This is a genomic window from Streptomyces sp. NPDC006235 (assembly GCF_040613735.1).
Taxonomy (GTDB): domain Bacteria; phylum Actinomycetota; class Actinomycetes; order Streptomycetales; family Streptomycetaceae; genus Streptomyces.
In genome coordinates this window covers 115,344-173,014 of the sequence record NZ_JBEXSR010000004.1, presented here as the reverse complement: position 1 = coordinate 173,014, position 57,671 = coordinate 115,344, and the positions used below count along the sequence as shown (strand labels likewise).

Annotated in this window: 46 protein-coding genes and 1 pseudogene (1 of these 47 only partly in view); 31 read left to right on the top strand and 16 right to left on the bottom strand. The window is 72.5% G+C overall.

Annotated features, from left to right (window positions below; genetic code table 11):
* The 3 genes from ABZ192_RS06820 to ABZ192_RS06810 all read left to right on the top strand — a co-directional run.
* Positions 1-777, top strand: partial view of a xanthine dehydrogenase family protein subunit M gene (locus ABZ192_RS06820; protein ID WP_356923453.1) — the 3' portion only. It extends 204 nt beyond the left edge of the window; 777 of the gene's 981 nt are visible here — the last part of the coding sequence; the start codon falls outside the window, past its left edge; the stop codon is at positions 775-777.
* On the top strand, positions 774-2,972 hold the full coding sequence (locus tag ABZ192_RS06815; protein ID WP_356923452.1) for a xanthine dehydrogenase family protein molybdopterin-binding subunit: 2,199 nt from the start codon (positions 774-776) through the stop codon (positions 2,970-2,972). Before ABZ192_RS06820 ends, ABZ192_RS06815 begins: the two co-directional genes overlap by 4 nt.
* Before the next feature lie 136 nt (positions 2,973-3,108).
* A complete protein-coding gene (locus ABZ192_RS06810) occupies positions 3,109-4,239 on the top strand; it encodes an XdhC/CoxI family protein (protein ID WP_356923451.1) in 1,131 nt (376 codons plus the stop codon).
* A gap of 40 nt (positions 4,240-4,279) precedes the next feature.
* Here ABZ192_RS06810 and ABZ192_RS06805 read toward each other — a convergent pair whose 3' ends face one another.
* Positions 4,280-4,573 carry an MMPL family transporter gene (locus tag ABZ192_RS06805; RefSeq protein WP_356923600.1) on the bottom strand — a complete coding sequence of 98 codons (294 nt, stop codon included), beginning with the start codon at positions 4,571-4,573 and terminating at the stop codon, positions 4,280-4,282.
* An 11-nt stretch (positions 4,574-4,584) separates the two neighbouring features.
* The gene (locus ABZ192_RS06800) at positions 4,585-4,950 is read right to left on the bottom strand and encodes a winged helix-turn-helix domain-containing protein (RefSeq protein ID WP_356923450.1); all 366 of its coding nucleotides are present in this window, start codon (positions 4,948-4,950) and stop codon (positions 4,585-4,587) included.
* A 235-nt stretch (positions 4,951-5,185) separates the two neighbouring features.
* Here ABZ192_RS06800 and ABZ192_RS06795 point away from each other — a divergent pair, with 235 nt between their 5' ends.
* Positions 5,186-6,493 carry a phosphatase PAP2 family protein gene (locus tag ABZ192_RS06795; RefSeq protein WP_356923449.1) on the top strand — a complete coding sequence of 436 codons (1,308 nt, stop codon included), beginning with the start codon at positions 5,186-5,188 and terminating at the stop codon, positions 6,491-6,493.
* On the opposite strand, the gene ABZ192_RS06790 is transcribed toward ABZ192_RS06795, so the two are convergent.
* The 3 genes from ABZ192_RS06790 to ABZ192_RS06780 form a co-directional block, all read right to left on the bottom strand.
* Complete coding sequence (locus ABZ192_RS06790) at positions 6,483-6,857, bottom strand: hypothetical protein (protein ID WP_356923448.1); 375 nt, start codon at positions 6,855-6,857, stop codon at positions 6,483-6,485. The two genes, ABZ192_RS06795 and ABZ192_RS06790, sit on opposite strands and share 11 nt — an antisense overlap.
* Entirely contained in the window at positions 6,854-8,566 is a 1,713-nt protein-coding gene (gene ctaD, locus ABZ192_RS06785) for a cytochrome c oxidase subunit I (RefSeq protein WP_356923447.1), read from the bottom strand. The genes ABZ192_RS06790 and ctaD overlap by 4 nt, the downstream gene beginning before the upstream one ends.
* 155 nt (positions 8,567-8,721) lie before the next feature.
* Positions 8,722-9,216 (bottom strand): NUDIX domain-containing protein, encoded by a 495-nt coding sequence (locus ABZ192_RS06780; protein WP_356923446.1) that lies wholly within the window; start codon positions 9,214-9,216, stop codon positions 8,722-8,724.
* A gap of 144 nt (positions 9,217-9,360) precedes the next feature.
* On the opposite strand from ABZ192_RS06780, the pseudogene ABZ192_RS06775 reads away from it, so the two are divergent.
* A pseudogene (locus ABZ192_RS06775) lies at positions 9,361-9,636 on the top strand (GNAT family N-acetyltransferase); the annotation flags it as partial.
* Positions 9,637-9,662: 26 nt separating this feature from the next.
* Here ABZ192_RS06775 and ABZ192_RS06770 read toward each other — a convergent pair.
* A complete protein-coding gene (locus tag ABZ192_RS06770) occupies positions 9,663-11,390 on the bottom strand; it encodes a hypothetical protein (RefSeq protein ID WP_356923445.1) in 1,728 nt (575 codons plus the stop codon).
* A gap of 376 nt (positions 11,391-11,766) precedes the next feature.
* Here ABZ192_RS06770 and ABZ192_RS06765 point away from each other — a divergent pair, with 376 nt between their 5' ends.
* Positions 11,767-12,828, top strand: a complete 1,062-nt coding sequence (locus tag ABZ192_RS06765; protein WP_356923444.1) for an N-acetylmuramoyl-L-alanine amidase — start codon at positions 11,767-11,769, stop codon at positions 12,826-12,828.
* 9 nt (positions 12,829-12,837) lie between these two features.
* On the opposite strand, the gene ABZ192_RS06760 is transcribed toward ABZ192_RS06765, so the two are convergent.
* The gene (locus ABZ192_RS06760; protein ID WP_356923443.1) at positions 12,838-14,328 is read right to left on the bottom strand and encodes an alpha/beta fold hydrolase; all 1,491 of its coding nucleotides are present in this window, start codon (positions 14,326-14,328) and stop codon (positions 12,838-12,840) included.
* Positions 14,329-14,473: 145 nt separating this feature from the next.
* Between ABZ192_RS06760 and ABZ192_RS06755 the strand changes: the two genes are divergently transcribed.
* The 11 genes from ABZ192_RS06755 (at position 14,474) to ABZ192_RS06705 (ending at position 26,890) form a co-directional block, all read left to right on the top strand.
* Complete coding sequence (locus tag ABZ192_RS06755) at positions 14,474-15,730, top strand: ATP-grasp domain-containing protein (RefSeq protein WP_356923442.1); 1,257 nt, start codon at positions 14,474-14,476, stop codon at positions 15,728-15,730.
* Positions 15,727-16,563, top strand: coding sequence for a DUF364 domain-containing protein (locus ABZ192_RS06750; protein ID WP_356923441.1), 837 nt, complete (start codon positions 15,727-15,729; stop codon positions 16,561-16,563). The genes ABZ192_RS06755 and ABZ192_RS06750 overlap by 4 nt, the downstream gene beginning before the upstream one ends.
* Positions 16,560-17,648, top strand: coding sequence for a pyridoxal-phosphate dependent enzyme (locus tag ABZ192_RS06745; protein WP_356923440.1), 1,089 nt, complete (start codon positions 16,560-16,562; stop codon positions 17,646-17,648). Before ABZ192_RS06750 ends, ABZ192_RS06745 begins: the two co-directional genes overlap by 4 nt.
* Positions 17,645-18,721: a dipeptide epimerase gene (locus ABZ192_RS06740; protein ID WP_356923439.1), complete on the top strand. Its 1,077-nt coding sequence runs from the start codon at positions 17,645-17,647 to the stop codon at positions 18,719-18,721. The genes ABZ192_RS06745 and ABZ192_RS06740 overlap by 4 nt, the downstream gene beginning before the upstream one ends.
* Positions 18,705-19,940, top strand: coding sequence for an MFS transporter (locus ABZ192_RS06735; protein WP_356923438.1), 1,236 nt, complete (start codon positions 18,705-18,707; stop codon positions 19,938-19,940). The genes ABZ192_RS06740 and ABZ192_RS06735 overlap by 17 nt, the downstream gene beginning before the upstream one ends.
* Positions 19,941-19,957: 17 nt before the next feature.
* A complete protein-coding gene (locus ABZ192_RS06730) occupies positions 19,958-20,740 on the top strand; it encodes a class I SAM-dependent methyltransferase (protein ID WP_356923599.1) in 783 nt (260 codons plus the stop codon).
* Positions 20,741-20,755: 15 nt separating this feature from the next.
* Positions 20,756-22,330, top strand: a complete 1,575-nt coding sequence (locus ABZ192_RS06725) for an ABC transporter substrate-binding protein (protein ID WP_356923437.1) — start codon at positions 20,756-20,758, stop codon at positions 22,328-22,330.
* On the top strand, positions 22,327-23,280 hold the full coding sequence (locus ABZ192_RS06720) for an ABC transporter permease (RefSeq protein ID WP_356923436.1): 954 nt from the start codon (positions 22,327-22,329) through the stop codon (positions 23,278-23,280). The genes ABZ192_RS06725 and ABZ192_RS06720 overlap by 4 nt, the downstream gene beginning before the upstream one ends.
* Positions 23,277-24,077: an ABC transporter permease subunit gene (locus ABZ192_RS06715; RefSeq protein WP_356923435.1), complete on the top strand. Its 801-nt coding sequence runs from the start codon at positions 23,277-23,279 to the stop codon at positions 24,075-24,077. The genes ABZ192_RS06720 and ABZ192_RS06715 overlap by 4 nt, the downstream gene beginning before the upstream one ends.
* Entirely contained in the window at positions 24,074-25,630 is a 1,557-nt protein-coding gene (locus tag ABZ192_RS06710) for an ATP-binding cassette domain-containing protein (protein ID WP_356923434.1), read from the top strand. The genes ABZ192_RS06715 and ABZ192_RS06710 overlap by 4 nt, the downstream gene beginning before the upstream one ends.
* A gap of 171 nt (positions 25,631-25,801) precedes the next feature.
* On the top strand, positions 25,802-26,890 hold the full coding sequence (locus ABZ192_RS06705) for an acyltransferase family protein (protein ID WP_356923598.1): 1,089 nt from the start codon (positions 25,802-25,804) through the stop codon (positions 26,888-26,890).
* Between the two features lie 3 nt (positions 26,891-26,893).
* On the opposite strand, the gene ABZ192_RS06700 is transcribed toward ABZ192_RS06705, so the two are convergent.
* The 5 genes from ABZ192_RS06700 to ABZ192_RS06680 all read right to left on the bottom strand — a co-directional run bounded on the left by ABZ192_RS06700 (position 26,894) and on the right by ABZ192_RS06680 (position 30,942).
* Positions 26,894-27,067: a hypothetical protein gene (locus ABZ192_RS06700; protein WP_356923433.1), complete on the bottom strand. Its 174-nt coding sequence runs from the start codon at positions 27,065-27,067 to the stop codon at positions 26,894-26,896.
* A gap of 203 nt (positions 27,068-27,270) precedes the next feature.
* Complete coding sequence (locus ABZ192_RS06695) at positions 27,271-27,495, bottom strand: hypothetical protein (RefSeq protein WP_356923432.1); 225 nt, start codon at positions 27,493-27,495, stop codon at positions 27,271-27,273.
* Between the two features lie 387 nt (positions 27,496-27,882).
* Complete coding sequence (locus ABZ192_RS06690; protein WP_356923431.1) at positions 27,883-28,905, bottom strand: hemolysin family protein; 1,023 nt, start codon at positions 28,903-28,905, stop codon at positions 27,883-27,885.
* Positions 28,902-30,245 carry a hemolysin family protein gene (locus ABZ192_RS06685; RefSeq protein WP_356923430.1) on the bottom strand — a complete coding sequence of 448 codons (1,344 nt, stop codon included), beginning with the start codon at positions 30,243-30,245 and terminating at the stop codon, positions 28,902-28,904. Before ABZ192_RS06685 ends, ABZ192_RS06690 begins: the two co-directional genes overlap by 4 nt.
* A gap of 181 nt (positions 30,246-30,426) precedes the next feature.
* Complete coding sequence (locus tag ABZ192_RS06680) at positions 30,427-30,942, bottom strand: MarR family transcriptional regulator (protein ID WP_356923429.1); 516 nt, start codon at positions 30,940-30,942, stop codon at positions 30,427-30,429.
* A 126-nt stretch (positions 30,943-31,068) separates the two neighbouring features.
* Here ABZ192_RS06680 and ABZ192_RS06675 point away from each other — a divergent pair, with 126 nt between their 5' ends.
* A complete protein-coding gene (locus tag ABZ192_RS06675; RefSeq protein WP_356923428.1) occupies positions 31,069-31,584 on the top strand; it encodes a YceI family protein in 516 nt (171 codons plus the stop codon).
* A gap of 18 nt (positions 31,585-31,602) precedes the next feature.
* Here ABZ192_RS06675 and ABZ192_RS06670 read toward each other — a convergent pair whose 3' ends face one another.
* Both ABZ192_RS06670 and ABZ192_RS06665 read right to left on the bottom strand, forming a co-directional pair.
* Positions 31,603-33,309: a hypothetical protein gene (locus ABZ192_RS06670; RefSeq protein WP_356923597.1), complete on the bottom strand. Its 1,707-nt coding sequence runs from the start codon at positions 33,307-33,309 to the stop codon at positions 31,603-31,605.
* 140 nt (positions 33,310-33,449) lie between these two features.
* On the bottom strand, positions 33,450-37,565 hold the full coding sequence (locus ABZ192_RS06665) for a bifunctional nitrate reductase/sulfite reductase flavoprotein subunit alpha (RefSeq protein ID WP_356923427.1): 4,116 nt from the start codon (positions 37,563-37,565) through the stop codon (positions 33,450-33,452).
* A 193-nt stretch (positions 37,566-37,758) separates the two neighbouring features.
* On the opposite strand from ABZ192_RS06665, the gene ABZ192_RS06660 reads away from it, so the two are divergent.
* From ABZ192_RS06660 to ABZ192_RS06645, 4 genes are all read left to right on the top strand, one after another.
* Positions 37,759-38,154, top strand: a complete 396-nt coding sequence (locus tag ABZ192_RS06660) for a cell division protein SepF (RefSeq protein WP_356923426.1) — start codon at positions 37,759-37,761, stop codon at positions 38,152-38,154.
* A gap of 118 nt (positions 38,155-38,272) precedes the next feature.
* A complete protein-coding gene (locus tag ABZ192_RS06655; RefSeq protein WP_356923425.1) occupies positions 38,273-39,430 on the top strand; it encodes an ATP-binding protein in 1,158 nt (385 codons plus the stop codon).
* Positions 39,427-39,750 (top strand): nucleotide pyrophosphohydrolase, encoded by a 324-nt coding sequence (locus tag ABZ192_RS06650; RefSeq protein WP_086850055.1) that lies wholly within the window; start codon positions 39,427-39,429, stop codon positions 39,748-39,750. The genes ABZ192_RS06655 and ABZ192_RS06650 overlap by 4 nt, the downstream gene beginning before the upstream one ends.
* Positions 39,751-39,927: 177 nt before the next feature.
* On the top strand, positions 39,928-40,398 hold the full coding sequence (locus tag ABZ192_RS06645; protein ID WP_086604552.1) for a DUF6099 family protein: 471 nt from the start codon (positions 39,928-39,930) through the stop codon (positions 40,396-40,398).
* 664 nt (positions 40,399-41,062) lie between these two features.
* On the opposite strand, the gene ABZ192_RS06640 is transcribed toward ABZ192_RS06645, so the two are convergent.
* Complete coding sequence (locus ABZ192_RS06640) at positions 41,063-41,236, bottom strand: hypothetical protein (protein WP_356923424.1); 174 nt, start codon at positions 41,234-41,236, stop codon at positions 41,063-41,065.
* Positions 41,237-41,474: 238 nt separating this feature from the next.
* On the opposite strand from ABZ192_RS06640, the gene ABZ192_RS06635 reads away from it, so the two are divergent.
* Positions 41,475-42,398, top strand: a complete 924-nt coding sequence (locus ABZ192_RS06635) for an LLM class F420-dependent oxidoreductase (RefSeq protein WP_356923423.1) — start codon at positions 41,475-41,477, stop codon at positions 42,396-42,398.
* 64 nt (positions 42,399-42,462) lie between these two features.
* Here ABZ192_RS06635 and ABZ192_RS06630 read toward each other — a convergent pair whose 3' ends face one another.
* Positions 42,463-43,290, bottom strand: coding sequence for an SAM-dependent methyltransferase (locus tag ABZ192_RS06630; RefSeq protein WP_356923422.1), 828 nt, complete (start codon positions 43,288-43,290; stop codon positions 42,463-42,465).
* Positions 43,291-43,437: 147 nt separating this feature from the next.
* On the opposite strand from ABZ192_RS06630, the gene ABZ192_RS06625 reads away from it, so the two are divergent.
* The 8 genes from ABZ192_RS06625 to ABZ192_RS06590 all read left to right on the top strand — a co-directional run bounded on the left by ABZ192_RS06625 (position 43,438) and on the right by ABZ192_RS06590 (position 57,465).
* Positions 43,438-44,901, top strand: a complete 1,464-nt coding sequence (locus ABZ192_RS06625) for a 3' terminal RNA ribose 2'-O-methyltransferase Hen1 (RefSeq protein ID WP_356923421.1) — start codon at positions 43,438-43,440, stop codon at positions 44,899-44,901.
* Entirely contained in the window at positions 44,898-47,438 is a 2,541-nt protein-coding gene (locus ABZ192_RS06620; RefSeq protein ID WP_356923420.1) for a polynucleotide kinase-phosphatase, read from the top strand. Before ABZ192_RS06625 ends, ABZ192_RS06620 begins: the two co-directional genes overlap by 4 nt.
* A gap of 153 nt (positions 47,439-47,591) precedes the next feature.
* A complete protein-coding gene (locus ABZ192_RS06615) occupies positions 47,592-49,109 on the top strand; it encodes a hypothetical protein (RefSeq protein WP_356923419.1) in 1,518 nt (505 codons plus the stop codon).
* A 16-nt stretch (positions 49,110-49,125) separates the two neighbouring features.
* Positions 49,126-50,217, top strand: coding sequence for an AAA family ATPase (locus ABZ192_RS06610; RefSeq protein ID WP_356923418.1), 1,092 nt, complete (start codon positions 49,126-49,128; stop codon positions 50,215-50,217).
* Positions 50,217-54,743 carry an FxSxx-COOH system tetratricopeptide repeat protein gene (fxsT, locus tag ABZ192_RS06605; RefSeq protein ID WP_356923417.1) on the top strand — a complete coding sequence of 1,509 codons (4,527 nt, stop codon included), beginning with the start codon at positions 50,217-50,219 and terminating at the stop codon, positions 54,741-54,743. The genes ABZ192_RS06610 and fxsT overlap by 1 nt, the downstream gene beginning before the upstream one ends.
* 121 nt (positions 54,744-54,864) lie before the next feature.
* Entirely contained in the window at positions 54,865-56,007 is a 1,143-nt protein-coding gene (locus tag ABZ192_RS06600) for a hypothetical protein (protein WP_356923416.1), read from the top strand.
* Positions 56,004-57,131, top strand: a complete 1,128-nt coding sequence (locus ABZ192_RS06595) for a caspase family protein (protein ID WP_356923415.1) — start codon at positions 56,004-56,006, stop codon at positions 57,129-57,131. The genes ABZ192_RS06600 and ABZ192_RS06595 overlap by 4 nt, the downstream gene beginning before the upstream one ends.
* A 97-nt stretch (positions 57,132-57,228) precedes the next feature.
* Positions 57,229-57,465 (top strand): hypothetical protein, encoded by a 237-nt coding sequence (locus ABZ192_RS06590; RefSeq protein WP_356923414.1) that lies wholly within the window; start codon positions 57,229-57,231, stop codon positions 57,463-57,465.
* Positions 57,466-57,671: the final 206 nt, after the last annotated feature.

Sequence of the window (57,671 nt, the reverse complement as noted above, 5' to 3'; positions counted from 1 at the left end):
GCCCTGGTGACCATGGCCCAGGCCGCCGCCCACAAGAAGGTGCGCACGCTGTACCCCGTGGTCTCCGAGGCGCTGGAGCTGAGCGCGTCGGCGCAGCTCCGCAACATGGCGACCATCGGCGGCAACATCATGCAGCGCACCCGGTGCACGTACTTCCGGGACGTGACCGCCGACTGCAACAAGCGCGACCCCGGCTCCGGTTGCGCCGCCCTGCACGGCGTCAACCGCACCCACGCCATCCTCGGCACCTCCGACGCCTGCGTGGCCACCCACCCCTCCGACGCGGCCGTGGCCTTCGCCGCCCTGGAGGCCCGGGTGCACCTGCTGGGCCCGGACGGGGCACGCCACGTCCCCTTCACCGACTTCCTGTTGCGGCCCGGCAGCACACCCCAACGTGAACAGGCCCTACGCAAAGGCGAGTTGATCACCGGAGTGGAGATACCGGCTCTTCCGCGCCCGCTCGCGTCCGGCTACCTGAAGGTCCGCGACCGGCAGTCGTACGAGTTCGCCCTGACGTCGGCGGCCGTCGCGCTGCACGTACGCGGCGGGGTGATCCGGGAGGCCAAGGTCGCCGCCGGGGGCGTGGGCACCGTGCCGTGGAAGCTGCCCGCCGTCGAGCAGCACCTCGTCGGTGAACGTCCCTCGGAGGCCCTGTGGTCGGCCGCTGCCGCGAAAGCGGTGGACGGGGCACGCCCGCTCAAGCACAACCGGTTCAAGGTCGAGCTGCTCAAGCGCACCGTCGAACGCCAGCTGCGCGTCGTAGGAGGTACCAAGTGAGCCCCCAGCCGCAGGCAGCCGTGGGCGCGCCGCTGTCCCGGGTGGACGGCCGGCTGAAGGTCACGGGCAAGGCCCTGTACGCCGCCGAGCACGACGTCGACGGAACGGTGCACGCCGTGATCGTCGACGCCGGAGTCGGCCGCGGCCGCATCACCGGCATCGACACCCGCGCGGCCGAAGCCCAGCAGGGCGTGCTGAAGGTCATCCACCACGGCAACGCGCCGAAGCTGCCGTACCGCGACAACCCCGGGTCCAACAACCCTCCGGAGGGGCGGCGACTGCGCGTCTTCCAGGACGACCGCGTCCGCTTCCACGGCCAGCCGGTCGCCGTCGTCGTGGCCACCACCCTGGAGGCCGCCCAGCACGGTGCGAGCCTGGTCGAGGTCGACTACGACGCCGAACGGCCCTCGACCGACCTCACCGAGGCGCAGCCGGACGAGCCGACCCGGTACGCGCGCGGCGACGCCGAAGCGGCCCTGCGCACGGCGGCCGTACGGCTGGACCTGACCTACCGCACGGCCCGCAACCACCACAACCCGATGGAGCCGCACGCCACCATCGCCCGCTGGAACGGCGACCAGCTCACCGTCTGGGACAAGACCCAGTGGGTGGTGGGCACCCAGGCCGAACTCGCCGCGGTGTTCGGCCTGGAGACGGACGCGGTGCGCGTCATCTCACCGTTCGTCGGCGGCGGGTTCGGGACGGCACTGCGCTGCTGGCCGCACGTGGTCGTCGCCGCGCTGGCCGCCCGCGAGACGAAGCGTCCGGTCAAGTTGGTCCTCAGCCGCAAGCAGATGTACCTCGGCACCGGTTACCGGCCCTCCTACGACTACCGACTCCGGCTGGGCAGCGACCGGCGCGGCCGGCTGACCGCCGCGGTCCACGACCTGGACGCAGAGACCTCGTCGTACGAGAAGTTCACCGAGGCGATCCTGGCGGCCGGGCAGATGCTCTACAGCATGCCCCACGTGAGCCAGGCGTACCGGACGGTGCCGCTGGACCTGCCCACGCCGCTGTACATGCGCGGCCCCGGCTTCCAGACGGCCTCCTTCGTCATCGAGTCGGCCATGGACGAACTCGCCCACGAACTCGGCGTCGACCCGATCGAGCTGCGCCGGCGCAACGAGCCGGCGGAGGACGAGTCGTCCGGGCTGCCGTTCTCCACCCGCCGGCTGCGCGAGTGCTACACGGTCGGTGCCCGCGAGTTCGGCTGGCACCGCCGCAACCCGAAGCCCCGCACCACGCGTGAGGGGGACTGGCTGATCGGCCTGGGCATGGCCGCCGGCGTCTACGACACCGCGCGCATGCCGGCCCAGGCCCGGGCCCGCCTGGACGCCGACGGCACCGCGCTGGTCGAGGCCGCCGCCACCGACATGGGCCCGGGGACGTACACCTCCCAGACCCAGGTCGCCGCCGACGCCCTCGGGCTGACCGTGCGCACGGTCACCTTCCGGCTGGGGGACTCCCTCTACCCGCCGACCCCACCGCACGGCGGCTCGATGACCATGGCCAGTGTCGGCTCCGCCACCCTCGACGCCTGCAACAAGGTCCGCCGTCAGGCGATCCGACTGGCCGTCGGGGACCGCGAGTCGCCGCTGTACGGGGTGGCGGCCGACGACGTCGTGGTGCGCAACGGCCGGCTGCACGTGAAGAACGACCCCACGCGCGGGGAGACCTACCGGCGGCTGCTGACCCGCAACGACCGCACCCACCTGGAGGCGGAGGGCTCCTTCGCGCCGCCGTCGGGCCCGCAGCGGCACTCCTTCTACGGCTACAACGCGACCTTCGCCGAAGTGGCCGTCGACGCGACCTTGGGCCTGGTGCGGGTACGGCGGGTGCTCGGCGTGTACGACGCGGGCCGCATCATCAGCCCCAAGCTCGCCGACAGCCAGGCCCTCGGCGGCATGGTCGGCGGCATCGGCACGGCCCTGCTGGAGCACACCGTCACCGATCACCGCGACGGCCGGATCGTCAACGCCAACCTCGCCGACTACCTCGTGCCCGTCAACGCCGACGTCCCCGACCTCAAGGCGATCTACCTGGACGGCGAGGACCGCGAGGCCGACCCGCTCGGCGTCAAGGGCCTCGGAGAGCTCGTGATGATCGGGGTGGCGCCCGCCATCGCCAACGCGGTCTTCAACGCCACCGGCCGCCGCGTCCGCGAACTACCCATCACGGCCGAGGTGTTGCTCTGACCGGGGCACCTCGGGCCGACCGGGACCCGGGCCTGCTCCGGGTTCCGGTTCCGGGCCGCCGCCGCGTGACGTGTCCCCGGCGTCGTGGCGGCGGCCCACTCACCTTCCGATCCTGGTCCCGCTGTGGAGGACCGCCATGCTGAACATCGCGGACACGCTGCACCGCTGGTGCCGCGAGACCCGCCCCTTCGCCCTCGCCACCGTCGTCGGCGTGCACGGCAGCGCCCCGCTGCCGACCGGTACGTCGGTCGCGGTGGACGAGGACGGCAACGCCGTCGGCAGCATCTCCGGCGGCTGCGTCGAGGGAGCGGTCTACGAGCTGTGCCGACAGGTGCTCCGCGACCGGGGCGCCCCGCAGCGGGCCTGGTTCGGCTACTCCGACGACGACGCCTTCGCCGTCGGCCTGACCTGCGGCGGCGAACTCGACGTCTTCGTCCAGCGCATCGACCCCGCGGGCCGGCCACATCTGCTCACAGCCCTCTCCGAAATCACTCAGGGACGACCGGTCGCCGTGGCACAGGTCGTGGACGGCCCGGAACACCTCCTCGGCTCCACACTGAGCGTGCTCGGCGGTGACCACGCCGCCCATGGACGGGTGGACGACGGCCCGGCGAACCGGGCCGTGGCCGAACACGCCCGGGCCCTGCTGCGGACCGGCCGCACCGCCCGCGCCGACATCGGCGGGGAGGCGGACGGCTGCCCCGGACGGCTGTCCGTCCTCGTCCACGTCCATGCCTCCCGGCCCCGCCTGCTGATCTTCGGCGCCGTCGACTTCGCCGCCGCCCTGAGCCGGGCCGGCCGCTTCCTCGGCTACCACGTCACCGTCTGCGACGCCCGCCCCGTCTTCGCCACGACCGCACGCTTCCCGCACGCGGACGAGGTCGTGGTCGACTGGCCCCACCGCTACCTGGAACACACCGAGGTGGACGAGCGCACCGCCGTCTGCGTCCTCACGCACGACGCCAAGTTCGACATCCCCCTGCTGCGCCTGGCACTCGGCCTGCCCGTCGCCTACGTGGGGGCCATGGGCTCCCGGCGCACCCACGCCGAGCGCCTGCGGCTGCTGCGCGAGGAGGGCGTCACGGACGACCACGTGACCCGCCTGCGCTCCCCGATCGGTCTCGACCTCGGAGCCCGCACGCCCGAGGAGACGGCCGTCTCCATCACCGCGGAGATCATCGCCCGGGCCAACCAGGGCACGGGCCGGCCGCTGACCCGGATCACCGGGCCGATCCACCGGCCGCCGGGCGTGCCGGGCGGCACGTAGGCCGACTGTGCTGACCGGCTCCTCGGACGGACGCGGGGGCTCACGCCACGCGGGTCGGATCCTGTGGGGTGGGCGACGGAGTGCTTCCGGGTGCGTTCCGTGCGGCGGGCCGTGCGCGGGAGAGGCCGCCCGGCCACCACCAGCGGCCCAGATCGAGGGCGAGGGCGGGTACCAGGACCGTACGGACGAGGAAGGTGTCCAGGAGGACGCCTATGCCGACCAGGACGCCCATCTGGGCCATCGTCACCAGCGGCAGGCCCGCGGTGAAGACCCCGGCCGCGCCCACGGCCCCGACCAGCGCGCTCACGGTGTCGGCGCTGTCGGCGAGCGTCACCTGTTCCCCATTCACTTCGCTTCCTCTTTCTCGGCCTCGGTCTTCCCGGCCTCGCTGAGCGTCGCGGACGCCCGGGCGATGACGGCGGGTGTCAACTCGTAGAAGAAGGGCGTGACGTCGAAGTACTTCATCGCCTTGCCGTCCTCCGCGAGTTCGAGCGTGCCGACGACGAGTCCGGCCGCTTCCAGCCGCTGGAGGTGCATGTGCAGCAGCGGGCGGCTGATCCCGATCTCGCGTGCCAGCGCGCTGACGTAGTTCCGGCTCTCCAGCAGCGCCGCGACGATCCGCATGCGGTGCGGGTTGCCGAGCGCGGACAGCACCTTCAGCAACTCGTCGCCCGTCGGTGCGCTGTCACCTGTCAAAGATTCCTGACACATCTCAGGGGCGTATGGGGGACGGATCGGGGAGGTGTCGGGGATGTCTCAGGGTTACCCGGGATCTTCATGACTGCCGGACCGCGGGCGCATCGCTCCGATAGCATGTTCGGTCATGTGACGATCCACCTCCTTACAACTGACAAATCGAATAAAACAATTGATATCTATAACCACGCGGATTTTCTCGCGCATAAGACGCGGAATCACGTTCACCGCCCGGCCTCGACCCCGGACGATGCTGTGGGCCACAGCAGGTGTGGTGGCCCTCGGTTTTCTCATCGCGCTGGAGATCGCCGCGCGCCGCCTCGGCGTGCCCGGGCCGATCACCTGCCAGGTGCAGGAGGTGATCGTCGCTCCCAAGTCGGGCTTCCTGCTGTACGCCGCCATGGCGCTGACCATGGTGGTCCTCCCCCGGCGGCAACGGTTCATCGCCTTCGGCGTCGCACTCGGCATCGACGCCGTCTTCCTGGTGGTGCGCTGGGCGGTCGGCGCCGAGCTGGGGGACGCCCATCCCTTCGGCAACGGCGCCTTGTGGGTGATTCTGGGCTGCGGGGTCATCGCGGTGACACGCCGCACCGGCCCGGAACGCGTCCTGCTGCTGAAGGGTGTCGGACTGGGCCTGCTGCTGGTGGCCGGCCGCAAGGCCGGTGACACCTGGCTGATCATCACCTCGAAGACCCGCCCGATGGTGCTCGACCCGTACGTGGCGACCGCCGACCACGCACTGGGCAACCCGTCGTGGCTGGTGGGCCGGATCGTCGAGGCCACCGGCCAGGCCGGTGCCATCGCCCTCGAAACCGTCTACGGCCAACTGGCGGTGGCCGCCGTCGTCGTCGCGCTCTACCAGCTGCGCAACGTGGCCGCCGAGCGCCGCTTCCCGCGCCACCACCTGGTGCGGACCTTCCTGGTCATCGGACTCCTCGGGCCGGGCATCTACATGATCTTCCCGGTCGTCGGCCCGGTCTTCGCCTACGGCCCGGGCGCCTCCGGCACCGGCGGCCTGGAGTGGGCGGTGGCCAACCTGTGGCCGGACCTGCCGCCACCGACCGACGTCGTCCCGCACGAAGTGCTCTACGACGGGATCACCCCTCGCAACTGCATGCCCAGCCTGCACACGGCGTGGGCCGTCGCGATCTTCATCCATTCCCGCAGGGGCCCACGCGTGCTGCGCCACGCGGGCACGTTCTGGCTGATCGCCACGCTGACCGCGACGCTGGGATTCGGCTACCACTACGGCGTGGATCTCGTGGCCGGCGTGGTGTTCACGGTCACGATCGAGGCGGCCCTGCGCTCGCTCGAACGCGGCTGGGACCGCTCCGGAATCCAGCTCGTCACCTACGGAGCGACCGTCTTCACCGCGATGCTGCTGTCCTATCGCTATCTGCCGATGGAGATGGCCGCGCGGCCGTGGCTGTTCGGGCCGCTGCTCCTGCTGGCGATGGCCTCGGTGATCTACGGCTACGTACGGACCACCAGCCAGTGGGAGACGAAGGCCGTGCCGGCGCGGCAACCGGCACCGGAACACGAACTGGTCAGCGGGTGAGGAGGACCGCCAGGGCACTCACTGTGCCCGCGCAGGCGAAAAGGGCGCAGGCACAGGCGGCGTGGCGGCGCAGCAGGGTGTGCCGGAGGTCGGCGTAGCGGTTCTCGTACTCCTGCCGCAGCTCCTCGGCCCGCCGGACCGTGGCGTGCAGCAGCTGACGGGTGACGTCCAGGCGGCGGCGGACGTAGTGGCCGGTGAGTTCCTCGGCCTGGGCGGTGGTCAGCCACGGTATCCCCGCGCAGAGTTCCTCCGCCTCGCGCCGTGCCTGATCGAGATGGACGTGCGCGAGGAGATAGCCCTCGGCCTCGTCGGCCAGCGCGTGCCGCGGGGTGCCGTACGGCACCTCACGGCCACCGCGTCTCACGTCCGCCGGCCCTGGTGCCCGCCGGGCTCGACGACATCGCGTCGGCCGGTGTTCTCCGCCTCGTCCAGCTGGGCCACGTCGGGATGGTGCAGGTCGAAGGCGGGGGACTCGGAGCGGATCCGCGGCAGGGTGACGAAGTTGTGCCGCGGGGGCGGACACGAGGTCGCCCACTCCAGGGAACGCCCGTAGCCCCAGGGGTCGTTGACCTCGACCCGCTTGCCCAGCTGGGAGGTCTTCCACACGTTGTACAGGAACGGCAGCGTCGACAGCCCCAGCAGGAACGCGCCGATCGACGAGACGGTGTTCAGCCAGGTGAAGCCGTCCGCGGCGAGGTAGTCGGCGTACCGGCGGGGCATGCCCTCGGCGCCCAGCCAGTGCTGCACCAGGAACGTCGTGTGGAAGCCGACGAACAGTGTCCAGAAGTGGATCTTCTCGATGCGGTTGTCCAGCATCGTGCCGGTCATCTTCGGCCACCAGAAGCTGAAGCCGCCGAACATCGCGAACACGATCGTGCCGAAGAGCACGTAGTGGAAGTGGGCGACCACGAAGTAGGAGTCGGTCACGTGCCAGTCCAGGGGCGGCGAACCGAGGATGACCCCGGTCAGGCCGCCGAAGAGGAACGTGACCAGGAACCCGGCCGCCCACAGCATCGGCGCCTCGAAGGACAGCGAGCCCTTCCACATGGTGCCGATCCAGTTGAAGAACTTCACCCCCGTCGGCACGGCGATCAGATACGTCATGAAGGAGAAGAACGGCAGCAACACCGCGCCGGTGGCGAACATATGGTGCGCCCACACCGTCACGGACAGCCCGGCGATGGCGATCGTGGCGCCGATCAGGCCCGTGTAACCGAAGATCGGCTTACGGGCGAACACCGGGATGATCTCGCTGATCACGCCGAAGAACGGCAGGGCCAGGATGTACACCTCGGGGTGGCCGAAGAACCAGAACAGATGCTGCCAGAGGATCGCGCCGCCGTTCTCCGCGTTGAACACCTGCGCCCCAAAACGCCGGTCGGCCTCCAGCACCAGCAGCGCGGCGGCCAGCACCGGGAACGCCAGCAGCACCAGCACCGAGGTGAGCAGCACGTTCCAGGTGAAGATCGGCATGCGGAACATGGTCATGCCGGGGGCGCGCATGCAGATGATCGTGGTGATGAAGTTGACGGCGCCGAGGATGGTGCCGAACCCGGACAGGGCCAGACCCATCAGCCACAGGTCCCCGCCGACCTGGGGAGTGCGCTCCCCGCCGCTCAGCGGGGTGTAGGCGGTCCAGCCGAAGTCCGCGGCGCCCTGCGGGGTGAGCAGACTGCCGAGCACGATCAGGCCGCCGAAGAGGAACAGCCAGTACGAGAACATGTTCAGCCGCGGGAACGCCACGTCGGGGGAGCCGATCTGCAACGGCATCACCGCGTTGGCGAACCCGGCGAACGTCGGCGTCGCGAACAGCAGCAGCATGATCGTGCCGTGCATGGTGAACGCCTGGTTGTACTGCTCGTGGGACAGCCACTGGATCCCCGGCCGGGCCAGCTCGGTCCGGATGGCCATCGCCAGCGCCCCGGCGATCAGGAAGAAGACGAACGAGGTGATCAGGTACAGGTGCCCGATCTTCTTGTGGTCCGTCGTCGTCAGCCAGGAGACGATCACCTGGCCCGGACCGCGGCGCTCCGCCGCCGGTACCGGAGCGACCGGTTCGGTAAGTGTCGCCATGAGCTCCTCGATCGGCAGTGCGTGTCCCGACCCGGCGGAAACTAGTCCCGCTGCTCCGCAACAGCCGTCCGACGTGGTGCTTCATTGGGCCGAACGGCCGAGCAGGCCATGCGAACGAGTGGTGTCCCGTTTCTCGGGCACAGGCGCGAGAAGTGTCACAGGGGGCGGTGGAGTCCGTGTGCGAGCCGGGCGAGGCAGGCGTCCAGGGCGTGCACGCGCCCCGGCAGGGCCTCGCGCAGGTCCCACCAGCGGATCGTCTCGATCTCCTCGTTCGGCTCGAACGCCGCGACCTCGGCGCAACACCCGGAGAACAGCGCGCCGTATTCGACACGCTGGTCCGGCGCGAGTGCGAAGCGCGGGTATCCGACGAACCGGAGCGGCTCCGCGGGCATCTGCCCCGCTTCCTCCAGCAGTTCACGCACGGCCCCCTGGCGGGGCGACTCGCCCGGCTCGATCAGTCCGCCGGGCAGCTCCCAGCCCTGCCGGAAGCGGTCGAACACCATCAGGACGCGATCACCGCGGCAGAGGGCCACCAGGGCGAGCGGCAGGGGCGCGTCACCGGGCGGTCGTTCCTCCGCCCGGCGCACGAAGGCGGTCAGGGCGTTGCCGCGGTGATCGACGGCGAGCGGTTGCTCCGTGGCATCAGACATCTCCGCATGATGCCCGGCCCCGGCCCGAACGGCCCTGAGATCGAACGGCCTTGGTACCGAACGGCCCTTGTATCGAACGGCCTTTGTGCCGAACCGGCCCGCGTACTCTCGCCTGATGGACGGGATCATCACAAGAACGTCCTGCCCGGCGTCTCGTCGGCAGAGGTCGGCTACTGGACCGCGGCGCACGCGCGTGGCCGGGGCGTGGCTCCCCGGGCCCTGGAGGCGCTGACGCGATGGGCCTTCGACGCCTTCGCCGGCGACGGTCCGACCCGTCTGGAGCTCCTGCACCACGCGGACAACACGGCCTCGTGCCGCGTCGCGCGGAAGTGCGGTTATGTACTGTCCTCGCTCGTGGCCGCCGCGCCACCGGCGTTCCCCCTGGAAGCGCACCTGCACGCCCGGGTCCGTGACCTCTGAGTACGTCCTGAGAGACACCCTGTGCGTCACGCGCTGTCCAGGTCGGTGGTGAGTTCCTCGTGCCACTGGAGGGAGACACGCCGGTCGAGGATCGTCGCCGCGGCGACCGGGAGGGGGAGGTGGAGGAACTCGCGTAGTGCGTGGGCCGCATCGGCGCGCGCGTCCCACGCGGTGAGGTCCTTGGGGGTGACGGGGGCGCTGCCGCCGTCCGCCAGGAGCCGCCGGGTCGCATGGGCCTCTGCGGCCAGGGTGCGCATACGCGAGTCGAGGGGACCGTCCGGGTCGCAGGCGACGGGCAGGCCGCTGTGGATCCGGTCGAGGGCCTCGGCCACCTCCGGGTAGGTGTCGAGGTGCGTCTCCGATGCCAGGCGCGACAGCTGGACCGCGATGGCGGCGCGCAGCCGCTGCGCCGGTGTGCGCTCCACGAGGCCGGCCAGATCCAAGTGCCGTACCTGGGAAGGAAACCCGCAGTCCTCCGCCCTGGGCAGGTCGTCCAGCAGGGGGAGCAGCAGGGCACTGGTCAGCTCCGCCGGGCCCTCCTCGTCCGGGTCGTAGGCGATGCCGAAGTCCTGTCGCAGTACGGCCAGGAAGCGGGTGTACACGGCGGTCGAGCCGGGCCAGAGGTCCACGCCGAGCCGCCGCGCATCCGGTCCGCCGGTGCTGTTGCCCTCACGCGGTGACATGACGCGCCGGGTGTCCTCCTGAGGACACGGCACGCCGTCCTCGGCGAAGGTGAGCACGACCTCCGGGCCGTGCCGGGTCAGGACCGCCACGCGCGTGCCGGCGGACAGGGTGCGCAGCACCTCCGGCCGGGCGAACTGCGCGGGGCCGCCCTCCAGCGTGGCGTACGCCCAGCCGCCGGCCTCGCCCGCCCGGACCAGGGGCCGGTGCGCGGCCCACGGGGACTGCGCCGCCCGCTGGGCCTGCCGGCGGTCGCGCGGCCGTACGGTGGCGGGGACCGCGCCGAGCCGGCGCAGCATCTCGGCCGGTGTCAGACCGGCGGCGAACGCGACGTCCGGCTGGTCCGGCAGCGGGGCGGGCCGCGGCCGGTGGGCGCGGACGAAGAAGAGCCGCTGCGTCCCTTCCTGCCGGGGCGGCGGCGGGGGACCACCGGCGGCGTCCGGGAAGGCCGGGCGCTGGAGGGCCGGCGGGTCCGACTCCGGCTCGGCGAGCGCGGCGGCCCACGCCAGTGCGGAGACCGCCTCGGCGGGTACGGTCCGCTCCTCCTCCCACCCCAGCTTTCCGGCCACGGCCACGGGGACGCGGTCGAGGAACGGGCGACCGCCCTCCAGGGCGTCCGCGAGGTCGGCCAGAACATGACGCAGCGAGGGCCAGTGCGCGAACGAGCCCATCTCGTCGTCGAAGCGGCGGCCCACCTGTCCGTAGTGGGGCCCCGGGTGGCAGACGAGGAACAGGCCGTCCGAGGCCCGCCGACCGATGCCCAGCGTCAGGGGCAGCCCGGCCTCGGCCACCCCGAGGCTCCGCAGGAAGGTCGTGTTCCGCACGATGTCCGCGACACCGCACAGCGGGCCGTAGGACGACAACTGAACTGTGCCGTCGTCGGTTTCCACACCGTCGTGGCACCGCAGCGAGGCCACCAGATCCGGGTGGAACGGCACGCCGAGCGCGCGCTCCGCGTCCTCGATGCCGGCCTGCGACGCGGGTGGGCGCAGCGCGGCGTGGGAGAGGGGAGCGTGCCGGGCCAGCCAGTCGTCGACCCGGGCCCAGGACTCCTCGACGGCGGGGATGCTCATGGCAGCGGACCCTATGCCGGACCACTGACAGCGCCCCCGCCCTCCTGGTGCCGCAGCGTCGTAATCCCGCCGATTTTGCGGACGTGGCGTACGGCGAGGTGAGCGACGACGCGAGCGGCGCGAGAATGGTGAGGGCCTGGCGACGTCCGCGCGGCAGCTCCGGCGAAACGATCCGCCGAACCGCACGGCGGGGACGGAAACGCACCGCAGACCCACCCGCACCGCAGACAGACCCCGCTCCCGGCCGGGCACGCCCCGCACAGCGATCGCACCGCCCTCAGCACCGCCCTCAGCACCGCCTTCAGCACCGCATTCAGCACTGTCTTCAGCACCGTCTTCAGACCGGCCCCAACGCGCCGGAACGGAGGACTGACTCATGGCCACCCCGCTCACCGCCGCCCGGCTCGTCGCCGCGCTGCAGGCCGAGGGCTGCGCCGTTCACGAGGTCGGCGGATGGCGCACCAACAACCGCAACCACAAGGGCCCGTGGGGTCCCGTGCACGGGGTGATGATTCATCACACCGTCACCGGCCCCGGCACGGCCGTCGTCGAGCTGATCTACCACGGCCACAGCGCCCTGCCCGGTCCGCTCGCCACCGGATGCATCACCAAGGACGGCGTCGTCCACCTGACCGGCAACGGCCGGGCCAACCACGCCGGCGGCGGCGACGGTGACGTGCTCGATGCCGTCATCGGCGAGTCGTACGGCACGTACCCGCCGGCGACGCACGAGCACGACGGCTCGGCCGGCGCGGTCGACGGCAACGCCCGTTTCTACGGCTGGGAATGCGAGAACAAGGGCGACGGCAAGGACCCGTGGCCGAGTGCGCAGTACATCGCCATCGTCAAGGCCACCGCCGCGATCTGCCGCGCGCACGGCTGGGGCCCCAAGAGCGCGATCGGACACCTGGAGTGGAGCGACTGGAAGGTCGACCCGCGCGGGTTCGACATGGCCGACTTCCGCCGTGACGTCGCCGACGCCCTGGCCCTCCCGGCGGGCCTGTGGGAAGGAGAGGACCCCATGCCCCAGTACGTCAACCTCGGAGTCTCCAAGGGCTACCGGCTCGCGCCCGGTGCCTGGGACTCGGTCGAGTTCGCCACGGAGTGGGCCGACGAGACCGGCGACCACGCCACCGGCGGGAGTGTCTTCGCCCGTGGCCCGGCCCGTTTCAGCGGCAGCGTCAGCCTGCACATCGACGGCCTGCCGGCGGGCGCGGTCGTCCAGGCGCGCATGTCGGAGTACCAGGGCGACCAGCACCGCGCCGACCACCCGATCCACGAGATCGTCGGGACCGGCGGCGGCACCTTCGCGGTCGTGCCCCTGACGAAGCGGCTCCCGTCCGGCCGGAGCATGCGGATACGGCTGCTGAACCAGGCCGCCGTCCCGGTCACCGTCACGAGCGCGGTGCTGACCGTGCTCGTGTGGAAGGAGAGCTGAGACCGGTCTCTAGTCGGCCGTCGGCAGCCCGGGGCCCGCGCAGCGGACGTTCGCCGACGGCACGTCTCCGCGCACCAGGTAGGCCGCCACGGTGTCGTCCACGCACGGGTTGCCGCGGCTGGCGAACACGCCGTGGGAGTAGTCGTCGTCCAAGGTGACCAGACGTGAGCCGGGCAGCAGCGGCTGGAGGCGGTGGGCGCCTTCGATCGGCGTGACGGGGTCGTGCGCGGAGGCGACGAGGAGGGCCGGCGGCGCGTCCGGGCTGCCGAGCGGCGTGCGGTGGCCGGGCCGGTGGTGCCAGTAGGCGCAAGTGCTCGCCTCCATGCCCGTCAGCACCGGCTGCGGATCGAGGCGGCGGGTGCGGCGGATGTCCGCGACGATGCCCCGCGGGCTGGGTGCGGGTCCGTCGGCGCACTTGACGACGCGGTTGGCCGCCTCGTAGTTGCGGGAGTCGGGGCTGTCGAAGGCGCCGGCCGGGCGCAGGCCGTCCGGGTCGCCGTCGGTCAGGAAGCCGCGCAGCCCGTCCGCGAGGCCCGCCCAGCGTTCCGTGCGGCCCAAGGCGCGGTAGACGGCGCGGTCGAACTCCGCCGGGCCGAAGCCCGCCACCGGCCGCGCGGCGAGCTCCCGGCGTACGCGCAGATACGAGTCCCGTACCGCGGCCGGTGTCCCGCCCAGGCCGTAGCGCCCGGCGTGGGCGGCCGTCCGGGCGAAGAAGGTGCCGCGCTGCCGCAGCAGGGCGCGGCTCTGGAGCACGTCGAAGTCGTACCAGTCGCCGGGGCCGACCACGCTGTCGAGCACCATCCGGCCGACGCGGTGCGGGAAGCGGGCCGTGTAGGCGGCGCCGAGGTAGCTGCCGTAGGAGACGCCGAGGAAGCTCGTCCGCGGTTCGCCGAGGGCCGCGCGTATCGCGTCCATGTCGTACGCCGTCTGTTCGGTGGACAGGTACGGCAGCAGGCGGCCCGCGTGCCTGGCGCAGTCGTCGGCCAGGGCGCGCAGGGATGCCAGGTACGTGCGCTCCGCCCCGGCTCCCGCCGGCACCGGGTCGCGGCCCGGACGGTCGAAGAGGCCGCCCATCGGGCCGCATGTGACGGGGGTGCTCCGCCCGACGCCGCGCGGGTCGAAGCCGACGACGTCGTACGCACGCCGGACGCTCTCGGGGAGTCTGGTCCGCTTGGTGACCGCGTAGGAGAGCCCCGAACCGCCGGGTCCGCCCGGGTTGACCAGCAGGATGCCGCGCCGCTCGGCGGGCGTGCCCGAGGCACGGACCCGGGAGACCGCCACCTCGATGCGCGGCCCCGAGGGGTGGTGCCGGTCGAGCGGCACGCTCAGCCGCCCGCACTCGACGCGCTCCGGTGCGGCCGGCCGGGGGACGGAGTCGGGGCAGGACGTGAAGCGGAGCGGGGAGGGCGGCTCGGTCGCCTGGACCGGGACGGCGGGGAGCAGGGCGGTGGCGGCCGCGAGGGCGCACAGGAGTGCGGTGCGGCGTGCGGGACGGGTCAAGGGGGTCTCCAGAAGATCTTCGCCCAACCAGGTGACAATGAAAATGATTATCGATAACGTCTCTCGCGGCAACACCCGGCACCCTCCCCGGAGGGCTCGCCGGGCTGCCCGCGCGCCTTGAACTCACTGCGACGAAAGGGGAGTTGTGGCTCATCTGTTGGTGGTCGAGAGCTGGGTCGGGTCCATGAGCAGACTGCTGCCGCGGGCGATCAGGGAGAACGGGCACGCGTTCACGTTCCTCACCCGCGACCTGCACCACTACCTGCGCTCGGCGCCCGAGGGGACGGCCCATCCGCTGCTCGGCGCGCGCAACGTCATCACCACCGACACCAACGACATCGAGGCGCTGCTGCCCGAGGTCGAGCGGCTGCACGGGGTCCTCGGCTTCGACGGGGTCGTCACCTCCTGCGACTACTACCTGCCGACGGTGGCCCGGATCGCGGGGCGCCTCGGCCTGCCCGGCCCCGGTCCCGAGGCCGTGGAGAACGCCTGCCGCAAGGACGCCACCCGCCGCGTCCTCGACGACGCCGGGGTGCCCGGACCGCGCTTCGCCGTGCGCGAGGAGTGGGCCGACATCGCGCGGGCCGCGCGGGAGATCGGCTACCCGCTCGTCGTCAAGCCCGTCGACCTGTGCGCGGGCATGTACGTGCGCCGGGTGGACGACGAGGCCCAACTCGCCGCCGCCTGCCGGGCCCTGGCCGACTTCCCGGTCAACGCACGCGGACAGCGGCGGACGCCCGTGGTGCTGCTGGAGGAACTGCTGGACGGCCCCGAGGTCAGCGTCGAGACGGTGTCGCACGCCGGCGCGGTCCACGTGGTGGGCGTGACCGACAAGAGCGTCGGCGGCGCACCCGCCTTCGTCGAGACCGGCCACATGTTCCCCGCCGCCCTGCCGCCCGGCGACACCGAGGCCGCCGAACACACCGCCCTGGCCGCACTCAAGGCCCTCGGCCTGACCGACGGGGTCGTGGCGCACACGGAGATCAAGCTCACCTCCGCCGGTCCGCGCGTGGTCGAGGTCAACCCCCGGCCCGCCGGGAACCGCATCACCGAACTCGTACGCCACGTCACCGGAATCGACCTCGCCGCCGCCTTCGTGGACGTCGCCCTGGGCCGCGCCCCCGACCTGCGGCGCGTCGACACCGGACTGCGCAGCGCCGCGATCGGCTTCCTGGTGCCGGAGGCCTCCGGCACCCTGGAAGCGCTGGACGGCAGCGGCGTACGGGACCTGCCCGGGGTGCTGGAGGTCCAACTCGCCGAGCCCGGCCGGGCCGTGAAGGCGGCGGGCAGCAACAACGAGTACCTCGGACACGTCATGGCCGGCGACGCCGACGGACTCGGGGCCCGCGAGCGCGTCGAGAGCCTGCTGGACGGGTTGCGCGCCGGGCTGGTGATCCGATGATCACCGCGACCAGTGGCGTCTCGTACGACGAGCTCGTGGCCCGGGTGCGCGCGGGCGACCTCGGCCCCGACCCGGCCACCCAGCGCATCGCCGTCGCCTTCACCACCCGGCAGGCCGTACGGCACGACGGGCGCGGCACCGGCTACCGCAACGAGGTGCTCAGCCTGCGCCTGGCCGAGGCCGTCGGCTCCTGCGCGGTCGAGCCCGGGGCGCTGCCGGACAGCGCCGTCGAGGACTGCGTGGGCGCCGACGTGGCGCGGCTGCTGGAGCACCCGTTGCCGCCGGTGCGGGTGGCGGCCCTCGACGCCTACCTGATGCACGTCCTGCCGCACACCCCCGCCCAGGGGGCCAGGACCCTCCCGCTGCCCGCCGGGTCGTCGCTGGAGAAGTCCCGGGCCCGCGCCGAGGCCGTCGTAGGCCTGCTCGACCTGCCGCCCGGCGCCACGGTGCTCGTGGTGGGCGTCGTCAACTCCCTGCTGGAGGCCCTGCGTTCGCGAGGCCTGCGCTACGTCCCCTGCGATCTCAAGGGCGGCGAGACCGAGTGGGGCGAGCCGGTCGTCACCGACGCGCTCGCCGCGGCCGGCCCCTGTGACGCGCTGCTCGTCTCCGGCATGACCCTGGGCAACGGCACCTTCGAACCCCTGCGGCGGCACGCGATGGCGCACGGCAAGCAGCTGGTGATGTTCGCCCAGACGGGGAGCGCCGTGCTGCCCCGCTTCCTCGGGCACGGCGTCAGCGCGGTGTGCGCGGAACCGTACCCGTTCTTCTGGCTCGACGGCGGCCCCGGTGTCCTGCACCGCTACGACGGCTCCTGTCCGGGAGGCGGGCGATGACCGCCACCGCGCTCCGGCCCGCCGCGCGACGGGAACTGCTCTCCCTGGTCGGCCGTACTCCACTGGCCCGCATCACCGCGGACCTGCCGGGTCCGCACCCCGGTTTCTGGGCCAAGCTCGAAGGCCTCGCGGCGGGCGGGATGAAGGCACGCGCCGCCGTGTCCATGCTGCTGGGTGCCCGCGACCGCGGCGAACTGCTGCCCGGTGCCCCGGTGGTGGAGTCCACCTCCGGCACGCTCGGCATCGGCCTCGCCTTCGCCGGACAGGCCCTCGGCCACCCCGTCGTGCTGGTCGGCGACAGTGAACTGGAGCCGTCCATGCGGCAGTTGCTGCGCGCCCACGGCGTGCGGCTGGAGGTCGTGGACCGGCCGGAGCCGCAGGGAGGCTGGCAGGCCGCGCGCCTGGCCCGGCTGCGGGAACTGCTCGCCGAACTGCCCGGCGCCTACTGGCCCGACCAGTACAACAACCCCGACAACACCGCCGGCTACGCCTCTCTGGCCGCCGAACTCGCCGTCCAGCTCGACCACTTGGACATTCTGGTGTGCAGCGTCGGCACCGGCGGACACAGCGCCGGCATCATCGGCCCCCTGCGGCGGCACTGGCCCGCCCTGCGCCTCATCGGCGTCGACGCCACCGGCTCCACCATCTTCGGCCAGCCCGCCCGGCCCCGGCTGATGCGCGGCCTCGGCAGCAGCATCCACCCGCGCAACGTCGCCTACGACGCCTTCGACGAGGTCCACTGGATCGGCCCCACCGAAGCCGTGGACAGCTGTCGCAGGCTGGCGCGCGGCGCCTTCGTCAGCGGCGGGTGGAGCACCGGCGCCGCCGCCCGGGTCGCCGCCTGGGCCGCCCGCGTCCACCCCGGGGCGGTCGTCGCCACCGTCTTCCCCGACGGCCCGCACCGCTACCTCGGCACGGTCTACGACGACGACTTCACCACCGCCCATGGCCTCGACCCGGCCGCCGCGGCCACCCGGCCCGTCGAGATCCCGCACCCGCACGCGGCGGAGGCGTCCGGCTGGGCCCGCTGCACCCGCGTCAGCGACCCGCTCACCGCCCCCGCCCTCCAGGAAGAGAGCCCGTGAAGTCCAGCCTGCGCACCGTACGCCTCGAGCTCACCGAGCCGCTGCGCATCTCCCGTTCCACCATGGCCGCGCGCGACGCCGTGTGGCTGACCGTCGAGCACGACGGACTGCGCGGTCACGGCGAGGTCGTCACCAGCGTGTACTACGGACTCGGCACCGAGACTCTGCTGCGGCTCCTCACCGCCGTGGACCTGGGCCGCTTTCCCGATCCGGAGAGTGCCCTGGAGGCCCTCCGGATGAGGGAGTCACCTCTGGAGTCGTCCGCGGAGGCACCTCTTGGTGACGTGCCGCCCGCCGTCACCGCCGCCGTCGAGTCGGCGCTGCTCGACCTGGCCGGCAAGCGCGCGGGCGTACCCGTGCACCGCCTCCTCGGAGCCGCCGCACCGCCCGCCGCCGCCACCGCCCGCACCATCGGCATCACGTCCCCCGGCCATGCGGCCGCCCAGGCCCGGCGGCTCACCGCGAGCGGCTTCGAGGTCCTCAAGGTCAAGGCGGGCGCCCCCGACCCCGAGGACGACATCGAGCGCGTCCGCGTCATCCGCGACGCCGCACCCCGGGCCCGGGTGCTCCTCGACCCCAACGGCGCCTGGTCCGTGGCGCAGGCGGACGCCCTGCTGCCGCGCTTCGCCGACCTCGGTGTGGAGGCCGTCGAGCAGCCCGTCGCCCCCGGCGACCCGGACGCCCTGGCCGCCCTCGCACAGCGCGCACCGCTGCCCGTCATCGCCGACGAGGACGCCGTCGGCCTGGACGACGTCCGCCGCCTCGCCGGACGGGTCCACGGCGTCAACGTCAAGCTCGCCAAGTGCGGCGGCGTGCACGCGGCCCTGCGCATCGCCGAGGCCGTCGAGGGCAGCGGCACCGCCCTCATGCTGGGCTGCCTCACCGCCAGCAGCCTCGGCCTCGCCCCCGCCGTCCACCTGGCCGACCGGGCCCGCTGGGCCGACCTCGACGGGCATCTGCTGCTCGCCCACGACCCGTGGACCGGCATCGGCGGCGCCGACGGCGTCGTACGCGCGACCGACCGCCCCGGCCTGGGCGTCGAGGAGGTGGCGGTCCGTGAAGACGTGGCATGAGATGAAGCGCTTCCCCCTCGCCGTGCGGCTCCTGCTGGTCAACCAGCTCGGCGTCAACACCGGCTTCTACCTGCTCATCCCCTACCTCGCCACCTACCTCACCGAGAACCTGGGCCTGTCGGCGGCGGTCGTCGGCATCGTCCTGGGCGTGCGCAACCTCAGCCAGCAGGGCCTGTTCATCATCGGCGGCTCCGCTTCGGACCGGCTCGGCGCCCGTGGCGTCATCATCGCCGGGTGCGCCCTGCGCACCCTCGGATTCGCGCTGTTCGCGCTCGGCGACGGGCTGGCGGTGCTGCTCGCCGCCTCCGTGCTCAGCGGAGTCGCCGGCGCCCTGTTCAACCCGGCCGTGCGCGCCTATCTCGCCCAGGAGGCGGGGGAGAACAAGGCAGAGGCGTTCGCCCTGTTCAACGTCTTCGCCACCACCGGCGCCCTGATCGGCCCGCTGCTGGGCAGCGCCCTGCTGCTGGTCGACTTCCGCACCTCCGCGCTCACCGCCGCCGGCATCTTCGCCGTCCTCACCGTGGCGCAGGCCCTCGTCCTGCCCGCGCGGAAGGTGGAGCCCAGCGGCAGCGGTGTCCTCGGGGACTGGCGGGAGGTGCTCGGCAACCGGGCGTTCCTGGCCTTCGCGCTCGCCATGGTCGGCATGTTCACCCTGGAGAACCAGCTGTATCTGCTGCTGCCGGACAGGGCGAGGGAAGCCACCGGCTGGGACGGCGCGGCGGGCATCGTCTTCCTCGTCGGCACGGTGGCCAACCTGGCGCTGCAACTGAGGATCACCAGGAGCCTCAAGGCCCGTGGCAGCAGGGGGCGTTGGGTCGCCGTCGGGCTCGCCGTGACGGGGCTGTCCTTCCTGCCGCCGGCCTTCCTGCCGGGCATGCTGCCCCTCCTGGCGGGCGCCCTGCTGCTCTACGTCGGCCTCATGATCGCCCAGCCCTTCGTGATGGAGCTGATCCCCGGCTTCGGCCGCCCCGAACTCACCGGCACCTACTTCGGCATCTTCTACGTCGTCTCCGGCGTCGCCGCCGCCCTCGGCAACACCGCCGTCGGCTGGGCCATGGACACCGGCGAACACGGGGCCGCGTGGCTGCCCTGGCTGTGCTGCGCCCTCCTCGGCCTGGCCTCGGCGCTCGGCGTGGCGTGGCTGCACCGGCTCGGCGCCCTGCCCGCGAGCCCGGCCCCGGGCGTCCCCGCCCCGGCGGGGGAGAGGAGCAAGGCGTGACCCCGGTGAACCAGGCCGTGACCAGCGGCAACCTCCTCACCGACAACCCCGCCCTGTACGAGGCCCGTTTCCCCGACGCCGGGCGCCTTGCCGCACGGTGGACGGAGGACTGCCTGCGCCGCCACGGGGCCGGGCCGCGCGTGCTCGACATGGGCTGCGGAACCGGCCGCGACGCCGCCGCCCTGCACGCGGTCGGCCGGACCGTGACCGGCGCCGACCTGTCCGAGGCGATGCTCAGCCACGCCCGCACCCACCACCCCGGTCCCCAGTACGTCCGGGCCGACCTGCACGGCTTTGACCTCGGCCGCTTCGACGCCGTCGTCTGCCTGGACAGCTCCCTGCTGTACTGCCACACCAACGACCAGCTCGACGGCTTCCTCGCCTCCTGCCGCACAGCCCTCGCACCGGGCGGCCTGCTCGTCGCGGAGATGCGCAACGGCGCCTACTTCCTGGGCCGCACCGACCTGCTCGACCGGCCCGCCGTCAACGCGTTCACCTGGCAGGGCAGGACCTACCGGTCCACCACCACGCTGACGGTGGACCGTACCGCCCAGCTCCTGCGTCGCACCCGCGTCTGGAGCACCGACGACGGATCCCCGCCCACCGAACAGCGCTCCGCCTGGCGGCTGCTCTTCCCGCAGGAGCTGCGGCACTTCCTCACCGCGCACGGCTTCGAGGTGCTCGAACTCCACGACGGCCCCGGCCCGCGCACCGAACCCCCTTGGCGACAGGGCGAGTTGCCCGGCACCACCACGGACGCCGACCGGCTGCACGTCGTCGCGCGTCTTCGCACCCTCTGACCCGAAGGACCAGTCATGAACGACGAACGCTTCCCCGGCCTGCGCCGCCGCGGCTTCCTCGCCGCCGGCACCGGCGTCGCCGCCCTCGCCCTCACCGGCTGCGGCGGCGGCACCGACGGCAAGGCGGACAGCGGCAGCGGCGGAACGCCGAAGCGCGGCGGACGGCTACGGGCCGCCTTCGCCGGAGGCGGCGCGAGCGAGACCCTCGACCCGCACCTGGCCAACCTGTTCGCCGACGTCGCCCGCGCCAAGGCCCTCTACGACAAGCTCGCCGACTACGGCGCAGACCTCTCCGCCCAGCCCCGCCTCGCCGCGAAGTGGGAGTCGAACAAGACCCTCGACCGCTGGCAGGTCACCCTGCGCGAGGCCGCTTTCCACGACGGCAGGCCGGTCACCGCCAAGGACGTCCTCTACAGCTACCGCCGCATCGCCGACCCAGAGCAGACGTTCCGCGCCAAGGCGTCCCTGGAACCCATCGACCTCGACGCCAGCCGCGCCACCGGCGAACGGACCGTCGAGTTCGTCCTCAAGCGCCCCACGGCCGAATTCCCCAACGTACTGGCCGCGTTCGGCGCGTACATCGTCCCCGAGAACGCCACCGGCACCGACTTCGACAAGAAGCCGATCGGCTCCGGCCCCTTCCGCTTCGTCTCCTTCGCGCCCGGCCGCTCCGCCGTCTTCCGCCGCCACGACAACTACTGGGACGGCGCCCCGCACCTCGACGAGATCGAGTTCGTCGTCGCCAACGAGGAGTCCGCGCGCGTCAACGCACTCCTCGCCGGCCAGGTCGAGTACGCCCACGAACTCAACCCCACCACCGCCCGCGCCCACGAGGGCCGGGGGCAGATCGAGATCGTCCGGCTGCGCAACAGCGCCATGCAGGCCTTCTGTATGAAGACCGACCGGCCGCCCTTCGACGACAAGCGCGTGCGCGAGGCGTTCTACCTCGTCGCCGACCGCAAGGAACTCGTCGACGGCGCCCTGTCCGGCGCGGGCGAGGTCGGCAACGACCTGTTCGGCAAGGGCTACGAGTACTACGCCGACGGCCTGCCGCAGCGCGAGCAGGACCTCGACCGCGCCCGTCGCCTGCTGAAGCAGGCGGGTGCCGAAAAACTGAAGGTCACCCTGGACACCTCGGCCGTCGCCGCCGGTTTCACCGAGGCCGCGAGCATCTTCCGCGACCAGGCCGCAAAGGCCGGGGTCACCATCGACGTGAAGATGGGCAGCAAGGACTCCTACTGGAGCGACATCCTCGACGGCGGCACCCTGTGCTGCTACCGCTCCGGCGCCATGCCCATCGAGGCCCACATCTCCCAGCGGCTGCTCACCGACTCCACCACCAACGCCACCAAGTGGCAGCACAAGGACTTCGACGCCCTCTACCAGCAGGCCCAGTCCACCCGCGACAAGACCGAACGGGCCGCCGTCTACGAGCGCATGCAGCGCCGCCTGTACACCGAGGGTGGCTTCCTGATCTGGGGCTTCGCCGACTGGATCCTCGGAACGGCCCGTAAGGTCAAGGGAGTCGAGACCAAAGCGCCCGCCAACACCCTCGACTGGGCCCGCTTCGACAAGGTGTGGCTGGCGTGAGCGGTCTGCGCTCCTTCGTCGCCCGGCGGCTGCTCCTCGGTGCCGTGCAGACCGTGGCCGTCGTGCTGCTGGTCTTCGCACTCACCGAGGCGCTGCCGGGCGACGCGGCGGTGGCCCTCGCGGGCGACCAGCCCGACCCGGCGCGCATCGCCGCGATCCGCGAGGCCATGGACCTGGACCGGCCCGCCCACGAACGCCTCGCGGACTGGGCGACGGGCCTGCTGCACGGGGACTTCGGCACGTCCCTGACCTCCGGCCGGCCGGTGGCCCGGTACATCACCGACGGCTTTGGCCCGAGCCTGCTGCTGGCCGCGCTCACCCTGGCCCTGCTCGTCCCGCTCGGCTTCGGGCTCGGCGTGCTCGCCGCCCGCCACGAGGGGCGGCTGATCGACCGGCTGGTCAGCTCCGCCACGCTCGCCGTGTACGCCGTACCCGAATTCGCCCTCGGCGTGCTGCTGGTGACGGTGTTCGCGCTGAAACTGGCCTGGCTGCCACCCACCGCGGTGGGCTACGGCACCGACCTCCTCGGCCACCCGGCCGTGCTCGTCCTCCCCGTCCTGGTCCTGCTCTCCCGCCCGGTCTGCTCCCTGTCCCGCCTGGTCCGCGCCGGCATGGTCGACGCCCTCGCCTCGCCCTACGCCGCCCACGCCCGCCGCTACGGCGTCCCCGGCGCCCGCGTCCGCTACACCCACGCCCTGCCCAACGCCCTCGCCCCGGCCGCCCAGCAACTCGCCCGTACCGTCGACTGGCTGCTGTGCGGGGTCATCGTCGTGGAGGCGCTGTTCGTGATCCCCGGCCTCGGCACGGTCCTCCTCAACGCGGTCGCCGAGCGCGATGTGCCGGTCGTGCAGGGGCTGGCGGTGATGTTCGGCGTGCTGACCGTCGTACTGAATCTGGGCGCGGACGTGGTGGCGTACCGGCTGACACCCCGGGCGGGAGTGGCAGCGTGACACGCCGGTTCCTCCTCGGACTCGCCATCGTCGCGGTCCCGCTGCTCCTGGCCCTCCTGGGCCCCCTGTTCGCCGGTGAACCCGGCCCCCGCGCCCCCTCCTTCGCCCTCGGCGACGGCCACTGGCTCGGCACCGACTTCGTGGGCCGGGACGTCTGGCGGCAGGTGCTGCACGGCGGCCGTACCGTCGTGCTCACCGCGCTCGCCGCGACGGCCCTGGCCTACCTGGTCGCGCTGCCGGTCGGACTCGTCAGCGCGGTCACCCACGCCCGGCGGCTGGAGGAGCTGCTGATGCGGCCGCTCGACGTGCTGCTCGCCGTACCGTCGCTGCTGCTGATCCTGCTGGTGGCGTCCGTGTTCTCGCCGGGTGCCGCCGGACTCGCGCTGCTCGTCGCGCTGGTGAACGTGCCCGACGCCGCCCGGATCGTCCGGGCCGCGGCGGCCGAGGCGGCGGCCCGGTCCGCGGTGGAGGCGCTGCGCATGCAGGGCGAGACGTGGTGGCGGGTCGCCGTCGGCTACGTCGGCCGTTCGGCCCTGCGCACCCTGGCCGCCGACGCCGGCATCCGGCTGACCGGTGTGCTGTACCTGGTGTCGACGGCCGCGTTCCTCGGTGTCGGTGTCGCCCCGGACGCCGCCGACTGGGCGGTCATGGTCGACCGCAACCGCACCGGCCTCTTCGTACAGCCCTGGGCCGTGGTCGTGCCCGCCCTGCTGATCGTCGCCCTCACGACGGGCACCAACCTGCTCTTCGACGCCGCGCTGGAGAAGAGCAACGGAAGGAAGGGACGGCGCGCGTGAACGAAGAGACGGAAGCGGCTGACAGCGTCGCCGGGATCCGCGACCTGCGCGTGGAGATCGACGGCCGCGCGATCGTCGACGGCGTGAATGTGCGCGTGCTCCCCGGCCGCGTGACCGCCCTGGTCGGCGCCTCCGGCAGCGGCAAGACCACCACCGGCCTGGCACTGCTGGGGGAGTACCCGGCCGGTGCCCGGGTCACGGGGGAGGTGCGCCGGCCCGCGGACGGCCCGGTCGGATACGTGCCCCAGCATCCCGCCGCCGTTCTCAACCCGGCCCGCCGCGTCAACGCCCTGCTCGACGACATCGCCCGCCCCCGGGTACGCCACCTGCCCCGCCGCGAACGCCGCGGCGCGGTCCGCGAACTGGTCCTGCGGGCTCTGTCCGACGCCCAGCTCCCGGACGCCGAAGCCCTGCTGCGCCGCTACCCGCACCAGCTCTCCGGCGGCCAGCAGCAACGCGTCGTCCTCGCCCAGGCCCTGCTGCTCGGCGCGCGTGTCATCGTCGCCGACGAACCCACCACCGGCCAGGACGCGCTCACCAAGAGCCGCATCATCGACCAGCTGGCGTCGGTCGCCGCCCGCGGCATCGCGGTCGTCCTGCTGAGCCACGACCTGGACGTCGTCCGCGTGCTGGCCGACGAGGTCCTCGTCATGCGCGCGGGACGGGTCGTGGAGTCGGGGCCCGTGGCGCGGCTGTGGGCGGCGCCCCGCCACGAGTGGACCCGACGGCTGCTCGACTCACAGCGGGCGCAGCCGCAGGACGCGGTGAGCGGCGACGCCCGGCAACCCGCCCTGGAGGTACGGGACCTGACCGCCGTGTACGACCGCAGGAACACCGTCCTGCGCGTCCCGCACCTCGCGCTCCACCCCGGCGAGTGCCTGGCCGTGGTCGGCCGCTCCGGCAGCGGCAAGACCACGCTCGCCCGCTGCCTCGCCGGCCTCCACCGCGAGCACGACGGCGAGATCCTGCTCGACGGCACGCCGCTCCCGCGCAGCCTGCGCCACCGCGGCCGTGACCGGCTCGCCGCCGTGCAGTACGTCTTCCAGGACGCCCGAGCCGCCTTCGACGAGCACCGGCCCGTCCTGCCCCAGGTGGCCCGCACGGCGGTGCGGCTGCGGGGCGCCGGCGAACGGGCGGCGACGGCCGAGGCGTCGGCCACCCTGGGCCGCCTCGGCCTGCCGGAGGAACTGGCCCGCCGCCGCCCCGGCGCACTCTCCGGCGGTGAACTCCAGCGCGCCGCCCTCGCCCGCGCCCTCCTCGCCCACCCCCGCGTGCTGATCTGCGACGAGATCACCTCCGGCCTCGACACCGTCACCCGCCGGGGCATCCTCGACCTGCTCGCCGCACTGGTCCGCGACCGCGACGACCTCGCCCTCGTCCTCATCACCCATGACCTGGACACGGCGTCGGCCGCCCACCGCATCGCCGTACTCGAAGCCGGCGAGATCGTCGAACAGGGCCCGTCCCGGCGCACCCTGACCGAGCCCCGGCACCCCTTCACCGTCGCCCTCGCGGAGACGATCGCCCGTCCCGGCACGTATACCCGGGCATGAACCGAAGCGAGTCACCCCCGTTACGAGTTGAACCGGGGCACGGCCCTGTGATTAGGGTGCGGGCGATGTTCTGCGCAGACGCCACCCCCTTACCCCGGGCCAGACGAGGCACAGCCGCTTCGAACTCCTTCGGGAGGGCCCGTGAGTGACACGGTGACGACGGCCCGCCCGGTGGCCGAGGCGACCCGGGCGCCGCGGGGAACGGAACAGGGCGCGGCGGCCCGCCCGTCGAGGCAGCGCGACGCGTTCTTCGACAACGCCAAGTACCTGGCGATCGTGCTGGTGGCCGTGGGACACGCCTGGGAGCCGCTGCGGCCGGACAGCAGGGCCGTCACCGCGCTCTACATGGTCGTCTACGCGTTCCACATGCCGGCGTTCATCGTCATCTCCGGCTACTTCTCGCGCACCTTCGACGGGAGCCCGGCGCGCCTCAAACGCCTGGTCACCGGTGTCGCCGTGCCGTACGTGGTGTTCGAGACGGCGTACACCCTGTTCACCCGGTGGACCAGCCAGGACCCCGACCGCCCGGTCAGCCTGCTGGATCCGCTGTATCTGACCTGGTTCCTGGCGGCGTTGTTCGTCTGGCGGCTGACGACGCCGGTGTGGCGGCATGTGCGGTGGCCGCTGCCGACGGCCCTCGCCGTCGCGATGCTGGCGACGCTCTCACCGTCCGTCGGCCACGACCTCGACCTCCAGCGCACCCTTCAGTTCCTGCCGTACTTCGTGCTCGGCCTGCTGCTGCGGCCGGAACACTTCCGGCTGGTGCGCCGGCGCGGGGCGCGGATCCTCGCCGTGCCGGTGGCCGGATGCGCCCTGGGAGTGGCCTACTGGGCGGTGCCGCGGATGAACTACGCCTGGTTCTTCCACGCCGACAGCGCCCCGGAACTGGCGGCCCCGTCCTGGTACGGACCCGTGATGACGCTGGCGGCCTTCGGGTGCTCAGCCGTCCTGGTCGCCTGCTTCCTCGCCTGGGTGCCCGGGCGCCGGACGTGGTTCACCGCCCTGGGCGCGGGCACGCTGTCCGGCTATCTGCTGCACGGTTTCGTCGCGCAGGGCGCCAAGTACGGGGGCTGGTACGAGCCGGCCTGGGTTCACGGGCCTGCGGGCGCGCTCGCCGCCACGCTGGTCGCGGCCGTGGTGGTCACGGCACTGTGCACGCCGTCCGTGCGGCGTGTCTTCCGCTGTGTGACCGAACCGGGGATGGCATGGGCCTTCGGCAGGGGGAACGCGGTCCCGCGGCCGGGCGACGCCCGCGGGTGACGCCTACTGCTGGGTGCCGGCTTCCTGCTGCACCGGGGCGTGCCCGTTCAAGGCCTGTGTCATCTGGTGCTGCGTCTCTTCGGCGACGACGCGAGCCTCCTCGACGACGTCACCGCGTTCGCGTATGAGGCTTTCGTAGATCGGGAGTTCTTCGGTCCGGGTCGAGTCGGGTTTCACAGGTCTGTCCTATCGCTTTGCGGCCGGGTCTGAGGGGCCTGTGTAAGTCTGCGTCATCCCGAGCCGCGGTGTTACTCACCCCCGTGGTGTCCAGAATTCCGTCACGAGCTTCGCGAATTCCTCAAACTTGCGACCGTGGGAAAACTTCCGGGCACGGCGAAGGGCCCCGGGAATCGCTTCCCGGGGCCCTTTATGCGGATGCGTCAGAGCGACGTGGTGTGAACGCCCGCGCTGCCGCCGGCCGCGGCGCCCTCCGACGACAGCGATCCCTGGAGGCTGCCGCAGAGCTCGGCGGTCAGGGGCTCCACCAGGCCGGTGGAGAGGCCGCCCACGAGGCTCGCGGAGGCACCGCCCGCCATACCGCCGGAGATGTTCTCCAGGTCGGCGTCGGACAGCTCGGCGATGTCGACCCGAGAGGTGAGGTTCATTGGAGGTGTTTCCCTTCGCGTGAATGTCTCGCAATGGCGGCGCGCGTGGGGGGTCGCCGGATCCAGAACCGAGATTCCGCACCGACGGCTCCGCCGTGCGCAGGATCAAAGCACTCGCCGGGAGGAAAGATCCAGCCGCCTCCCGGCGCCGCATCGCGCCTTTCGGTGACCGTCTTCACCGCCATGACCGTGGGCACACGAAATGGACCCACTTCTTCACACACCCCGTCGCCCTGTCGTACGCACGTGTCTTGCGCCCCGATTCCCGAAGCGGGCACTTCGGCGCCAAGCTCCCGTACTGCCACGGTGACTTGGCGCCCGGCCCGCCGTTCCACGGCCTCCTGACGAACCATGTGCAGATGTGCTGGAGGTTCGGATTCCGCTTCGTCAGGCCGCCGCGGCCGGCTGCATGAGCCGGGCCAGCAGATCGTCCAGGGTGACCAGGCCGGTGAGCCGGCCCGCGGTGTCACGGACCACGGCCAGGGAGGAGCGGCGCCGGCGCAGCACCTCGATCGCGTCGGCGAGCGTGGTGGCCTCCGTCAGCTCGGGCACCGGACGGGCCAGTTCCCGGGCGGTCGTGGCCCGCCCCCGGGCCCGGGCGACCAGGGCGTCACGGGCGTGGACCGAGCCGAGGACCGTGCCGTTCTCCCGGACCAGCAGCCGGGTGCGGTCGTGTGCGGCGGCCAGTCGCAGCAGTGCCTCGACGTCCGTGCCGCCCTCGATCCAGGTGAGCTCCGCGGCCGGGATCCGCAGCGCCGCGACCGGCGTCTCCGGCTCGGTCAGCGAGCGGGTCAGCAGTTCCGAGTCGGTCGCGCTGATCAGACCCAGCCGCTCGGACTCGGCCACCAGGTGCGTCAGCTGCTCCCGGTTGTGCACCGAGGCCAGCTCGTCGCGCGGGGCCACCCGGCACAGCCGAACCAGCGCGTTGCTCACGGCGTTGAGCAGCCGGATCAGCGGCCGTACGACCCGCACCACGGCCCGGAACGGCGGGGAGAGCAACATCGCCGAACGCTCGGGGTGGGCGATCGCCCACGACTTGGGGGCCATCTCGCCGACCACCATGTGCAGGAACACCACCACGACCATCGCCACGGCGAACGCCACGCCGTAACTCACGGCACTGGGCAGGCCCAGCGTGTGCAGCAGCGGGTCGAGTTCGTGCGAGATCGCCGGCTTGGACACCGAGCCCAGGCCCAGCGTGCACACGGTGATGCCCAGCTGGGCGCCCGCCAGCATCAGCGACAGCTCGCGCATGCCGGCCAGGGCCGCCCCGGCGCCGCGCCGCCCCTCGGCCGCCGCCTTCTCCATGCGGTGCCGCTTGGCGGCGACCAGCGCGAACTCGGCCGCCACGAAGAAGCCGCTGCCGATCAGCAGCAGCACGGTCACGAAGACCGCCATCGGGAAACTCACGCGATCTCCTCGGCTGCCACGGCCTGCACGACCGGGCTGATCCGGACCCGGTCGGCCACATGCCGGTCGAGCGTGCGGACGTCGATCACGGCGCGGGCGCCGTCGGGCAGCTCGACCGTGACCCGGTCACCGACCGTCGGGAAGCGGCCGAGCCGGTCCACGACCAGGCCGGCCACGGTGTCGTAGTCGTCGTCCTCCGGCAGCCGGACACCGGTGGCCTCGGCCACCTCGTCCAGCCGGCGGCCGGCGTCCACCAGCCAGCCGTCGCCGTCCGCGACGGCGAGGACGGTGACCTTGTCGGACTCGTCGGCGATGTCGCCGACCAGCTCCTCGGCGATGTCCTCGTACGTGACGATGCCCGCCACGCCGCCGTGCTCGTCGAGGACGACAGCGAACTCGTCGTCCTGCTCCCGCATCCGCGTCACCGCGTCCGGCAGCCCGAGCGTGTCCGGCAGCAGCAGCGGCCGCCGCGCCACCTCACCGGCCCGCGCGCCGGTGAATCGCGCGGCGGGCAGCGCCATCAGTTCGCGCACGCCCAGCACGCCCACGATGTCGTCCGGGTGGTCGCCGAGGACCGGGTAGTTGGAGTGGCCGTGCTCGGCGATCAGGCCGACCGCCTCGTCGGCGCCGGCGTCCGAGCGGACGAAGACGGCGTCGGCGCGCGGCACCATCACCTCGTCGAGGGTCCGCTCGGAGAACTCCAGCGCGTGGTCCAGCAGCGCGGCGGTGTCCTTGGGCAGCGCGCCCCGCTCGTGCGACTCGCCGATCACATGGCCCAGCTCCTCCAGCGTGGCCCCGTGATGCAGCTCCTCCACCGGCTCGATGCCGGCCTTGCGCAGCAGCTTGTTCGCCGCGCTGTCGAAGACGCGTACGACAGGGCCGACGACCTTCAGATACGCCAGAGTCGAGGGGGCCAGCGCCTTGGCCAGCCGCTCCGGAACGGCGATGGCGAGGTTCTTCGGGGCCAGCTCGCCCAGCACCATCTGCACGACTGTGGCCAGGATGAAGGCCAGCGTCACGGATACGCCGCTCACGGCCGCGTCGGGCAGGCCGAGCCCGGACAGGGCGGGTCTGAGCAGCGCGGACACCGAGGGCTCGGCGATGAAGCCGACGACCAGGCCGGTGACGGTGATGCCGAGCTGCGCGCCCGACAGCATGAACGACAGCCGCTCCAGCACCCGCAGGGCACGGGCGGCCTTCTTGTCCCCGGCTTCGGCCTCACGCGCGAGGGTGAGCCGGTCGGCGGAGACGTAGGCGAACTCCTGGGCGACGAAGTAGCCGGTGCCGGCGGTCAGCACGAACACGGCGAGCAGGCCCAGCAGGGCGTTCGCGGCACTCATCGAACACCAACCCGCCGTGTGCCGCGATCACTGATGTCGTGGCGGGGTGGTCGGGGACTGTGCCCCGGAGGGTCCGTCGGTCTGGCGGACAAGAAGTGGCTCCTTATGCGTGGTGTGTCTCCGGGTCAACGTTCACCGTCGCGCCCGTGTTCCCGGATTCTACGACGGTGTAGAGAAAGCCTCAGCCCGTGCGGGACTCCGTGCGGGAGCCCTCGGTGAGGTCCGGCACCAGTGCGCGCAGCGCTTCCCGCTGGTCCGGGCCCATGAAACGGGCGAGGGACTGCGTCACCGTCCCGGCGAGCGTGCCGGAGGCCTCGGTCAGGAGGCGGCGGGCCTTGTCGGTGAGGGTGACCTCGACGCCGCGCTTGTCGCCGCACACCGACCTGCGGGTGACGAGGCCGGCGTGCTGGAGGCAGGCGATCTGGTAGGTGAGTCGGGTCTTCGGACGGCCCAGGAGCTCCGCGACCCGCGTCATGCGCAGCCCGCCCTCGGGCTGCTCCGCGAGCAGGCACAGGACCAGGAACTCGTCGTGCGAGACGTCCAGCTTCTCCTTCACGACCGAACGCAGCCGCTGCTCCACCGCCCCGGTCGCGGCGAGCACCAGCATCCAGGCGCGCAGTTCGGCCGGAAGCAGGCCGCTGCCCTCGGCGAACGGGCAGTCAGGCAGCTCGGCGGGGTGCTCCTCGGGGTCGGCCATGCGTCCAGCCTACCTGTTGTCCAAATTTGGAACAGGGGTTGTTCAATTTTGGACGAGCCGCTAGCGTGCAGTCATCCAAATTTGGATAAGACGCGTTTGGCAAGCCGACCCGAGTGGAGAAAGATCATGACCGTCGCCGTGGAAACCGGACTGTGGCAGCTCGACACGACCGCCTCGACCGTGGGCATCCAGCACAAGACCATGTGGGGCCTGGTCACCGTGAAGGGCACCTTCGGCGCGATCGGCGGTTCGGGTGAGGTCCGGCCCGACGGGTCCGCCGTCGGCACCCTGACCTTCGGCGTCGCCTCCCTCGACACCAAGAACGCCAAGCGCGACACGCACCTGAAGTCCGCCGACTTCTTCGACGCCGACCATCACCCCGAGATCACCTTCGTGGCCCGCAGCGCCGAGCTGCGCGACGGCGACCAGGTGCACGTCGTCGGCCAGCTCACCGTGCGCGGCGTCAGCAGGCCGCTGTCCCTCACCGCCCGCCTGACGGACGGGAGCGCCACGGGACTCACGCTGGAGGCGGAATTCCCCGTGGACCGGGACCAGTTCGGCATGGGCTGGAACCAGCTCGGCATGATCCGCGGCCGGACCACCGTCACCGCCGCCCTGCGCTTCGTCCGGACCACCGGCTGACCCGGCCCCCGGGCGGTGTCAGCCCGATCGGCGCAGCGCCTGCTGCACATCCGCGCTCGACAGGGTCTGCGGCGACGCCGTGAACGCGCGCAGGCGGATCCGGGCACCCGGCCGGGGCAGCCTGAACCGGCCCGACGGCGGCCGGAGTTCGTAGCGGGCGGTGGCATGCGCGGGCAGGGTGCGCGGGCCCCGGACGATCCGCCAGTACGGATCCATGCCCTGGCCCATGGTCAGGGTGAAGTGCGGGGCGAGGGCCGTGCCGTCCGTGTTGCCGACCTGCAGGGTGAGGCGGGAGACGGTCGCCGCGGTGGGGCGGCGGACCGCGACGACCCGCATGCGCAGGGGCGGCGTGCCCGTCGCCGCAACGGCCGCGCCGCCCAGTGCGGGCATGAGCAGCAGCACCGCCAGGGCGATCCGGGCCGGGCGGCGCCGCGGCCCGGACAGCAGGCGCACCCGGGGCTGCCACGCCCCGGCGAACGCCGACGCCGGAGCGGTCACGGCCGCCGCCAGCCACAGCGGCGTCATCAGCAGGTAGTAGCCGTCCTGCGAGCGGGTCGCCAGGTAGAAGGCGCACCAGGGCAGGACGGTCGCGGCCGGTCCCAGGCGCCGTACGAAGAACACGAACAGCACGAGCAGGCCGGCGAGCAGCAGCAGGCTCGCGGAGGAGTACCAGTCGAGGCGGTCGCTGCCGTTCGTCAGGTACAGCGAGATGCCGACCACGCCCTGCCCGTGCAGTACGGCGCCCTGCGTCAGCGGCAGGGCGATCCCCGTCAGCCAGGGACCCGGCTCGCTCACGACGAAGTAGGTGTTGATCAGCAGCCACACGGTCGCCGCGGCCCCCGCGAACCGCAGCACCACCAGCGCCGCGGCCCGGCCGCCCAGCTCGCCGCGCCGCACGGCGTAGAGCCCCGCCAGCAGGAACGGCGCGAGGAACCAGGGGAGTTGCTGTGCCGCGCACGCCGCCCCCAGACACGCGGCCCGCGCCAGACCGGCGGCCCCGAGCCGCCCGCCCGCCCCGATACGCGGCCAGCGCACCACCACCGGCACCAGCAGGGCCAGGGCCACGATCGCCGGGTAACCGAGCCGCGCGTACGACGGCAGCATCCCGAAACCCAGGCACACCATGGTCGCCGCCGACCGCCACGGCGCCGGCAGCATCCGCCACAGCACGACCGTGCCGGTGACCAGCGCGCCCGTGCTCACCGCCGTCGCCGGAGCACCGCCGTGCCCCAGCCACAGCAGCGGCACGGCCAGCAGCGGGGCCAGCGGCGGATACCCGTAGGTGAGGTCGTAGCCGCCGGTCACCGTCGGTGTGAGGGCCACGCCGTGGCCGAAGAGCCAGGGCCACGGCTGCCCGTACACCGGGTGCCCCGCGGCCACTTCCCGCGCCGCCTGGGTGGTGAGCAGCGCCTCGTCGGAGCCGTGGTGGAGCATGATCCACGCGCACAGGGTGAGCGTCACGCCCGTCACCAGTACGCACAGGTCCACCCGGGCCAGCGACCGCTCCCGGCGGACGGTCAGGGCCAGCACCCCGCACGCCAGGATCGAGGCGTAGCAGACCGAGATCACCGCTGCCACGGCCGGCCGGTGACCGGCCGCCGTCGCCCACACCGCGCGGGTGCCGATCAGCAGACTGATGTCGGCGAGCAGGGTCAGGACGCGGTGCCACTGGGCCGGGGACGGCGGCCCGGCCGGCGCCGACTGCGTGCGCGAGCCGGGCACCAGAAGCGTGGTTTCTGCCGAGTACACGCCGCAGGACGCTAATCGCCGCCGGTGAGCGGGGCCGGGTCGGCGGTGAAGAGACGGGTGTGAGGCGAGTAAGGGCCGCCCGTGCCGCTCGGAAAGCGCCGAGGAGCGCCGTGCGCTCAGTACACGTCCCGTGCGTACCGCTTGTCCGCCGCGAGTTGTTTCACGTACGCGGCGGCCTCCCCCTCGCTCAGCCCGCCGTGTGCCACCGCGATGTCCCGCAGGGCCCGGTCCACGTCCTTGGCCATGCGGGAGGCGTCGCCGCAGACGTAGAAGCGGGCGCCGTCGCGCAGCCAGTGCCACAGCTCCGGCCCGTGCTCGCGCATCCGGTCCTGCACGTACACCTTGTTGCGCTGGTCGCGGGAGAAGGCGGTGTCCAGACGGGTGAGGGTGCCCTCGTCGAGCAGAGCCGTCAGCTCGTCCTCGTAGTAGAAGTCCGTCGCGCGGTGCTGCTCTCCGAAGAACAGCCAGTTGGGGGCCCGGTGTCCGAGGGCCCGCCGCTCCTGGAGGAAACCGATGAACGGCGCGACTCCGGTGCCCGGGCCGACCATGATCATCGGCGTCGACGCGTCGGCCGGAGGCCGGAAGTGCGGCGAGCGCTGCACGAACACCGGCACCTCGGTGTCCGCCCCGGCGTCGGCGAGGAACGGCGAGCACACCCCGCCGCGCTGACGCCCCCGCAGGTTCTCGTACCGCACCACGGACACCGTCAGCGACACCTGGTGCGGGTCGACCAGCGGGCTGGACGATATGGAGTACAGCCGCGGCTGGAGCCCCCGCAGCACCCCGGCCCACTCCTCGGCGCTCGCCCGCACCGCGTACTCGGCGATCACGTCCACGGCCTGCCGCCCCCAGCACCACTGCGCCAGCCCGTCCTTGTTGTCGGGCCGCAGCAGCCTGCGCAACTCGTGCTTGTCCCGGGCGCGTTCGGCGACGAACCGCAGCAGGTCCGGGGTGATCCTCGTGATGTCGAGGTGCCGGCTGAGTGCCTCGGCGAACGGCACCTCGCCGGCACCGGCCACCTCGACGGCCGTCCCGCCGTCCAGCCCGGTCACCGCCAGCCACTCCGTCACGAGGTCCGGCGCGTTGACCGGCCGCACGCCGAGCGCGTCCCCGGCCTCGTACGCCAGGTCCGTCCCGCTGGTGTCGAAGGTGAACCGCCGGACTTCCTTGACCGCGCCCGGCCCGCTGAGCAGCCGGTTGCCGCTGAGCCGGGCGATGGTGGCGGCGGGCTTCGGCTTCGGTTTCGGCCTCGGGGCCGGTTCAGGGCGCGAGGCGGGGGAGTCGGTCGGCGCGGCGGCCGGGTCGGCCAGCGCCGTGAGCACGTGGTCGAGCCAGGCCCCCGCGGAGTCCCCGTAGTCCGGCTCGCAGTCCGTGCGTGGAGCCAGCCGCACCCCGCCCAGCTCGCCGAGGCGCGCGTCCAGCCGGCGCCCGTGCCCGCAGAAGTCGTCGTAGGAGGAGTCGCCGAAGGCGAGCACGGCGTACCGCACCCCCTCCAGGCGCGGGGCCCCTTCGCCGGAGAGCGCGTCCCACAGGCCGGTGCCGTTGTCGGGCGCGTCGCCGTCCCCGAAGGTGCTGGTGATGAAGAGCAGATCCGCCGTGCGGGCGAGCGCGGTGACGTCGGCCTCGTCCATGCCGACGAGGGTCGTGCGGTGCCCGGTCGCGGTCAGCCGCTCGGCGGTGGCGGCGGCGAACTCCTCGGCGTTCCCCGTCTGCGAGGCCCACAGCACCACCACCTCACGGCCGGCCGGCTCCCTCGCGGGGGCGGCCGGTGGCGCCGAGCGCGAGTACATGCCGGCGAGGACCCCGTTGACCCACAGGGCGTGCTCGGGGGTGAAGGGCGCGTCGGGCGGGAGCACCGGGACACCCGGGGCGCCCGAGCCGAGCCCGGCGAGGAAGCCGGTGAGGTACTGGCGTTCCTGCGCGGACAGGACCGGGGGAGGGGAGGGGCGCAGGCCGAAGGGGTCGGTGCCGGCGGGGGTGACGGCCGTCGGTGTCAGCGCCCCGGCCGGTCCCTCGCGTACGGCGCTCGCCGCCTCTCGCACGGAAGCCTCCCGCACGGACGCCTCTCGCACAGGTGTCGCCACCTTCGCCAGCGACACCGCACACACCTTGAACTCCGGCTGGAAGGACAGCGGATCGACCGCGTCGCTCGTCACCGCGTTGATGCTCAGGTACTCGCCGAACAGGTCGTTCCAGTGGAAGGGCGCGAAACAGCAGCCCGGCCGCACCCGGTCCGTCACCACCGCCGGCAGCACGGCCCGCCCGCGCCGCGAGGCGACCTCGACCAGATCGCCCTCCGCGACCCCGAGCGCCTCCGCGTCCCGCGGATGGAGCTCCACGAAGGGCCCGGCGTTCAGCTTGTTGAGCTTGGCGACCTTCCCGGTCTTGGTGAGCGTGTGCCACTGGTGCTGCAACCGCCCCGTGTTGAGCACGAAGGGATAGTCGTCGTCCGGCATCTCGGCGGCGGGCAGATGCGGCCGGGCGAAGAAGACGGCACGACCGCTCGCCGTCGGAAAACGCAGCCCGTCCTGACCCACGTACCGGACGGGATTGCGCTCCGGACCGTCCTCCCGCGCGGCCGGCCACTGCACGGGCGTCCGGCGCAGCCGCTCGTAGGAGACACCGCGCAGGTCCCACTGCGTCTTAGGGTTGTGGAACCGCCGGATCTCCTCGAAGACCTGCTCGGCGCTGTCGTACGAGAACCCCTTCTCGTACCCCATCGCGCACGCGACCTCCGCGATGATCCGCCAGTCGGCCATCGCCTCCCCGGGCGGGTCCGCGGCGGCCCGGGTCAGCGTGAGGTTGCGCTCGCTGTTGACGAAGACGCCCTCCGCCTCGGTCCACATCGCGCCGGGCAGGACGACATCGGCGTACGCGTTCGTCTCGGTGTCCGTGAACACGTCCTGCGTGACGACGAACTCGGCGGCCTCCAGGCCCTCGATGACCGTACGGCGGTTGGCGACCGAGGCGACGGGGTTGGTGCAGATGATCCAACAGGCCTTGATCTCCCCGTCGGCCATCTTCCGGAACATCTCGACGGTGCCCTGCCCGACCCCGTCGGCCCGCAGCGTCCCGGGCGGCAGCTCCCACACGTCCTCGGTGAACGCCCGCTCCTCCTCCACGAGCACCGACCGCTGCCCCGGCAGCCCCGGGCCCATGTAGCCCATCTCGCGCCCGCCCATGGCGTTGGGCTGGCCGGTGAGGGAGAACGGCCCGGCGCCCGGACGGCAGATCGCGCCCGTCGCCAGATGCAGGTTGACCAGGGCGTTGGTGTTCCAGGTGCCGTGCGTGGACTGGTTGAGCCCCATGGTCCAGCAGCTCATCCACTGCTTGCCGGCCTCGCCGATCAGCCGGGCGGCCCGGCGGATGTCGTCCTCGGCGAGCCCGGTGATCTCCGCGACCGCGGCCGGGGTGTAGTCGGCGAGGAAGGAGGGCAGATCCTCCCAGCCCTCGGTGTGGGCCGCGACGAACTCCGGGTCGGTGTGCCCCTCCTCGTGCAGCAGGTGCAGCAGGCCGTTCAGCAGCGCGAGGTCGGTCCCCGGCCGGACCTGGAGGAACAGATCGGCCTTGGCGGCGGTCGCGGTCCGCCGCGGATCGACGACGATCAGCTTGGCGCCCGCCTTGACCCGCTCCATCATCCGCAGGAAGAGGATCGGATGGCAGTCGGCCATGTTGGAGCCGATGACGAGGAAGACGTCCGCCTGATCGAAGTCCTCGTACGAGCCGGGCGGCCCGTCCGCGCCCAGCGACAGCTTGTAGCCGGTGCCCGCACTCGCCATGCACAGCCGTGAGTTCGACTCGATCGCGTTCGTCCGCACGAACCCCTTGGCCAGCTTGTTCGCCAGGTACTGCGCCTCCAGGCTCATCTGCCCGGACACGTAGAAGGCGACCGCGTCCGGCCCGTGCGCGTCGACGATCGCCCGCAGCCGTGCGGCGGTCTCGGCGATCGCGTCGGCGACGGGCGAGGGCACGGGCTCCTCGCCCCGGTCGTCCCGGACCAGCGCGGTGGTCAGCCGCCCGGGCGCGGCGAGCATGTCGGCCGTCGTCGCCCCCTTGGTGCACAGCCGGCCCGCGTTCGCCGGGTGCGCCTTGTCGCCGGACGCCTTCAGGACCGTGCGCCGCCCGTCCGGCCCCATCCCGACGTCGAGCACGAGGCCGCAGCCCACTCCGCAGTACGAGCAGACGGTGCGCACCTGATCCGCCCCCTGCTGCGGCCGTGGCGTCGTGGTCATGCCTCGACGGTACGAATGTCCCGTTACGCAGGTGTCACATTGCTTGATCACGAGGAGTTACGCCCGTCACACAGCCCCATTCCGGCCGTTGTGAGGTGCATCGAGGTGGCGGAGCGTGTCGCAGTTGGGCCGAACGGGTGACCGTGCGCAAGAATTGGCCGATGGAGACAGCCAGCGCGAGCCAGGACGGAGCATGCCGGTGAACAGCCACGATGTCACCGACGAACAGTGGGAGGGGCTCGCCCAGGTCGTGCCGCTGCGGGGCCGGGACGCCTGGCCGTCGTCCGTCGGCCACCGGTCCATACCCGAGGCCGAGACGGAGGCGCGACGCCGCTTCGTCGTCCTGCGGGTGAACGTCTTCGCCGACGCCCGTGACGTCGCCGAAACGCTGATGGCGGGTGTGCCGGTGCTGCTCGACCTGACCGGCGCGGAGACGGACGTCGCCAAGCGCGTCCTCGACTTCAGCACCGGTGTCGTCTTCGGCCTGGCGAGCGGAATGCACCGGGTGGACCGCAACGTGTTCCTGCTGACGCCGGCGGGGACCGAGGTGACGGGGCTGATGGAGGGGATCGGGGTTCCCGGGGTGTGATGTCGCCGGGGGTGTGAAGGCGCTGGGGTGATGTCCCCTGAGGGCCGGGTCGCCCGATCGTAGGAAGCCCTGGGAGACGGAACGGTTCGTCCCGTGAGCGGAGTCCTACGGTCCGGACATGACCCAGCCCCCCGCTCCCACGCCCCCCGCTCCTCTCACCTCACTCGTGCGGCCACACATCACCGAGCTGCGGCTCTCCGCCTTCGCCGGCCACCGCCGCGCCGCACTCCCGCTCGGTCCGCTCACCTTCCTCGCCGGTCCCAGCGGCTGCGGCAAGTCCAGCGCGCTGCGGGCGTACGAGGCGCTCGCCCGGCTCGGGGGAGGGGCGACGCTCGGCGAGGCGTTCCCGGAGCCTGCCGCCTGTGTCCCGGAGCGGGCCCGGCCCGACGCACAGCGCCGCCGCGGCTTCCGTATCGGCTGCACGGCCGACGGGCCCGCCGGTCCGGTCCGGCTCGATGTCGCCGTGCAGGCCGAGCCTCAACTGCGCGTCGTGGGCGAGCGGTTGACGGCCGGCGGACTGGTGCTGCTGGAGACCGCCCTGCGCGACCCCGGGAAGCGGACCGTGCAGGCCGCCTGGCACACGGCCGGGCCGACGCCGGTGACCCGTGGCCCGCTGCCGGACGACCGGCTGGGCACCTCCCTGCTGCCGCTGCGCGTGGCCGGCCGGACACCCGGGCAGCGCAGGGTGCTGGCCGCCGCCGAGCAGATGGTCGTCGCCCTGCGCTCCGCCTTCGCCTGCGATCCCGGCCCCGGCCGGATGCGCGGCCCCGTACCGGCCGGCTCCGGGCGGCTGCTGAGCGACTGCGGGAACCTCGCCGACGTGCTGTTGCGCACCCGCGCCGAGTGCGGGCACCGGCACACGCAGTTCGTCGCCGCGGTGCGGGCCGGCTGTGCGGGGCCGGTGGCGGACGTGCTCGCCGAGGTGCCGGCCGACGGGACGGTGCGGGCGGTGCTCGACCGGGGCGACGGCGTCCGGACCGGGCTGCGGCGCCTCGGTGACGGCGAACTGCGGTACATCGCGTTGGCGTTGGTGCTGCTCACCGGCCCCGGGGTGCTGGAGGTCGACCCCGCCAGCGAGGTGCCCGCCGCGCTCCAGACGCTCACCGTCCTCGCCGACGGCTTCGACCGGAACCTCGACGTACGGCAGCGGCGGGAACTGCTGCGGCTCGCGGTCCGGATGTGCGAGCGCGGTCACATCCGGCTGGTCGGCGCGGTGAGCGACGTCTCGTGGGCCGCCGGGACCGACGGGGTCACGGTGGTACACCTGGAGCCGTGACAGAACCTCTCGACGTGGCGAAACTGCAACGCCGGCTGGCCGAGTTCGCGGCCGCGCGGAACTGGCAGCCCTACCACACCCCCAAGAACCTGGTCGCCGCGCTCAGCGTGGAGGCGTCCGAACTGGTCGAGATCTTCCAGTGGCTGACGCCCGAGGAGTCGGCCCGTGTCATGACCGATCCGGACACCGCGCACCGGGTGACGGACGAGGTCGCCGACGTGCTCGCGTATCTGCTCCAGCTGTGCGAGGTGCTCGGCATCGACCCGTTGGCCGCGCTGGACGCGAAGATCGACCGGAATGAACGGAGGTTCCCGATCTAGGAGTCTCCCAGTCCACTTGTACGCTGCGTAATCAAAATGCGGCCCGAATCCGAATTGTTGTCCGCAGATTTCCGTCTTCCTCTGGCTTTTCGTCTCACACCCCTTCACTCTGGGTAGTGAACAAGGGAGTCGGGCGGACGGACGCGCGGAGCGCGTCGGACAGGACGGGGGCAGCGCATGGACGCGGTGCGGCTCATCGTGACGAGCAGGCGGTCCCTGGCCGCGGGCGGCGACGTGCCGGGGATCCTGGCCGAGGTGTGGCAGGCGCAGGCCCTCGCGCAGGCGATAGGAAGCCGCCTCGCGGTCGCGGGCCCGCCCGAACTGCGCGGCGAGGCACTGGGGTTGACGGAGCTGGCGGGCCGCGGCTGCGGTGTCCTCGACCCGCCCGAACTGGCCCCCGGTGAGCTGCGGGCGGGCCAGCTCACCGAGTTGGGCGACGCCCGCCACACCCTGATGTACCTCGGCGGCCTCCTCGGCGAGGTCGGCATCGCCCTCGTGGGCCTCGCCTGCGCCGCGGACGACGAGGGCACGTACTGGCAGTGCATGGAGGCCATCGACGCGGCCGACGAGTCCCGGGACCGCGTCCTGGAAATGCTCCGCAGACTCGCGGACCGGGAACAGGCGTTACCGGAGCGGGAGGCGGGGTAGCGGCCAGCGCGACCGCCTCCGGCTGCCAGGGACCGGCTTCGGCCGCCGTGAACCGGCTTCGGCCGCCAGGGGCCGGCTTCGGCCGTGATGGACCGACTTTGGCTACCAAGGACCATGGACCGGCCGTGACTACCAAGGGCCATGGACCGGCCGTGACTACCAAGGACCATGGACCGGCCGTGACTTACCAAGGACCATGGACCGGCTTTGGCTACACGGACTGGCTCCGGCTCGACAGACCCGGCTTGGGTCACCGCGAACCCGCCTCTGGCGACCAGACGCCAGCTTCGGCCGCTACGGACGGCTTCGGCCGCCACGGACCGGCTTTGGCTACCACGGACCGGCTTGGGCTAGACGGACCGGCTTGGGCTAGACGGACCGGTTTCGGTCACCGGGATCCGCCTCTCGCTACCAACGGCCGGCTCCGGCCACCACGGACCGGCTTCGGCTACCAGAAACCGGCTCCGGCCCCCCCGACCGGCTCCGGCCACCCCCGACCGACCCCGGCCACCACCTACCGGCCCCGGCCGCCGTAGACCGCCTCGGCTACCAGAGACCGGCTTCGGCGCCACGGACCGGCACCGGTCACCGCAGACCGGCCCCGGCCGCCGCAGACCGACCCCAGTCACCGCAGACCGACCCCGGCCACCCGCCCGAGCGGAACTCAGCCGACCTGCTCCTCCTCGCTCGACCTCCGGTCGGCGTCCCCCGCTGCCTGGAGGTCCGCGTCCAGCGCCGACAGGTCCGCGTTCAACGCCGCCATCAGCTCCTCCATCTGCTGCAACAGCCCTTTCGGCTGCCCGGTCCCGCCCTGCTGCGGCACGGTCTCTTCGGACATGACGGCCTCCTCGGCCCCTGGCCCCCGGGGAGGCCGACGCGGGTGACGCCCCGGCGCTCACGGCCGGTGCGGAAGCCGGGGGCTCCGGCTCCGCCCGAGCCAACGATCACCAACGGGGCCGGTCACTGGCCCGGTCACGCGGGACCCGCGGTATGGACGTAATTTCACCCGACCGGGGACCGGTCGGCACGGGGGTCCGATCGCGTCGTCCCACGACCCGGCGTGCAGGATGGGAGGCATGGACCTTCGCATCTTCACCGAGCCCCAGCAGGGGGCCACCTACGACACTCTGCTCACCGTGGCCAAGGCCACGGAAGAGCTCGGCTTCGACGCATTTTTCCGTTCCGACCACTACCTCCGCATGGGCTCCGTGGACGGCCTGCCCGGCCCCACCGACGCCTGGATCACGCTGGCCGGACTCGCCCGCGAGACCAAGCGCATCCGGCTCGGCACCCTGATGACCGCCGGCACGTTCCGCCTCCCCGGCGTGCTCGCCATCCAGGTCGCCCAGGTCGACCAGATGTCCGGCGGCCGGATCGAACTCGGCCTGGGAACGGGCTGGTTCGAGGAGGAGCACAAGGCCTACGGCATCCCGTTCCCCAAGGAGAAGTTCGCCCGCCTCGAGGAACAGCTGGAGATCGTCACCGGCCTGTGGTCGACGGAACTCGGCAAGACCTACGACTTCCACGGCACCTACTACGACCTCACGGACTCTCCCGCACTGCCCAAGCCCGCGCAGGAGAAGATCCCCGTGCTCGTCGGCGGCCACGGCCCGACCCGTACCCCGCGGCTGGCCGCCAAGTACGCCGACGAGTTCAACATGCCGTTCGCCTCCGTCGAGGACAGCGAGCGCCAGTTCGGCCGGGTGCGCGCCGCCGCCGAAGAGGCCGGCCGCAAGGGCGACGACCTGACCTACTCCAACGCCCTCGTCGTGTGCGTCGGCCGGGACGACCAGGAGGTCGCCCGCCGGGCTGCCGCGATCGGCCGCGAGGTCGACGAGCTGAAGCTCAACGGCCTGGCCGGCTCCCCGGCCGAGGTCGTCGACAAGATCGGCCGATACACCGAGGTCGGCGCGAGCCGCATCTACCTCCAGGTCCTCGACCTGGACGACCTCGACCACCTGGAGCTGATCTCGTCGCAGGTGCAGTCCCAGCTGTCGTAAAGCCGTACGCAGGATGAGCGTCCGGCGGATCGACGCGGAGCGCGGTCCGCCGGACAGCCGTCCGTCACGGCTTGCGGCCCACCCCCACATAGAGGGGGATCTCGTCGCCCCGGTCGCCGCCCCCGCGCGTTTCACCGAGCTCGGGATGCCACCGAGCAGCCGGCACCGCCCCCGGTTCCACCAGCTCGAGCCCCGTGAAGAACGCCGAGAACTCGGCGTGCGAGCGCACCTGCGCCGTCGTCCCGCCCTTGCGGTACACCTCGACGACCCGCTCCCAGGTCTCCGGGTCGAAGTCGCCCGTGGCGTGCGACAGCGTCAAGTAGCTACCGGACGGCAGGGGTTCGAGCAGCTCGCGGACGATCCGGCCGGGCTCGTCCTCGTCGCCCACCAGGTGCAGCAGGGCCACGAGGGACAGCGCGATCGGCTGGGTGAAGTCCAGGGTGTCCCGTGCCGCCGCGATGATCTTTCCCGGTTCCCGTACGTCGCCGTGGACGTAGGCGGTCTTTCCCTCCGGCGTGCTGTGCAGCAGGGCCTGGGCGTGCCGGAGGACGATCGGATCGTTGTCCGCGTACACCACCCGGGCCTGCGGGACGACCCCCTGGACGATCTGGTGGAGGTTCGGCTCGGTCGGAATGCCGGTGCCGATGTCGAGGAACTGCCGAACGCCTCGCCCGGCCAGCAGCCGGGAGGCGCGGTGCATGAACAGGCGGTTGGTCCGCGCCATTTCCCTGGTGGCGGGGAAGAGGGATATCACCTGCTCGGCGGCTTCCGCGTCGACCGGGTAGTTGTCCTTCCCGCCGAGGTAGTAGTCGTACATGCGTGCCGAGTGGGGCTTGCCGGTGTCGATCTGTCCCCCGCTGGTCCCGGCGTCTGTCACGTGAGGCCTCCGCATCTGCGCGTGCGTGGGCGCTCTTGCCGAATCCCCCTCGAACGCCCGGTCGATCGTGAGGCTAGCGAAAATTCCCGGGTGCCGCCGGTGCCGGCTCTGTACGGTGGGGCGTATCCGCAGTTCAGACCACTGATCAAAGGTCGACCCACCGTGTTCCTGACCGTCACGACCACCGGCACCCCGGAGCGTCCCGCCACCGATCTCGGCTTCCTGCTGCACAAGCATCCCGAGAAGGCCCAGGCGTTCTCCACGTCCTACGGCACGGCCCACGTCCTCTACCCCGAGGCGGACGACCAGCGCTGCACGGCGGCGCTGCTGCTGGAGGTCGATGCGGTGGCCCTGGTCCGGCGCGGCAAGGGCAAGGGCCGGGGCGGCGCCCCGGACGCGGCACTCGCGCAGTACGTCAACGACCGCCCGTACGCCGCTTCCTCCCTCCTCGCCGTGGCGCTGAGCGGCGTGTTCTCCAGTGCGATGAAGGGCGTCTGCAACGCGAGGCCCGAACTGCCCGGCGTACCCCGGCCGTTGCGCATCGAGGTGCCGGCGCTGCCCGCCCGCGGCGGCCCTGCCCTGGTACGACGGCTCTTCGAGCCGCTGGGCTGGACGGTCACGGCCGAACCCGTGCCGCTGGACACCGAGTTCCCGCAGTGGGGCGACTCGCGCTACGTCCGGCTCGAACTGGAGTCCGCGGACCGCACGCTCGCCGAGGCCCTGCGCCACCTCTACGTCCTGCTCCCGGTCCTGGACGACGCCAAGCACTACTGGGTCGCCCCCGACGAGGTGGACAAGCTGCTGCGCGCCGGTGAGGGCTGGCTGCCCGGCCACCCGGAGCAGAAGCTGATCACCAGCCGCTACCTCTCGCGCCGCTGGTCGCTGACCCGGCAGGCGACGGAGCGGCTGGAGCTGGTGCGGCTGGCCGAGACGGACGACAGCGAGGTCGAGGAGATCGACAACGCGGTCGAGGTGGAGACCGAGACCGAGGAGCGGCCGACCCCGCTGGCCGTGCAGCGCCGGGAGGCGATCACCGCCGCCCTCAAGGCGTCCGGAGCCGCCCGGGTGCTCGATCTCGGCTGCGGACAGGGCCAGTTGGTGCAAGCACTGCTCAAGGACCCGGCATTCACGGAGATCGTCGGTCTTGACGTGTCGATGCGCGCGCTCACCATCGCCTCCCGGCGGCTGAAGCTGGACCGCATGGGCGAGCGGCAGGCCGCGCGCGTCAAGCTCCTCCAGGGCTCGCTCGCCTACACCGACCAGCGGCTCAAGGGGTACGACGCGGCCGTGCTCAGCGAGGTGATCGAGCACCTCGACCTGCCCCGGCTGCCCGCCCTGGAGTACGCCGTGTTCGGCGCCGCACGGCCCAGGACGGTGCTCGTGACGACGCCGAACGTCGAGTACAACGTGCGCTGGGAGAGCCTCCCGGCCGGCCACGTCCGGCACGGCGACCACCGCTTCGAGTGGACCCGTGCGGAGTTCCGGGCCTGGGCGGAGGCGGTGGCCGAACGGCACGGCTACGGGGCCGAGTTCATACCCGTCGGCCCGGACGACCCGGAGGTGGGACCGCCCACCCAGATGGCCGTGTTCACACTGACCACCCCGAAGGAGGCGAAGGCGGCATGACCGACGTACGCGAAGGGCGCGTCCTGCCCGTCACCGACCTCTCCCTGGTGGTCCTCGTCGGCGCCTCCGGCTCCGGCAAGTCCACGTTCGCCCGCAGGCACTTCAAGCCGACCGAGATCATCTCGTCCGACTTCTGCCGCGGTCTCGTCTCGGACGACGAGAACGACCAGAGCGCCACCAAGGACGCCTTCGACGTCCTGCACTACATCGCCGGCAAGCGCCTCGCGGCAGGCCGCCGCACGGTCGTGGACGCGACCAGCGTGCAGCCCGACGCCCGCCGTCAGCTGATCGACCTGGCCCGGCAGTACGACGTCCTGCCGATAGCCATCGTGCTCGACGTGCCCGAGAACGTGTGCGCCGAGCGCAACGCGGCCCGCACCGACCGCGCGGACATGCCCCGCCGGGTCATCCAGCGCCACATCCGCGAACTACGCCGCTCCCTCAGGCACCTGGAGCGTGAGGGCTTCCGCAAGGTGCACGTCCTGCGGGGCGTGGAGGACATCGAGCAGGCCACCGTCGTCACCGAGAAGCGCTTCAACGACCTGACGCACCTCACCGGCCCCTTCGACATCATCGGCGACATCCACGGCTGCTCCGCCGAACTGGAGTCGCTGCTCGACAAGTTGGGATACACGGACGGCGTCCACCCCGAGGGCCGGACCGCCGTCTTCGTCGGCGACCTGGTCGACCGAGGCCCCGACAGCCCGGGCGTGCTGCGCCGCGTGATGGCGATGGTGAAGTCGGGCAACGCCCTGTGCGTGCCCGGCAACCACGAGAACAAGTACGGCCGGTACCTGCGCGGCCGCAAGGTCCAGCACACCCACGGCCTCGCCGAGACCATCGAGCAGATGGCGGGCGAGAGCGAGGAGTTCGCCGCCGAGGTACGGGAGTTCATCGACGGCCTCGTCAGCCACTACGTCCTCGACGGCGGCCGGCTGGTCGTCTGCCACGCCGGCCTGCCCGAGAGGTACCACGGCCGCACCTCCGGCCGGGTCCGCAGCCACGCCCTCTACGGCGACACGACCGGGGAGACGGACGAGTTCGGCCTGCCGGTGCGCTACCCGTGGGCCGAGGAGTACCGGGGCCGGGCGGCCGTGGTCTACGGCCACACCCCGGTCCCGGAGGCCACCTGGCTCAACAACACCATCTGCCTGGACACCGGCGCCGTCTTCGGCGGCAAGCTCACCGCTCTGCGCTGGCCGGAGCGCGAGCTGATCGACGTACCGGCCGAGCGGGTCTGGTACGAGCCGGCCAGGCCGCTGCGCTCCGAGGCCCCCGGCGGGCAGGACGGCCGTCCGCTGGACCTGGCGGACGTGCAGGGCCGCCGGGTCGTGGAGACCCGCCTCCAGGGCCGGATCTCGATCCGCGAGGAGAACGCGGCCGCGGCCCTGGAGGTCATGAGCCGCTTCGCGGTGGACCCGCGACTGCTGCCGTACCTGCCGCCGACGATGGCCCCGACGGCGACTTCGCACGTCGACGGCTACCTGGAGCACCCGGCCGAGGCCTTCGCGCAGTACGCGCAGGACGGTGTCGCCCGGGTCGTGTGCGAAGAGAAGCACATGGGCTCGCGTGCGGTGGCCTTGGTGTGCCGGGACGCGGAAACAGCCCGCAAGCGCTTCGGCGTCGACGGCCCCACCGGGTCCCTCTACACCCGCACCGGCCGCCCGTTCCTCGACGACGATTCCCTCACCGAGGAGATCCTCGACCGGCTGCGCACGGCGATCGGCGAGGCCGGCCTCTGGGACCACCTCGAGACGGACTGGCTGCTGCTGGACGCCGAGCTGATGCCCTGGTCGCTGAAGGCGTCGGGGCTGCTGCGGTCGCAGTACGCCGCCGTGGGTGCCGCGTCCGGCGCGGTGCTCCCGGGCGCGCTGGCCGCCCTGGAGGGCGCGGCGGCACGGGGCGTCGACGTGACCGGACTGCTGTCCCGCACCCGCGAACGCTCCGCCGACGCCGTCGCGTTCACCGAGGCGTACCGCCGCTACTGCTGGACCACGGACGGCCTCGACGGCGTCCGCCTGGCACCGTTCCAGATCCTCGCGGTCCAGGGCCGCAGCCTCGCCGGACTGCCGCACGACGAGCAGCTCACCCTCCTCGACCGGCTCGTCGAGCACGACGGCAGCGGCCTGCTCCAGACCACCCGGCGGCTGTACGTCGACACAGGCGACCCGGAGTCCGTCCGGGCCGGTGTCGACTGGTGGCTGGAGATGACCGGCCGCGGCGGCGAGGGCATGGTCGTCAAACCGGTCGGCGCACTCGTCCGCGACGAACAGGGCCGCCTGGTGCAGCCCGGCATCAAGTGCCGCGGCCGCGAGTACCTGCGGATCATCTACGGGCCGGAGTACACGCGCCCGGAGAACCTGGCCCGCCTGCGCTCCCGGTTCCTGAACCACAAGCGGTCCCTGGCGATCCGCGAGTACGCGCTCGGCCTGGAGGCCCTGGACCGGCTGGCCGAGGGTGAGCCGCTGTGGCGGGTGCACGAGGCGGTGTTCGGGGTGCTGGCGCTGGAGTCGGAGCCGGTCGATCCCAGGCTGTGAGCCGCGGAGTCGACTTCCGGCCGGGGTGCGCCACCGCGGCGCGACCTGACCGGAAGTCGTGATCCGGACCCCAACTGTCCCTGGTTAACCGTTGGTTGCCGTGCTAACTTCGCAGGTCGGTCAGGCAGGTGAACCGACTCAGGGGGAAAGTCGGTGCGGACAGGTGCGACGCCCGGCGAGCCGGGCGGCGATGGCGGACATCAGCCGGACTTCGAGCTGCTGTTACAGCTGACCGAGGTCCTCTGTGAGCTGGGCTGCGTGGAGGACGCGCCGAGCCGGGTGCAGTTCGCCAGTCTGCTGGGAGGGCAGCTCGGCCGGCAGGTCGACATACGCGGCGTCAGGCTCCGTGAGGACGTGGCGACTCTGGTGACCGCGGCGCTGAGCGTGGCGGGCGGGGAACACGTACTTGTCGGAGTGGTCCGCATCCTCGAAGGCGCCCCGGCCGGAGACGAACTCGCACGGCTGATCGCTCCCGCCCCCGCCCTGGCCGGGCCGTTGTCCAAGGAGGACGAGAAGAGCGCCCGCGTCGCGCTCACCCGCGGCGACCTGCCCGCCGCACGGTTACGGGACGGTCTGGCCGAGGAACTCGTCGGCGTCGACCTCCCCGACGGACTCACCCCCGAGCAGCTCTTCGCGCACCTTTTCGAATGGAACGCGCAGGAGGACGGCCTGCCGCCCGTCGTCGTCCTCCTCGATCACGCGGCCCGTCTCGCCCGGACCCTCGAACACCGCCTCGCGCTGACCGCATGGGTCGACGACTGGGCCGGGCGCGAGGGCCTGACCGCGGAGTTGGCGGCGCGCCGGGAGAGACGCGTCGCGGTGGTGTGGTCGCCCGACATCCCCCGCACCCTCGTCGTCGCCGTCGAACCGGCCCGGGACGGCAGCACGGACGTGGTCGTGCGGACCTGGACGAACGCCACCCCGGGCCGGTGGGACCCACGCCCCGGCGAGCCGGACACCATCCCCCTGGACGACCTCGGCCTAGCGGTGGACGAGGCGCTCCGGCGCGGCACCCGACTCTGGCTGGTGCCGCGCCAACCGGACGCGGGCGGACTCCAGGAGCCGCCTGCGTACATAGAGTTCATCCTTCCGTACGATCTGCTGAACCACGATGTGGCCGGGTTGACGTTCGCCATCGGCGACGGTGAGCCCACTCCGCTCGGGCTGCGGTACGGGGTGCATCTACGCAGCCTCGAACGCATGCGTACGGACAACGCCGTGGTCCGGCAGCAGTGGAAGCGGCGCTGGGCGGCACTGAAGCAGCATGGGATCTCGGTGCACGCCTGGAGAGAAGCGGACGCCCGGCGGCTGCGCGCGTGGCAGATCGCGCTCGCCGGGGAATCAAGAAGTACGGCAGTGCTGTTGGACGCGCCGACCGGGGCGCCGGCCCTGGAGGCACTCAAAGCGGCGATCGCGGAGGGGATCGGGCTGGCCGTCTGGGACCGCAGAGGTGTGTTCATAGAGGAGAGGCGCGAAGTGGTGACCGCGGTCTTCGCGGCCGTCACGCTGCCCGTGCAGCTTCCATCCGTCATTCACCGCATGCGTCGGAACGCCGAGAGCGGCGCGGAGGACGCGGTCCAGTATCTGGCCCGGAACGTCGGATTCCTGTGGGACGACCCCACCCGAGTCGTCGACATCCAGACCACCGACCCCGGCGATCTCGCCAGCTGAGCTAGGAGGCTTCGGCATGAGCGCACAGGAACGGACGGCAGCGGACGACTGGAAGGTGTTCCACGCCACCGGACGCCCGCAGGACGCCCCACCCGTGCTGCCGGCCCCGCCGCCCTGGCGGAGGTTCCGCGGCGGTCCCGTCGAGACTCCGCCCCCGGACGACGCCGAGGCCGCGCTGCGCCGCCTCGGGCCCGGCGGCCTCACCCCCCAGCTCGACGACGAGCAGATCGACACGGTCAACGCCGCCCTGGTGCTGCGCCGCCCGCTGCTGATCACCGGCCCTCCCGGCGTCGGCAAGTCGACGCTCGCCTACCTGATCTCGCGTGAGCTGGGCCTCGGCCGGGTACTCGAATGGGACATCGTGAGCCGTACCAGCCTGCGCGACGGCCTGTACGTCCACGACGCCATGGGGCGGGCCCAGGCCATCGCCGCCTGGCAGGCGGGACTGCGCGACGCCGCACGGGCGGAGCCGGTGTTCGAACAAGGCGAACAGGCCGTCAACACCACGACCATGTCAAAAGATCGTCAACTTGCGCCGGTTATAGGCGAGTTCATTACACTGGGGCCGCTGGGCACCGCCCTGCTGCCCTACGAACGGCCCCGGGTGCTTCTCGTCGACGAACTCGACAAGAGCGACATCGACCTGCCGAACGACCTGTTGCACGTTCTGGAGAATGGAAGTTATGAGGTTCCCGAGCTGGTGCGCGACGCCGCCGACGCGGCGAGCGTGCACACCAGCGATCCGGGAGGCCGGGCCGTGGTGCGCAACGGACGCGTCGAGTGCCGGGAGTTCCCGGTCGTGGTGATCACCAGCAACGGGGAGCGGGAGTTTCCCGCCGCCTTCCGCCGCCGCTGTCTGCCGATGGAGATGCACACCCCCACCCGGGAGCAACTACTGGCCATGGTGGAAGGGCACTTGGGGCTCAGGCCGCGAGGCACCGAAGACCTCGTCGACCTGTTCGTTCAGCGGGTCCAGGCGGGCGGCGTCCACTCCCTCGACCAGTTGCTCAACGCTGTCCAGATGACTACTGCGGGTGGTTTTCAGGCTGACGGTGACGGGCGTAAGCTCGTCGAACTGCTGCTCCGCGACCTCGCGAAGGGCCGCTGATGACCCGGGAGCGCGCATCCGGACCAGGCGACGGGGATCCCGCATCGGGATCGTCGCCGCCCCCTTCGGTGTCCCCCGAGCCGCGCGCGAGCGAGCGCGGACACCGGGGCCCGGCCGCTCCCGATCACCTCGTCCCACGCTGGCAGGAGTTCGCCGACGCGGTATGGCTGGCCGCGCACTGGAACCGGTACGGAGGTCCCGGCAGCGCGGCTGCACAGACACCGGCCCCGGCCGGGCAGGAGGCCCGTCCGCAGGACGCCGGCGCCGAACGGCCGGCCCGGTCGTCGGCGGACGACGACGCACTCCTCGGTCTGCACGCGGCCGACGACGACGCACCACGCGGTCTGCCCGCGGCCGGCGAGGGCCTTCCGCCCGAGCCGTCCCCGGCGAGCCGCGCCCCTGACACGTCGCTCCCTTCCGCCGACCGGGCCGCAGCCCCGGCCGTCAGCCGTTTCTTACCCCACCCCGAAGGCCGCTTCACCCTGCGCCTCGGGCCGCCGCTGCTTCCTCAGGCCGCGCCCGACCCGTCCGGCCCCGGTCGCGTCACGGCCCTGCTCGCGCGCGCCCTGCACCATCTGGCCCGCCGCATCCCGTCCCGCGACAGCCTGGAACTCGACGAGGAGACCACCGCCGAACAGGGCCTCGCCGACGGGCTGTGGATGCCGTTTCTGCGGCCCGCCCGGGTCTCCGCCTTCGATCTGGTGCTGCTGCTCGACGACGCGCCCACGATGCGGATCTGGGAGGAGAGCGCCGCCCGCCTGGCCCGCGCCGCCGAGCACAGCGGGGCCTTCCGCGGCGTGCGCACGCTGCGGGTGACCGTGCCGCGCACCGGCACCGCCACCTTGCGCTGGTCCACGGGACGGGCCGTCGCCGACCCCGCCGAACTGCTCGACGGCCGGGGCAGCCGGATCTTCCTCGTCGTCACCGACGGACTCGCCCACGGCTGGGCCGCCAGCGCCGCGGACGAACTCCTCGGCCGGCTCGCCCACGCCGGCCCCACGGCCCTCGTCCACCTGCTGCCGCCGCATCTGCGTCACCGCTCCTCGCTCTACCCCTACCCGGCCGTCCTGGAGGCCGGTGGGTTCGGAGCTCCCAACGGCAGCCTCGGGCACTGGGCGCCACCCGGCGGCCCCGACCCGATGCGGCCGCTGCCCGAAGCGGGCGACGGCTCCGTCGCCGTCCCGGTGCTCTCCCTGAAACCCGCCTCCCTCGCCGCCTGGTCCGATCTGGTCACCGGTGGGCGCGGCGTCCGGCGTTCACTGCCCGTGGTGCTGGCGGGCGCCCTGAGCAAGGGCGCGCCCGCTCCCGGTCTGCGCGCCCCGCGCCTCCCGCGCGCCGCCACCGCCGCCGTACGGCGCTTCTTCAGTCTCGCCACCCCCTCCGCCCGCCGGCTCGCCACCCAACTCGCCGCCGTGCCCTTCGACTTCGACCTCGTCGAGCAGTTGCGGCGACGCGTCATGCCGGAGACCGGCCCCGACCACCTCGCCGAGATCCTCATGGGCGGGCTGATCGACTGGGAAGGCGCAGGGGAGGGGCGCCCCGAGTTCGCCGAGGGCGTCCGGGAGGCGCTGCTCGCGACCACCACGCGCAGCCAACTCGCCCACACTGTCAGCGTGGTGGGCGAGCTGCCCGCCGCGGGGGAGCAGGGCGTCGCCCTGCGCGCCGCCCTGCACGACCCGCTGCGGGCCCGGCTGCCCGACCCCGCCGAACACGGCTGGGTACGCAGCGAACTGGCCGTGATGCGAGCCCTGTCGGGACCCTACTCCGAACGGGCCAGGCGCATCGAACCGAATCTGTCCAGGAGCGCGCCCGCCGTACCCGTGCGGGTGGAGAACCGTGCGTCCGCCCATCCACCCCCAGAGGTGAATAATCCGCGCGACGCACCTCCATCCAGCCCAGCGGGCAGTGACCCGGATTCGGGAATTTCCGATCTGACTGGAGAGTCCGCGCCGTCTCCGACGGCCGGTGTGCAGCGACAACAGACCCCGGAGGCAGAGCCGCTCATGCAGAGCACCACGACCGCGACGCCGGCCCTACTGGTGAACGTCCCCATGCGTAACACCTCGTTCGTCGGCCGCCAGGCGCTGCTGAGGGCCGTGGAGGAGCAGCTCGCCGCCCAGGACACCGCAGCCGTGCTGCCCAACGCCCTGCACGGCCTCGGTGGCGTCGGCAAGTCCCAGCTGGCACTGGAGTACATCTACACCCACCAGCGCGACTACCGGATCATCTGCTGGATCCCCGCCGAACGCGAGAGCCTCATCCTGGCGGCGCTGTCCTCCCTCGCCTCCCAGCTGGGCGTCGCCCCGGCCGGCCAGGACAGCCTGGGCGCCGCCGCGGCCAACACCGCCGTGCCCGCCGTACTGGAGGCACTGCGCACCGGGACGCCGTACGACAACTGGCTGCTGGTCTTCGACAACGCCGAGGACATCGAGGCGGTGCGCGGCTACTTCCCGCACAACGGGCCGGGCAAGGTCATCGTCACCTCCCGGAACCGGGGCTGGGAACGGGTCGCCACCTCCCTGCCGGTGAACGTCTTCGAGCGCGACGAGTCCATCGAACTGCTCCAGAAGCGCGCCAAGGACCTGCCCCGCGAGGACGCCGACCGGCTGGCCGAAGCGCTCGGCGACCTGCCGCTCGCCGTGGAGCAGGCGGGCGCCTGGCTCGGTGTCACCGGCATGGAGGTCGACGAGTACCTCGAACTGCTCGCCCAGCGCAGCCCGGAGATCCTCGAGATCGAGCAGAGTCCCGACTACCCGGTCTCCGTCGCCGCCGCCTGGGACATCTCCCTGGAGCGCATCAGGGAGAACAACCCGGGCGCCCGTCAGCTTCTCGACATCTGCGCCAGCATGGCTCCCGAGCCGATCCCGAGGTCCATCCTGCGCAGCAGCCGAGGCGTCAACATCACGCCCGAGATCGACCCGATGCTGCGCGAGCCGATCAAACTGAACCGGGCCATCCGCGACCTCAGCCAGTTCTCCCTGATCAGGGTCGACCCGCGCGCGGGCACCCTGCAGATGCACCGCCTGCTGCAGACCGTGCTCCTCGCCAAGCTGGGTGAAGAGGAACGCGAGCGGATGCGGGACGCCGCCCACCAGTTGCTCTCCGCCGCAAACCGGGGGCCCTACGGATCCTCCCAGGAGTGGCGCGACTATCAGGCGCTGCTGCCCCACGTCCTCGCCTCCCAGGCGGTGACCAGCACCGACCCCTACGTGCGCGACCTGGTCTACGACACCATGTGGTTCCTCTACTACTGGGGCGACCACGAAGGCGCCGCGGCCTTCGGCCGGCAGGCATGGAGCGCCTGGCTCGCCGCCTCGGGCGAGGAGGACATCTATGTCGTCCGGATGACCAAGGGCTTTGCGTTCCTGCTGCGCCAGATCGGCCAGATCGCCGAGTCGATCCCGCTCACCGAGAAGGCGCTGGAGGTCTCCCGCCGGGTGCAGGTCGAGACCGAGGAACTGATCGACTCCCTGTGCGAGATGTCCGACGCCCGCCGTTACCAGGGCCGGTTCCAGGAGGCGCGTGACCTGGGCGAGGAGGCCACCGGACTGGCCCGCTCGCTGTTCGGCCCCGATGACCCGGCCACCCTGCGGGCCAGTCACAGCTGGGGCGTCGACCTGCGGCTGTGCGGGCAGTTCAGGGAAGCCCTGCCGCTGGACCAGGAGACGGCCCGGCAGCGCGACAGGCTCTTCGGAGACGCCAGCTTCTTCACGCTCAACACCCTCCACTGCGTCGCCATCGAAACCCGGGAGACGGGCCGGTACCCCGAGGCGCGCGAATTCCAGGAGGACGTCTACCGCCGGGCGATCGCCGCGCTCGGTGACGAACACCCCCTGACCCTGCGCATCGCCCGTGACCTCGGGGTCTGCCGCCGCCGGGACGGGGCTCTCGCCGAGGGCGCCAAGCTCGCCGAGGACACCCTGCGCAGCTTCAGGGCCCGCTACGGCGACGAGCACCTCGACTCGCTGACCACGGCGACCAACGTCTCCGTCGACCGGCGCCTGGCCGGGGATCTGGAAGGATCCCGCCAACTCGCGGAGATCACCGCGGCCCGGCTGGAGCGGCGCCTCGGCGGGAACCACGCCCACACCCTGGTGACCCGGGCGAACCTGGCCGCCACCGAGAGGGCCCTGGGCTCCCTGGACACGGCGCAGGAGCTGGAGGACGACGTGGTGCGCCGGCTGAGCGACACGGTCGGGCCGCACCACGTCATCACCCTCACGGTCGGCATCGGCCAGGCCAACACCGCCTATGCCCGGCTCGACTTCGAGCGGGCGCACGCGATCGACTCCGCCAACCTGCCACTGCTGGCCGAGGTGGCGGGCGAGGACCACCCGCTCACGCTCTCCTGCACCTCCAACCTCGCACTCGATCTGCGGGGCCTCGGGCGCGGAGACGAGGCGGACGCGCTCCAGCGCAAGGCGGTGGAGGGCTTCGCCGGAGTGCTGCGCTCCGACCACCCCTGGCTCCAGGCCGTTCGCCAGCGCCGCCGCATCGAGTGCGACATCGCGCCCATGCCCATGTGACACGGGCCGCGTCTGTTCTTGCCTGGCTCCAACTACCTTGCCTAACGAGCGGTTGACACCGTAAGGGTGTTCGTGTCACGGGGGGCTCATGACGGCGGTCGTCTTCGTTCACGGAACCGGGGTGCGTGAACCGGCCCTCTCCGCCCTGGTGGGGCGTGTGACGGCCGGACTGGCCGCACAGTGCCGCGGGCTGGACATCGTGCCCTACGACTGGGGTGCGGCACACGGTGCCACGCTCGTGGCCGGCGGGGCGAGCCTGCCCCCCCGGTCCGGCACCACGCGCGGTCTCGGCGAAGGCCCTGCGGGGCTGGACCCGAGCGACGAGACGACCGCGGCATGGGCCGCCCTCTACGCGGACCCGCACGCCGAACTGGCGCTGGCCGCCGCCGCATCCGGCCCGGTCGTCGAACGCCCGCCCGGCACCGTACCGCCGCAGCAGCGCATACGGGCGCTGCTCACCGCACTCGCGGCCCGAGGCGACGAACCCGGCGCCGAGGTGGGCCCCGGACTGGCCCGCGCCGCCACCGACCTGGCCGCCCACCCCCTGCTCGGCCCCGCCGCCGACGCCCTCGACCCGGCGGACCTCGCGATCCTCGCCGCCCGTTCCCTGGCCGCCCGACTCATCGCCGACGCCCTCGACGCCGACTCCCCGCTCGTTCCGGTCGGCGAGACCCGTGACGCCGTCACCGACCGGATCGCCGAGGCCCTCGGCGCACCGCCCCGGGGTACCGAGCGGGGGCTGCGCTCCTTACTGCTGCGGACGGCCGGAACGGTAGCCGCTCGGGCCGTCGAACGCCGTCGACACGCCCTCACCGAGGCCGCCCACCCCGCCGCCGGTGACATCCTGCGCTACCTGAGCCGCGGTGCGGCCTTCCGGGACGGCCTGCGCGCCCTCGTCACCCGACTGGAGCCGCCCGTCGCCGTGGTCGGTCACAGCCTCGGCGGCATCATCGCCCTCGACACGCTGATCTCCGCGCCGCTGCCGCAGGTCGGGCTCCTGGTGACGGCCGGCTCCCAGGGGCCCTTCCTCTACGAGTCGGGCTCCCTGCCGTCCCTCGAACACCCCGCGCCCCTGCCGTCGTACGTCCCCGCCTGGCTGAACGTGTACGATCCGCGCGATCTGCTCGGCCATCTCGGCGCGGGACTCTTCCCGGGCCGCGTCACCGATGTCGCCGTCGACAGCGGCCAGCCGTTCCCCGCCGCGCACAGCGCCTACTGGACGAACCCGGCCGTGTACCGCCACATCGTGGACCACCTGCCGTGACCGGCCCCATGCCGTCCGTCGACCCCGCCCGGGTGCACGCCCTCGTCGTCGGGATCGAGGCGTACGAGGCCGGGGACGCCTGGCGGCTGCCCGGGCCCGCCCGGGACGCCGTACGGTTCTGGCGGCTGCTGCGGGACGCGGGTGTGCCGGAGTCCCGGCTGCGGCTCCACCTGGCTCCCTTGCCGTCCTACGACCCGCACGTCCCGTACGAGCGCGCGGACCAGGCGACCCTGCGCCGGGTTCTCGTGCGCGAACTGTCACCGGCGCAGGGCGACATGCTGTGGGTGTGGTGGGGCGGGCACGGTGTGCTCGACCGGGCCGGGCGGCTCCGGCTGTTCTGCGCGGACGCGGGCGTCGACGACAAGGTGGGCATCGACCTGGACTCCGCGCTCGCCCGGTACGCGAGTGACGCCGTACCCGGTCTGCGCGAGCAGATGTGGATCGTGGACGCCTGCGAGACCTTCGAGGAGGACCTCGCCTTCCAGCAGGCGCTGCCCGCCGACGCCCTGCCCGTGGGCCGGCCCGGCCATGCGCACCGGCAGACCGTGCTGCGTGCCGCCGGCCGGGGCAGGGCGGCGGTGAACGACCCCGTCCGTGGCACCGGGCTGTTCTCCGACGTCCTGCTCGGTCTGCTGGCCGACCGGGCGGCCGTTCTGCCCGCCCCGCCCGATCCGGAGAAACTGTTTCCGGCCGTTCGGGCGCGCATCGCGGCCCTCAGGGAAGAGGGCCGTACTCTTCAGCACCCCGAGATCCGGCTCCAGGGCCCCGACCGCACCGAGACCCTGCCCCCGGCCGGACCGCCCGCCGCGCCGCGCCCCCTCGCGGCGTTGCAGCGGGCGGTGGAGGCCCTCATCGCCTACCCCCTGATGAACGACCCCGACGAGCGGCAGACGGTAGTGGCCGCGCTGAACCCCCGTGTCGCGGCCGTACTGCGCCGTCACAGCAGGGCACGCACCGACGTCGTCAACATCCTCGGCGGGCTCGCCCGGCGGAATCCGGAGGCCCTGTGGGACCTGTTCGACGCCGTGGTGTCCGTCGACGACGATCCGGAACTGAAGGAGGAACTCGCCGCGGCGCTGGCCGAGTTGGCCGCCTCGTCGGCGCATCCGCGCGATCGGAGATGATCAGTGGCGTGATCGTACGGTTTTCGCCCCCGCGGGTATTGGCCATGATGGAAGGACACGGGGCATCGCGTGTCACCGTGCAAGAAGGGGGAGCATCTTGGACCAGCCGCCCGCTCTGCACCACACCGGAGCCGCCGCATCTGAACCGGTCGTCGCCACCGCGGTGACCGACGTATGGGAATCCGATCTGGCGGACCTCGCGGCGCTGCCCCTGAGTGCTGTGGACGGTCTCCCCACCCTGCCCCCCACCACGCGCCTGCTGACCGAGGTGCTGCGTGCCCGCAGCAGCATGAGGAGCGGCGAGGGAGGGCAGGGCGGCGCCCGAGCCGACTAGGGCCTGTTGCGAAAGTGCCGCCTGCCGCGCGACGCCCGGCACGCTCCCCCACTGCCTTAAGGGCGTGGGAGGTGCCCCCACTCGCCGCACCGGCCGAAAGCCCGAGTACGCCCAGTACGAGGGCTTCCGGCCGGCACGCCGAGAGCACGCACCGGACGCCGCGCGGCCGCCCTTCGGGTGACGACGCCACTTTCGCAACAGGCCCT

What these genes read in the sequence shown, in the direction of transcription:
- ABZ192_RS06620 (WP_356923420.1), top strand. Translation starts at nt 44,898, where the DNA reads ATGACCGACGTACGCGAAGGGCGCGTCCTGCCCGTCACCGACCTCTCC.
- ABZ192_RS06770 (WP_356923445.1), bottom strand. Translation starts at nt 11,390, where the DNA reads ATGAGCATCCCCGCCGTCGAGGAGTCCTGGGCCCGGGTCGACGACTGG.
- ABZ192_RS06780 (WP_356923446.1), bottom strand. Translation starts at nt 9,216, where the DNA reads ATGTCTGATGCCACGGAGCAACCGCTCGCCGTCGATCACCGCGGCAAC.
- ABZ192_RS06630 (WP_356923422.1), bottom strand. Translation starts at nt 43,290, where the DNA reads ATGCGGAGGCCTCACGTGACAGACGCCGGGACCAGCGGGGGACAGATC.
- ABZ192_RS06750 (WP_356923441.1), top strand. Translation starts at nt 15,727, where the DNA reads ATGATCACCGCGACCAGTGGCGTCTCGTACGACGAGCTCGTGGCCCGG.
- ABZ192_RS06800 (WP_356923450.1), bottom strand. Translation starts at nt 4,950, where the DNA reads ATGTGTCAGGAATCTTTGACAGGTGACAGCGCACCGACGGGCGACGAG.
- ABZ192_RS06685 (WP_356923430.1), bottom strand. Translation starts at nt 30,245, where the DNA reads ATGAGTGCCGCGAACGCCCTGCTGGGCCTGCTCGCCGTGTTCGTGCTG.
- ABZ192_RS06655 (WP_356923425.1), top strand. Translation starts at nt 38,273, where the DNA reads ATGACCCAGCCCCCCGCTCCCACGCCCCCCGCTCCTCTCACCTCACTC.
- ABZ192_RS06810 (WP_356923451.1), top strand. Translation starts at nt 3,109, where the DNA reads ATGCTGAACATCGCGGACACGCTGCACCGCTGGTGCCGCGAGACCCGC.
- ABZ192_RS06680 (WP_356923429.1), bottom strand. Translation starts at nt 30,942, where the DNA reads ATGGCCGACCCCGAGGAGCACCCCGCCGAGCTGCCTGACTGCCCGTTC.
- ABZ192_RS06725 (WP_356923437.1), top strand. Translation starts at nt 20,756, where the DNA reads ATGAACGACGAACGCTTCCCCGGCCTGCGCCGCCGCGGCTTCCTCGCC.
- ABZ192_RS06610 (WP_356923418.1), top strand. Translation starts at nt 49,126, where the DNA reads ATGAGCGCACAGGAACGGACGGCAGCGGACGACTGGAAGGTGTTCCAC.
- ABZ192_RS06795 (WP_356923449.1), top strand. Translation starts at nt 5,186, where the DNA reads ATGCTGTGGGCCACAGCAGGTGTGGTGGCCCTCGGTTTTCTCATCGCG.
- ABZ192_RS06695 (WP_356923432.1), bottom strand. Translation starts at nt 27,495, where the DNA reads ATGAACCTCACCTCTCGGGTCGACATCGCCGAGCTGTCCGACGCCGAC.
- ABZ192_RS06640 (WP_356923424.1), bottom strand. Translation starts at nt 41,236, where the DNA reads ATGTCCGAAGAGACCGTGCCGCAGCAGGGCGGGACCGGGCAGCCGAAA.
- ctaD (WP_356923447.1), bottom strand. Translation starts at nt 8,566, where the DNA reads ATGGCGACACTTACCGAACCGGTCGCTCCGGTACCGGCGGCGGAGCGC.
- ABZ192_RS06675 (WP_356923428.1), top strand. Translation starts at nt 31,069, where the DNA reads ATGACCGTCGCCGTGGAAACCGGACTGTGGCAGCTCGACACGACCGCC.
- ABZ192_RS06665 (WP_356923427.1), bottom strand. Translation starts at nt 37,565, where the DNA reads ATGACCACGACGCCACGGCCGCAGCAGGGGGCGGATCAGGTGCGCACC.
- ABZ192_RS06645 (WP_086604552.1), top strand. Translation starts at nt 39,928, where the DNA reads ATGGACGCGGTGCGGCTCATCGTGACGAGCAGGCGGTCCCTGGCCGCG.
- ABZ192_RS06635 (WP_356923423.1), top strand. Translation starts at nt 41,475, where the DNA reads ATGGACCTTCGCATCTTCACCGAGCCCCAGCAGGGGGCCACCTACGAC.
- fxsT (WP_356923417.1), top strand. Translation starts at nt 50,217, where the DNA reads ATGACCCGGGAGCGCGCATCCGGACCAGGCGACGGGGATCCCGCATCG.
- ABZ192_RS06745 (WP_356923440.1), top strand. Translation starts at nt 16,560, where the DNA reads ATGACCGCCACCGCGCTCCGGCCCGCCGCGCGACGGGAACTGCTCTCC.
- ABZ192_RS06765 (WP_356923444.1), top strand. Translation starts at nt 11,767, where the DNA reads ATGGCCACCCCGCTCACCGCCGCCCGGCTCGTCGCCGCGCTGCAGGCC.
- ABZ192_RS06660 (WP_356923426.1), top strand. Translation starts at nt 37,759, where the DNA reads ATGCCGGTGAACAGCCACGATGTCACCGACGAACAGTGGGAGGGGCTC.